At 40.1% G+C, this 57,671-nt stretch carries 38 protein-coding genes (1 of these 38 running past the window's edge); 12 read left to right on the top strand and 26 right to left on the bottom strand.

Annotation, left to right across the window (positions count from 1 at the left end; genetic code table 11):
• Nucleotides 1-1,559, top strand: the 3' portion of a protein-coding gene (gene yccS, locus AC4IFT_RS13230; protein WP_490751544.1) for a YccS family putative transporter. Its footprint begins 592 nt before the window's first position; the window shows 1,559 of its 2,151 coding nt (coding positions 593-2,151); its start codon lies beyond the left edge, outside the window; the stop codon is at nucleotides 1,557-1,559.
• A gap of 118 nt (nucleotides 1,560-1,677) precedes the next feature.
• Here yccS and AC4IFT_RS13225 read toward each other — a convergent pair whose 3' ends face one another.
• Nucleotides 1,678-2,292 carry a TfoX/Sxy family DNA transformation protein gene (locus AC4IFT_RS13225; RefSeq protein WP_490751543.1) on the bottom strand — a complete coding sequence of 205 codons (615 nt, stop codon included), beginning with the start codon at nucleotides 2,290-2,292 and terminating at the stop codon, nucleotides 1,678-1,680.
• A 233-nt stretch (nucleotides 2,293-2,525) separates the two neighbouring features.
• Between AC4IFT_RS13225 and sulA the strand changes: the two genes are divergently transcribed.
• Both sulA and ompA read left to right on the top strand, forming a co-directional pair.
• Nucleotides 2,526-3,047: an SOS-induced cell division inhibitor SulA gene (sulA, locus tag AC4IFT_RS13220; protein WP_490736071.1), complete on the top strand. Its 522-nt coding sequence runs from the start codon at nucleotides 2,526-2,528 to the stop codon at nucleotides 3,045-3,047.
• Nucleotides 3,048-3,401: 354 nt separating this feature from the next.
• Entirely contained in the window at nucleotides 3,402-4,478 is a 1,077-nt protein-coding gene (ompA, locus tag AC4IFT_RS13215; protein WP_490751542.1) for a porin OmpA, read from the top strand.
• 191 nt (nucleotides 4,479-4,669) lie between these two features.
• Here the strand turns inward: ompA and matP are convergent, their stop codons facing one another.
• Entirely contained in the window at nucleotides 4,670-5,128 is a 459-nt protein-coding gene (gene matP, locus AC4IFT_RS13210; RefSeq protein ID WP_490736075.1) for a macrodomain Ter protein MatP, read from the bottom strand.
• A 173-nt stretch (nucleotides 5,129-5,301) separates the two neighbouring features.
• Between matP and AC4IFT_RS13205 the strand changes: the two genes are divergently transcribed.
• The 3 genes from AC4IFT_RS13205 to fabA all read left to right on the top strand — a co-directional run bounded on the left by AC4IFT_RS13205 (nucleotide 5,302) and on the right by fabA (nucleotide 8,036).
• Nucleotides 5,302-5,478 (top strand): GhoT/OrtT family toxin, encoded by a 177-nt coding sequence (locus AC4IFT_RS13205; protein WP_490736077.1) that lies wholly within the window; start codon nucleotides 5,302-5,304, stop codon nucleotides 5,476-5,478.
• Between the two features lie 206 nt (nucleotides 5,479-5,684).
• A complete protein-coding gene (locus tag AC4IFT_RS13200; protein WP_490751541.1) occupies nucleotides 5,685-7,421 on the top strand; it encodes an AAA family ATPase in 1,737 nt (578 codons plus the stop codon).
• A 96-nt stretch (nucleotides 7,422-7,517) separates the two neighbouring features.
• Nucleotides 7,518-8,036, top strand: a complete 519-nt coding sequence (gene fabA, locus AC4IFT_RS13195; protein ID WP_490736081.1) for a bifunctional 3-hydroxydecanoyl-ACP dehydratase/trans-2-decenoyl-ACP isomerase — start codon at nucleotides 7,518-7,520, stop codon at nucleotides 8,034-8,036.
• Between the two features lie 129 nt (nucleotides 8,037-8,165).
• Here fabA and rmf read toward each other — a convergent pair whose 3' ends face one another.
• From rmf to rlmKL, 6 genes are all read right to left on the bottom strand, one after another.
• Nucleotides 8,166-8,336: a ribosome modulation factor gene (gene rmf / locus AC4IFT_RS13190; RefSeq protein ID WP_219249215.1), complete on the bottom strand. Its 171-nt coding sequence runs from the start codon at nucleotides 8,334-8,336 to the stop codon at nucleotides 8,166-8,168.
• A 359-nt stretch (nucleotides 8,337-8,695) separates the two neighbouring features.
• Nucleotides 8,696-9,250, bottom strand: coding sequence for a membrane integrity-associated transporter subunit PqiC (pqiC, locus tag AC4IFT_RS13185; RefSeq protein WP_490736084.1), 555 nt, complete (start codon nucleotides 9,248-9,250; stop codon nucleotides 8,696-8,698).
• Nucleotides 9,250-10,899 (bottom strand): intermembrane transport protein PqiB, encoded by a 1,650-nt coding sequence (pqiB, locus tag AC4IFT_RS13180; RefSeq protein WP_490736086.1) that lies wholly within the window; start codon nucleotides 10,897-10,899, stop codon nucleotides 9,250-9,252. Before pqiB ends, pqiC begins: the two co-directional genes overlap by 1 nt.
• Complete coding sequence (gene pqiA / locus AC4IFT_RS13175; RefSeq protein WP_490736088.1) at nucleotides 10,896-12,170, bottom strand: membrane integrity-associated transporter subunit PqiA; 1,275 nt, start codon at nucleotides 12,168-12,170, stop codon at nucleotides 10,896-10,898. The genes pqiB and pqiA overlap by 4 nt, the downstream gene beginning before the upstream one ends.
• Nucleotides 12,171-12,202: 32 nt before the next feature.
• On the bottom strand, nucleotides 12,203-14,110 hold the full coding sequence (locus AC4IFT_RS13170; protein ID WP_490736090.1) for an ABC transporter ATP-binding protein: 1,908 nt from the start codon (nucleotides 14,108-14,110) through the stop codon (nucleotides 12,203-12,205).
• Nucleotides 14,111-14,122: 12 nt separating this feature from the next.
• On the bottom strand, nucleotides 14,123-16,231 hold the full coding sequence (rlmKL, locus tag AC4IFT_RS13165; RefSeq protein WP_490751540.1) for a bifunctional 23S rRNA (guanine(2069)-N(7))-methyltransferase RlmK/23S rRNA (guanine(2445)-N(2))-methyltransferase RlmL: 2,109 nt from the start codon (nucleotides 16,229-16,231) through the stop codon (nucleotides 14,123-14,125).
• A 98-nt stretch (nucleotides 16,232-16,329) separates the two neighbouring features.
• On the opposite strand from rlmKL, the gene AC4IFT_RS13160 reads away from it, so the two are divergent.
• Nucleotides 16,330-17,445, top strand: coding sequence for a YcbX family protein (locus AC4IFT_RS13160; RefSeq protein ID WP_490751539.1), 1,116 nt, complete (start codon nucleotides 16,330-16,332; stop codon nucleotides 17,443-17,445).
• A 138-nt stretch (nucleotides 17,446-17,583) separates the two neighbouring features.
• On the opposite strand, the gene AC4IFT_RS13155 is transcribed toward AC4IFT_RS13160, so the two are convergent.
• The 3 genes from AC4IFT_RS13155 to pepN all read right to left on the bottom strand — a co-directional run bounded on the left by AC4IFT_RS13155 (nucleotide 17,584) and on the right by pepN (nucleotide 22,326).
• Nucleotides 17,584-18,129, bottom strand: a complete 546-nt coding sequence (locus tag AC4IFT_RS13155; RefSeq protein WP_490751538.1) for a cell division protein ZapC — start codon at nucleotides 18,127-18,129, stop codon at nucleotides 17,584-17,586.
• 250 nt (nucleotides 18,130-18,379) lie between these two features.
• A complete protein-coding gene (gene pyrD / locus AC4IFT_RS13150) occupies nucleotides 18,380-19,390 on the bottom strand; it encodes a quinone-dependent dihydroorotate dehydrogenase (RefSeq protein ID WP_273804745.1) in 1,011 nt (336 codons plus the stop codon).
• 317 nt (nucleotides 19,391-19,707) lie between these two features.
• Nucleotides 19,708-22,326: an aminopeptidase N gene (gene pepN / locus AC4IFT_RS13145; RefSeq protein ID WP_490751537.1), complete on the bottom strand. Its 2,619-nt coding sequence runs from the start codon at nucleotides 22,324-22,326 to the stop codon at nucleotides 19,708-19,710.
• A 468-nt stretch (nucleotides 22,327-22,794) separates the two neighbouring features.
• Here pepN and pncB point away from each other — a divergent pair, with 468 nt between their 5' ends.
• The 4 genes from pncB to AC4IFT_RS13125 all read left to right on the top strand — a co-directional run bounded on the left by pncB (nucleotide 22,795) and on the right by AC4IFT_RS13125 (nucleotide 29,211).
• A complete protein-coding gene (gene pncB / locus AC4IFT_RS13140) occupies nucleotides 22,795-24,009 on the top strand; it encodes a nicotinate phosphoribosyltransferase (RefSeq protein ID WP_490751536.1) in 1,215 nt (404 codons plus the stop codon).
• 493 nt (nucleotides 24,010-24,502) lie between these two features.
• Nucleotides 24,503-25,903, top strand: a complete 1,401-nt coding sequence (gene asnS / locus AC4IFT_RS13135; RefSeq protein WP_219249237.1) for an asparagine--tRNA ligase — start codon at nucleotides 24,503-24,505, stop codon at nucleotides 25,901-25,903.
• Between the two features lie 577 nt (nucleotides 25,904-26,480).
• Nucleotides 26,481-27,587: a porin gene (locus AC4IFT_RS13130; protein WP_272516342.1), complete on the top strand. Its 1,107-nt coding sequence runs from the start codon at nucleotides 26,481-26,483 to the stop codon at nucleotides 27,585-27,587.
• 433 nt (nucleotides 27,588-28,020) lie between these two features.
• A complete protein-coding gene (locus tag AC4IFT_RS13125) occupies nucleotides 28,021-29,211 on the top strand; it encodes an amino acid aminotransferase (RefSeq protein WP_490751535.1) in 1,191 nt (396 codons plus the stop codon).
• A 60-nt stretch (nucleotides 29,212-29,271) separates the two neighbouring features.
• On the opposite strand, the gene AC4IFT_RS13120 is transcribed toward AC4IFT_RS13125, so the two are convergent.
• The 9 genes from AC4IFT_RS13120 to cmoM form a co-directional block, all read right to left on the bottom strand.
• Complete coding sequence (locus AC4IFT_RS13120) at nucleotides 29,272-31,485, bottom strand: calcium-binding protein (RefSeq protein ID WP_490751534.1); 2,214 nt, start codon at nucleotides 31,483-31,485, stop codon at nucleotides 29,272-29,274.
• Nucleotides 31,486-31,556: 71 nt separating this feature from the next.
• The gene (locus AC4IFT_RS13115) at nucleotides 31,557-38,039 is read right to left on the bottom strand and encodes an anthrax toxin-like adenylyl cyclase domain-containing protein (RefSeq protein ID WP_490751533.1); all 6,483 of its coding nucleotides are present in this window, start codon (nucleotides 38,037-38,039) and stop codon (nucleotides 31,557-31,559) included.
• A gap of 201 nt (nucleotides 38,040-38,240) precedes the next feature.
• Nucleotides 38,241-38,876, bottom strand: a complete 636-nt coding sequence (locus AC4IFT_RS13110; protein ID WP_490736112.1) for an MBL fold metallo-hydrolase — start codon at nucleotides 38,874-38,876, stop codon at nucleotides 38,241-38,243.
• 39 nt (nucleotides 38,877-38,915) lie between these two features.
• Nucleotides 38,916-39,464, bottom strand: a complete 549-nt coding sequence (gene mepK, locus AC4IFT_RS13105) for a peptidoglycan L,D-endopeptidase MepK (protein ID WP_490736114.1) — start codon at nucleotides 39,462-39,464, stop codon at nucleotides 38,916-38,918.
• Nucleotides 39,465-39,829: 365 nt separating this feature from the next.
• Nucleotides 39,830-41,614 carry a L,D-transpeptidase gene (ldtD, locus tag AC4IFT_RS13100; protein ID WP_490751532.1) on the bottom strand — a complete coding sequence of 595 codons (1,785 nt, stop codon included), beginning with the start codon at nucleotides 41,612-41,614 and terminating at the stop codon, nucleotides 39,830-39,832.
• 440 nt (nucleotides 41,615-42,054) lie between these two features.
• A complete protein-coding gene (mukB, locus tag AC4IFT_RS13095; RefSeq protein WP_490736118.1) occupies nucleotides 42,055-46,497 on the bottom strand; it encodes a chromosome partition protein MukB in 4,443 nt (1,480 codons plus the stop codon).
• The gene (gene mukE, locus AC4IFT_RS13090; protein ID WP_353242555.1) at nucleotides 46,497-47,222 is read right to left on the bottom strand and encodes a chromosome partition protein MukE; all 726 of its coding nucleotides are present in this window, start codon (nucleotides 47,220-47,222) and stop codon (nucleotides 46,497-46,499) included. The genes mukB and mukE overlap by 1 nt, the downstream gene beginning before the upstream one ends.
• Entirely contained in the window at nucleotides 47,203-48,528 is a 1,326-nt protein-coding gene (gene mukF, locus AC4IFT_RS13085) for a chromosome partition protein MukF (protein WP_490736120.1), read from the bottom strand. Before mukF ends, mukE begins: the two co-directional genes overlap by 20 nt.
• Nucleotides 48,525-49,313: a tRNA uridine 5-oxyacetic acid(34) methyltransferase CmoM gene (gene cmoM, locus AC4IFT_RS13080; protein ID WP_490736122.1), complete on the bottom strand. Its 789-nt coding sequence runs from the start codon at nucleotides 49,311-49,313 to the stop codon at nucleotides 48,525-48,527. The genes mukF and cmoM overlap by 4 nt, the downstream gene beginning before the upstream one ends.
• 338 nt (nucleotides 49,314-49,651) lie before the next feature.
• Between cmoM and elyC the strand changes: the two genes are divergently transcribed.
• Nucleotides 49,652-50,479 carry an envelope biogenesis factor ElyC gene (gene elyC, locus AC4IFT_RS13075; protein ID WP_490751531.1) on the top strand — a complete coding sequence of 276 codons (828 nt, stop codon included), beginning with the start codon at nucleotides 49,652-49,654 and terminating at the stop codon, nucleotides 50,477-50,479.
• Nucleotides 50,480-50,553: 74 nt separating this feature from the next.
• Here the strand turns inward: elyC and kdsB are convergent, their stop codons facing one another.
• The 6 genes from kdsB to AC4IFT_RS13045 form a co-directional block, all read right to left on the bottom strand.
• A complete protein-coding gene (gene kdsB, locus AC4IFT_RS13070; RefSeq protein ID WP_490751530.1) occupies nucleotides 50,554-51,300 on the bottom strand; it encodes a 3-deoxy-manno-octulosonate cytidylyltransferase in 747 nt (248 codons plus the stop codon).
• 5 nt (nucleotides 51,301-51,305) lie between these two features.
• Nucleotides 51,306-51,485, bottom strand: a complete 180-nt coding sequence (locus AC4IFT_RS13065; protein WP_206086646.1) for a Trm112 family protein — start codon at nucleotides 51,483-51,485, stop codon at nucleotides 51,306-51,308.
• Nucleotides 51,486-51,620: 135 nt separating this feature from the next.
• Complete coding sequence (locus tag AC4IFT_RS13060) at nucleotides 51,621-51,836, bottom strand: cold-shock protein (RefSeq protein WP_219249263.1); 216 nt, start codon at nucleotides 51,834-51,836, stop codon at nucleotides 51,621-51,623.
• A gap of 400 nt (nucleotides 51,837-52,236) precedes the next feature.
• Nucleotides 52,237-53,235, bottom strand: a complete 999-nt coding sequence (gene lpxK, locus AC4IFT_RS13055; RefSeq protein WP_490751529.1) for a tetraacyldisaccharide 4'-kinase — start codon at nucleotides 53,233-53,235, stop codon at nucleotides 52,237-52,239.
• Nucleotides 53,232-54,977, bottom strand: a complete 1,746-nt coding sequence (gene msbA, locus AC4IFT_RS13050) for a lipid A ABC transporter ATP-binding protein/permease MsbA (protein ID WP_490751528.1) — start codon at nucleotides 54,975-54,977, stop codon at nucleotides 53,232-53,234. The genes lpxK and msbA overlap by 4 nt, the downstream gene beginning before the upstream one ends.
• Before the next feature lie 36 nt (nucleotides 54,978-55,013).
• Nucleotides 55,014-57,377, bottom strand: a complete 2,364-nt coding sequence (locus AC4IFT_RS13045) for a DNA internalization-related competence protein ComEC/Rec2 (RefSeq protein ID WP_490751527.1) — start codon at nucleotides 57,375-57,377, stop codon at nucleotides 55,014-55,016.
• Between the last annotated feature and the right edge of the window lie 294 nt (nucleotides 57,378-57,671).

Below are 57,671 nucleotides of genomic sequence, written 5' to 3'. Positions count from 1 at the left end.
ATTATCAGCAATCTGTTTACGATTTGGCAATTGTAAACAGCAACTTAGTTAATACAATGAACCAAACAAAGAGCGCATTACTTAGTCGATTAAAAGGCGACCGAGGGCAAAAAGGGACGCGTAATACTTTACATTACTATTTTGTCGCTCAAGATATTCATGAGCGAGCCAGCTCATCCCATATTCAATATCAACAACTTAGCCGTACACTTCGTCATCATGATATTTTATTTCGCTTTCAACGCTTATTAACGATGCAAGCCCGCGCTTGCCAACAAGTTGCTCAATCGGTGTTATGGCGCAAACCATACCAACACAACCCGCGCTTTGAGCGCACATTTACCTACCTTGAGAACTCATTACAGTTACTCAAAGAACAATCACCAACACGCCACGAAGTCAAAGCTCTACATAACTTACTTAAGAATTTGAAAGGCATTGATGTTCAACTTAAAGGTTTAAGCCTTGAACAAGGTTCTTGGCAACAAAACAATAAACAAATTGAGCAATTATCTGATGAATCGCTTTCAGGCTTTGGTGATATCATTTCCCGCGTAAAACACCACTTAACGCCCAAATCTTCTTTGTTTCGCCATGCTGTACGAATGTCAATTTTGCTTTGTACTGGCTATGCCATTATTCAATTGTTTGATATGGAAAGAGGTTATTGGATTTTACTCACCAGCTTATTTGTCTGCCAACCTAACTACAGTGCAACTAAACGACGCTTGGCGTTACGGATTATCGGCACTATTGTAGGTATTCTTATCGGCTTGCCACTCCTTAACTTAATACCATCAATGGAAGGGCAACTGATCCTCATCGTCATTTCTGGTTTACTATTTTTCATGTTCCGTAGCAGCCAATATGCGCAAGCCACACTTTTTATTACCTTATTGGTTTTATTCAGTTTTAACTTACTGGGTGAAGGCTTCGATGTCGCTCTCCCACGCATTATCGATACTTTAATCGGCTGCTTTATTGCATTACTGGCGGTGAGTTTTATTTGGCCTGATTGGAAGTTTCGTCAACTTCCTCAAGTGGTGCAAAAAACCATGGATAGCAATTGCCGTTATCTCGATGCGATTTTATCACAGTACTACCAAGGAAAAGACAATGGTCTAGAATATCGAGTGGCTCGCCGTGAAGCGCATAATAACGACGCAGAGTTTGCTTCCATTGTTTCCAATATGGCATCAGACCCTAAATCCTATCGGATAACACAAGAGCAAGCTTTTCGTTTACTCTGTTTAAATCATACCCTGCTAAGCTATATTTCAGCCCTTGGTGCTCACCGCGAACAGATGCAAAATGAAGAAAATTTAGCCTTATTAAATGATGCAATTTGTTATGTCGAATCTTCCCTGCAAATTACGACGCTAGACCCGCATATCGTTGATAAAAAATCAGAAAAATTACGTAATAGCCTCTTACACCGTATTGATAATATTTCAGCAAGCGATGATGAAAAAACATTATTAATCATGGAACAAACAAAACTATTGCTTGAGCTGATCCCAGAAATCAAACAAATGATTCGACAAATCAGTTCATCATAAAATATACCGATGAGCGGGTATTAGAATATAAAACAAGCTTTTAATACCCGCTTAACTTTCCGTTCTATACAATGCAATGTATTGAATATCTTAGCGAATAACCTTTCTTACTGTGATATCAAACCACGGTTAATTCGAAGTTGTTATACCAAGCAATCAACTCTTGTTTAATTATTTTTGGTAATACTGCGCTATGACAGCCTTCAATCGCAGCAGCTAAACCAATCAGTAACTTAATACTTGGCTTATGCCGCCCGTGTTGTTTTAACTTCATAAAACAGGCTTTGGCTCCCACCATGCGTAGATCATCCGCATGCAGAATCCCAATCTTCCCTAACGCCCTTTCAACAGACATATTCATATTTGGTAAGTCTTTAATTCTACGTGTAATAACCTGCTTTTGTTGCAATTCCTCAACGGCAGAGTGGTAGGCAATCTCAATAAACTGAAAAAGCGCTTTTTCGTCACACCACATTTGTTCTGAAAGTTGGTAATAACGCATTTCCAATGGGATACCTTTTTTCGTGTAAACCAGTCTATCAAGCCCCGATGCCTCAAAATGACTTCTTGCCAACAAGCAACCTCTTAAATAAAAGTGGCCATCAAGCAACAAACCTACAATCACGTCATCCACTAATAAGCAATACCCGCCAAAATGGTTTTTGCGTTTAAGCTGACCGAGACGGCCTAATAAACGGGACAAATAAAAAATTTTTTCTTCCGATAGTAGCATTTACCTTAACTCCTTTTTGGGTTTGGTTAATTTTCATCCTTGAGAGAATTAATTTTATTATTTCTTTCATTACAACCAATTACGCATAGCCAATTCTGAGAGTTTCCATAAAAAATGCCAAGAAGAATGCATAGAAAAACACCAAAGTTGCGAAGCGCTTTGAAAAAATAGGCTTGATATTGGATGGATATACAGTTACTGTATGTTCATACAGCATTGTAACGAGGTGAATTATGAGCATCTATTCTTGGAATGACACAACAAAACATTCTCTTAATAATTACGCACAATCTTTCCAAACCACTGAACAGGCCAATAGTCTGGTACAGCAAGGTATGGTGAGTGAACTTGTCTACGATGAAAAGCACCCAATTCTGGACTTCATCTTGTTACCTATGCTCCGCCAATTTGGTATTCAATCGCGTTGGTTATTATGGCTAAGCCCAAACAAAAAACTCAGTAAACACTGGTTAGAACAAGCGGGTATTCCTACGCACAAAGTCATGCAAGTAAGCCATATGGAACCCATTACAACCATTGATGCCATGGAAAAAGCATTAAAAAGTGGTAATTACAGCGTGGTTTTAGGGTGGCTACCAGAATTAAATGAACAAGATTTTGTTCGTTTACAAGATGCCGCACAAGAAGGCCATTCTATTGGTTTTATAATGCGCCCACAAAAAGCCTATAATATGGTGAGTATGCAATCTGGACAGCTAAACAACTTAAAAATTCATTCAAATCATTATCACTAACCAAGATTAAGAATTTTCTTACTAAATTTAACCTTTAGAAATATTTATCCCTAAAGTGAAATGAAAAGTATTGAAGATCAATCAGATAGATAAAAAACAATCATAATTAGAAATATACATATCTCTCTGATTTATACACTAAAAAAATACTTTTTTTAACGTTTATTGCTCACTCTACTTGTATCTTTTTAAGTTCGTTGTAGACTTTAGCTTGTTAAGCTTATGGCATTATTTTTTACTTTTATAATTTTTTTGTAGATAATGTCTGCGAAACCTAGCAAGTAAATTGAACCAATGGCAAATAATAAGGCTCACTGAAGCCATGCCAATATTGGATGATAACGAGGCGTAAAAATGAAAAAAACAGCTATCGCAGTAGCAGTGGCAGTAGCCGCTTTTGCAACAGTTGCACAAGCAGCTCCAAAAGATAACACTTGGTATACAGGTGCTAAATTAGGTTGGTCTCATTACGAAGACACTAAATTTACTTCACCAGAAAGCGGTACTCACGTTGGTAACTCTACTGACCGTGATACTTTTGGTGCAGGTGCATTTGCTGGTTACCAATACAACCAGTACATGGGCTTCGAATTAGGTTATGACTGGTTCGGTAAAATGAAATACAAAGGCGCTGGTAACAGCGGCGACCTGAAATCTATGGGTGTTTCATTAACCACTAAATTAAGCTATCCGATCATGGATGACTTAGACGTTTATACTCGTCTGGGTGGTATGGTTTACCGTACAGATGTTAAAGCTAACCAAGCTAACTTCAAAAACGTTAAAGAAAACGACACTGGCGTTGCTCCTGTATACGCATTGGGTCTTGAGTATGCAATCACTCCAGAGTGGGCTACTCGTTTAGACTACCAATGGGTTAGCAACTTAGGTGATAAAGACAACATCGGTACTCGTCCAGACAACGGCATGCTGAGTGTTGGTGTTGCTTACCGTTTCGGTCAAGAAACTGCTCCAGTAGTTGCTCCAGCTCCAGTTGTTGAGCCAGCAGCTCCAGTTGTTGAAAACAAACGTTTCACACTGCGTTCAGACGTTCTGTTTAACTTCAACAAAGCAACTCTGAAACCAGAAGGTCAGCAAGCGCTGAACGAACTGTACAGCGAACTGAGCAGCATCGACCCAACTCAAGGTCGCGTACTGGTTGTTGGCTTCACAGACCGTATCGGTTCACAAAACTACAACCTGCCACTGTCACAAAAACGTGCTCAGTCAGTTGTTGATTACTTAGTATCTAAAGGCGTTCCAGCATCTGCAATCGCAGCTGAAGGTCGCGGTAAAGAAGATCCAGTAACTGGCAACAAATGTGACGCAGTTAAAGGCCGTGCAGCTCTGATCGAGTGCTTAGCGCCAGACCGTCGCGTTGAAATCGAAATTCAAGGTACAACTGAAGTTGTTACTCAACCAGGCGCTTAATTCTTAGCCCTAGTTTGAATTTTGAACTAAATATAAAAAACCCCAATTTCGATTGGGGTTTTTTTTGAATCAAAATGTATTTTTTTAACCCTACTTGATACCTATTCTGCTGACCAATTATGCAGTTCCATTTTTTTGTTAACTCATCAGCGAAGATCCCTAACAATCTCCCCTCGGCACATTACTTACCATTACTTTTTTGCTGTGCCAAGTATTGCCTGAAGATCCTGCTTTAGTGTACTCATTTGGTTTTCATATTTATCTTTATGCTCAGCATCTTCGATCAGCTGAATGATCGTTTCTGACAATGTTTTATTTCGTTTTACCGCTAGATTTGATAAACGCTGCCAAACCGAAAAATTCAAATCTATTGATTTTTTACGTGTATGCGGGTGCTCTGCATTAAAATGGCGTTTACGTCTGGCGCGAATACTCTGCTTCATTCGGTTATCAAGATCAGGATTCATATGTAATGAAATCCATTTGAGCACTTCGCTCGGCCTATTTTCTGTTTTTAACAGCAATTCGATCGCTTCTTTTTCTGCGCTTCTTTCGATGTAACGGGTTATCGCCTCGCCAGCACGTGCTTTATTAACGAGATACTCCCATTTCCAGCCACATTCAAGATTTTCAAGCTGCTGATATTTCATAATTTTTCCTGAAGAAAACCGAACCTATCTTTATATTAGCAATAATATAAACAAAATGCTCAAGCAGAAATTCAATTTAACTAAATAATCATTTTTACCGTAAAGAAAATAACCGTTTTTTGTCTAAATAGTGTAGAATCCGCATCCACCTGTTAACAAATTAATAATCATGCATGTCCACTTTTGAAAACATACTCGTCATCTATGGGGTTGGCGGCCTATGTGCTATGTTATTCACCCTATTTGTCACGAAAGATCCAAACTGTTTTATGCGTCTACTTAGTGCTCTACTAATTGGCTTCACTTGGCCAATGACACTCCCTGTTGTGCTCATGTTTTCGTTATTCTAATCGATATTTCAACAATTATTGCTGCAAGATTGCCTATCAAAGGCTAATATAACCATCTTGCCCACTGGGTAATTTACTGGCTTGAAAATCGTTTATAAAACAAACAACACAAATGGTCAATTGACCACATAAACACAATCAAGTACATGCGCCCAGCTAATTGGCAGGCATTTCGTTTATAACTCTATTAATAGCAGATAATCATAGTGATCAGTCAAGAACTAACATGGCAAGGCCTAATTCCTAATTTATCGTCATTTCAGACACATTTTGTTTCTTCAGGATCTCTGAACTCCGCAACATTTTCCGATACTCAACCACGGTTGTTTGATGGAATGCAGCGTTTCGTTAAAGAGTTAGCTCACACTCGCTTTATGTTTATCAAATCTGATGAAAGTGAGGAATATCTTTGCACTTATGCAAATACAATTAGCTCATTACTAGAAAACACACCCGTCATTGATGGTGATTATCAATTATCTGAAGATAAGCACGCTTTTCAGTGGAAAAGCGGTATTAAAAGCCGTTTTTCAACTCAGCAACCTATTGCTTATCGCCATTGGGTAGAACCAGAGCAATTATTTGGTTATGTTACCCCATCATTGCAACTCGTACCGGGTCTACTTCACCAAGTCAATGGTGGTGTGCTTGTCATCGCCGCAAATGCATTAATTAGTCAACCACTTATGTGGAACCGCCTTAAAAATATGGTTAACCGCCGTCAATTAGAATGGTTACCCTACTCTGAAAATCAGCCACTGCCTATTAGTATAGAACCTCAGCCTCTTGAACTTAAAATAGTGGTTGTTGGGGATAGGCTCGCGTTAGAAGAACTTGAATATAGTGCGCCAGAGATCTTTGATAGCGCTATTTATGGTGAATATGAACCAGTCATGTTCTTCGAAGATGAAGAACAATTGTTACTATGGATGAGTTATATCAAATCCATTATAGAAAAAAATTCATTACCGAATATTGCAGCCGATGGATGGATCCCATTTATTCAGCAAGCAACACGTTACTGTGAAGATAAATTCAATCTACCACTCGATACGCCTTGGTTAACTCGCAGCTTGATGGATGCATCCCATTACGCAATCGACGGGTTGCTTACGTTAGAATCTTTTACCAAAGCAATTGAAAATCGCTTATGGCGACATAGTTTTCTGGCTGAACGTACACAAGATGATATTTTACAAGAACAAATTTTTGTTAAAACTGAAGGCGAAGTGATCGGTCAAATCAATGGATTGTCTGTCTTACAGTATCCCGGTCACCCTGAAGCGATTGGTGAACCATCACGCATTACTTGCGTCGCTCACTTGGGTGATGGTGAGTTTACAGATGTTGAACGTAAAGCAGAGCTTGGCGGTAATATTCATGCCAAAGGTATGATGATTATGCAAGCCTACTTAAACTATGAGTTGAAACTGGAGCAACCTCAGCCATTCTCAGCATCAATTGTTTTTGAGCAGTCATATGGTGAAGTTGATGGTGATAGTGCCTCCCTCGCTGAACTGTGTGCGTTAATCAGCGCCTTGGCATTACAACCTATTGATCAGCAAATTGCAGTGACGGGTGCTGTTGACCAGTTTGGTTATGTGCAACCTATCGGTGGCGTTAATGAGAAAATTGAAGGCTTCTTCGATATTTGTGAAAAACGTGGTTTAACGGGCGAGCAAGGTGTCATTATCCCCATGGCTAACGTGCGTCATTTATGCACCAAAGCGGAAGTGGTTGAGGCCGTAAAAGCAGGTCAATTCCATATTTGGCCTGTCGAACATGTTGCTCAAGCCATTACACTGTTAACGAAGCAGCCTTACTTTGAACAGCAAGTGGAAGAAGATAATGTACACTTGTTAGCTTTAATTCAAGAACGTATTAACCAAGCAAATTCCCCTGATAAAGCCAGACTTCCTTGGTTCTTGAAGTGGATGAGTTAAGTAAAGATTGCGTAAAAAATAGCAGATCGGAGTTGTTCAGCGTACAAGTGTAAGCTATCCTGTACCCCTACACATAATAAAGGCTATCTGAAGAACATGGTTGATAAACGCGAGTCCTACACAAAAGATGATTTAATTGCTTCTGGAAAAGGCGAGTTATTTGGGGAAAATGGTCCTCCACTACCATCAGGGAACATGTTGATGATGGATCGCATCGTCAAAATGACTGAAGATGGTGGCACCTTTGGTAAAGGTTATGTCGAAGCTGAGCTCGATATTAATCCTGAACTTTGGTTCTTTGGCTGTCATTTTACGAATGACCCAGTTATGCCAGGCTGTTTAGGCCTTGATGCTATGTGGCAGTTAGTTGGTTTTTACCTTGGCTGGCTGGGTGGCGAAGGCAAAGGCCGTGCTTTAGGTGTGGGTGAAGTTAAATTCACAGGCCAAGTTCTGCCAACAGCGAAAAAAGTCACCTACCGTATCAGTTTTAAACGCGTGATTAACCGCAAACTGATTATGGGCTTAGCGGATGGCGAAGTGTTAGTTGACGGTAAATCAATTTATACCGCAACAGACTTAAAAGTAGGCTTATTCAAAGATACCAGCGCTTTCTAAGTTACTGAAATGCAAACCTCCGCAATCGCGGAGGTTCTTAAATTGATTGACACTTTTAATTTAAAAACCCGCAAATGGTTCAAAAAGACAGGCAGGTTATTTAACCTAAAAGATCAGATAATAGTGGGATTAAACAACGGCTACGGTTCGATCCTCCATCGCTTTACGCCAACCACCTAGCCAATGCGAACGAGCATCTATAGCCTGATACGGACACAACTCTTTAGAGCGCCCTGCTAAACCTGCTTGATAACCTCTTGATAAAGCTCTTTCTAAACGGTCTCGCTTCTGTCTTTTCATGCCTTACTTCCCTCATCATTTAAATGGAAAAGAAAACAGCACCTACTATTTCTTAATAGGTACACTATAGAAATAGCGCCCACCGAACAGAAAATCAAGTAAAGATTTTCATATATTTGTCATAATTAGCATAAGTGTGACTTGTATAGCTCATTTACGCCAACTATCTGAATTTATTAAATTTCAAAAATATCTCTTTAATAATCATCATTTTAGAATAACCAAAATCGACTATTTTTAAGACTATCCTAAAAGGGTGTTTAAACAGAATTTCTAATGCAAAAAAAATGCACCTCAGGTAATAGTCGTAACTACGCATACCTAAAGTGCACTTAGAAAACTAACTAAATGATGATTAATTAGTGTTTATTGACTTCTTCAGCAATCCCTTTAGCAACTTGCTGCCAGCCCACTGCCAATGTACGGACTAGTTCAGGATAACCATCTTCCTGTTGATCCAACTGGATATCAAAATTACGACGGATCACATTTTTATCCTGTGAGTACGTCCAAAATCCCTGAATAAGTACCTTTCCATCATAACGGCCATTAAAAGCCGTAAGGGTGATATCCAAAGTATCAGGTGAATTTTGTAAAGGCTGCAACGAAACTAACTTTTCAGGCAGTGCTGCTGATAATTCACTCACCATTGACTGCCCAAGTTGTTGCTCCAGTGGACTTGCCCATAAGTGAGTGCTCGCATTGGTGTAACTCACGTCAGTTGTTTGGTAAGTAATACCGTTAGACGTCAATACATCCGATAGCATGATGCGCTGCAACCAGACCTGTCCTTTATCCATCACCTCTGCTGATTGCGTTTTAGAAGCGTTTATTGGCAATTGATAATACATTTTTTCAGGTGTGCTACTACACGCTGCCAACAACAAAACAAATATCGATATCAGATATCTCATTATTTTTTAACTCCTTTCGGCTGTACATCCTTCGTCGGTTCGGCTTCAAAGACTAATGCATTACTCTTATTGTTTAACGTTCTTAGCAACGGCTGAACTTCTCTCAAGACTTGGTCTAATCGCTGCATATTATCCACCATCTTATTATAGGCAGGTGAACCTGGCTGGAAGCCTTGCATTGCACGGTTCATTTCTTGCAATGTTTTTTGCAAGTCATGCGGTAAGTTTTGGAACTCTTTGCTCGCCATGACTTTATTCAACTCAACGAGCATCGCATTGGCTTCTTTAACCACTTTTTGCCCTTCAGCTAACGTTTGTGTGGTTTGGTTCAACATAGGCTCAATTGGCATATTGTTGATTTTATCCAGCACTGCGATAACTTTTTGCTGAATCTGAGCTAAACCACCGCTGGTTGTTGGGATAATTTTATACCCAGCAACCACTGTCGGGCCTTTATACGGCTCAGCATTTGGTACGAAGTCTAAATCAACGAATAGTGCACCCGTCAGTAAATTACCTGATTTTAATGATGCTCTAAGCCCACCCTGCATCGCCAGTTTTAATTCATTTTTTAAATTAAAATTCGCACCAACGTCTTTAGAGAAACGCTCAGGTTCAATATGAATAAGGACCGGAATTCTAAAGTCATTGTCCAGTGATTGATCTAGACCCGCTGTATAGAACGGAACCTGTGCAACGGTTCCTAAACGGATACCTCGGAATTCAACAGGGGCCCCCGGTTGTAAGCCACGCACGGAATCAGAGAAAAAGAGTACAAAGTCTTGGTACTGGGTATACAGTGAGTTTTGAATGCTGCTTTGGTTATCAAACAGTTCAAACTCTGCATTTTCCTTAACATTCGCGCCCGGTACCCACCCTTCAGGAACATCAAAACTCACCCCACCCGTTAATAAAGTGGCAATTGAGCCCATCTCAACATGTACTCCCTGAGATGACATATCGAAAGCGATACCGCTGTCTTTCCAGAAGCGCACATTCGAGCTCACAAGCTTATCGTACGGAGCGTTAATGAATAATTGATAGCGCATGTCGCGCTTATCCATGTCGAAATTACTGGTTTCGACGGAACCCACTCGGTAACCGCGGAATAAGACAGGATCGCCCGGATTGAGCTGCCCCGCTTTATCACTGGCTAAAATAACGCGGATCCCCTTGGCATCAGGGGAAGCCAAAGGTGGTGTATCTAATAAAGTGAATTCAAAGTGTTCTTTTGCCGCAAGCCCCGGTTGAAGCTCAATATAAGCCCCTGAAAGTAACGTCCCTAAGCCCGTTACACCATCACGCCCTATTGTTGGTTTAACAATCCAAAATGCCGAGTCAGTACGAAGTAACTCTTTCATTTCATTATTTAAACGGGCTTTTATGATAACGCGACTAAAATTGTCATCTAACGTTACACTTTCCACAACGCCGATATCGACACTGCGGCTTTTAATTTTCGTTTTACCTGCTTCGATTCCTTCGGCATTGTAAGTGATCAACGTCACTTCTGGGCCTTGGTTACTAAAGTGGTAAAATAAGACCCATGCACCAAGTAAAATGGTGACAATTGGGATCACCCATACAGGTGACCAGCTTTTTAGCTTACTGACTTTGGCATTAGCCTGTGGTGTTTCTTGTGAGGTCACCCGATGGCTCCTTCTTGTTCAGCAGTATTCACTGCATTTTTCGCATCACAACGATCCCAAGTCAATCGAGGGTCAAATGTCATCGCCGCAAACATCGTTAAAATCACGACAACACCAAAGAAAATAATCCCCACCGCAGGAACGATGCTCATTAACTGCCCCATTTGGACTAAAGAGGCCAAAATCGTAATCACAAATACGTCAATCATTGACCAACGACCGACATACTCCACCAGCTCATAAATAAAATGCATACGATGTGGATCGCGGTTGCCATAACCTTGCGAATCAAGGCATAACCAAGCAATACCAATCATTTTTAACGTAGGAACCATGATACTGGCAATAAAGATAACCATTGCCACAGGGTACGAACCATCCCCCCATAACAAAATAACCCCATCAATAATGGTGGAGTTTAAACCGCTCCCGAGTGTATTAGTCGTCATCATCGGCAACACATTTGCAGGAATATATAACATAATCGATGTTACGAGCAGCGCCATTGTCCATTGTAAACTTTGGTGCTTACGCACACTGCCACGAGAATGACAGCGTGGGCATTTAGATTGCTCAGCCGGCAAAATCGCAGTACAGACCAAACATAAACGTATATTTTGGCTAATGCCTGTTTGACCGACTTTTAACGGGCGTGCTAATTTTGGTGCCGCTTCAATGCGATTCCATAACCAGTGCCTATCTAAGCATTGGAATGCCCTCACCTGTAACATACAAAATACACAGTAAGGTAAAAAGCTTAGGCCAATGCCAATATCGCCATAGGCAATCAGTTTGACAAAACTGACTAAAACGCCCGCTAAAAAAATCTCCGCCATACACCAGGCTTTCATTTGGAATAAAATCCGTGTGATCACCACTTTAATTCCTTTAGGAATGTGAACTTGCAACCCTAAAAGGATAATGGTGACCATACAAAAGGCCGGTATGATTAAGGAGAAGAACAAGAAGAATAGTGCTAAACCGCTATAACGCGTTGAGGCAATAATTTCGATAATTTGAAAAAGCGAAATTTCGTTTTCAATACCCGCCGCGCTCATTTTCACAAAAGGAAATAAGCACGCGATGAATAGCATGATCAACGCACTAAACGCATAAGCAGCAGGCTGCTTATACGGATATCGCCACTTTGAAACTAATGTGGTCTCACAACGCGGGCAAGTTGCTTTACTACCTTGTTCCAATTCTGGAACCGCAACCAGCATATCGCACTGAGGACAAAGCACATGTTCATGAGACTCATGGGTACACAAAGAATATTCGCTCCTCTAATTTATCAATTTACTCAACCATTTTTAAGCAATTCAAGCTCTTGCCAGCGGTCAAACGCTTGCTCCAGCTCGGTTTCTTTTGCCGATAACTGGCTCAATGTTTGCTCAGTAACATCGTGAGGTTGATTGAAGAAATCAGCATCGCCAACTTTAGCTTGTAACGCTTCAATTTCCGTTTCCAATTGCTCAAGTTTCGCAGGCAACTGTTCCAACTCACGCAATAAATTATAACTGAGTTTATTTGGTCGCTTTGCCGCTTCTTTCGGTTTTGCCGTTTTTTCTTGCGCTGCCACTTTACTCGTTTGTTTGGCTTCCAAACTCACGGTTTGTGCTCTTTGCTTTTGAGCATCAAAATAACCGCCCACAAAACGGTTGATCACGCCATCGCCTTCAAAGATCCAGCATTCTGTTACGCTATTATCGACGAATTCACGGTCATGGCTCACCAACAGAACGGTTCCTTGGTAACCATCCACTAACTCCTCAAGTAATTCTAATGTTTCGACATCAAGGTCGTTGGTCGGTTCATCGAGGATCAGTAAGTTACTTGGTTTTAAGAATAATCGAGCTAATAATAACCGATTACGCTCACCGCCAGATAAGGCTCTGACTGGGGTCATTGCACGTTTTGGTGGGAACATAAAGTCTTGCAAATAGCCTAATACATGGCGCGGCTTGCCATTGACCATCACTTCCTGCTTACCTTCCGCTAGGTTGTCCATAACAGTTTTATCTGGGTCTAATGCTGCGCGGTGTTGGTCAAAATAAGCCACTTCAAGTTTTGTACCACAGTGCACACGCCCGCTATCCGCTTGTAAATCACCCAGCATTAAACGTAACAGTGTGGTTTTACCGCAACCATTTGGCCCAACTAATGCGATTTTGTCGCCACGCATCACCTGGGCAGAAAAATCGCTTACCAACACTTTATTATCGATTTGGTAATTAACGTTTTCCATTTCAAAAACAATTTTACCCGAGCGAGCGGCTTCACCCACTTGCATTTTGGCGGTTCCCATCACTTCACGGCGCTCTGAACGCTCAACACGCAGTGCTTTTAGAGCACGAACACGACCTTCATTACGAGTACGACGCGCTTTAATGCCTTGGCGGATCCACGCTTCTTCTTGAGCCAGTTTTTTATCGAATTCCGCATTTTGCATTTCTTCAACGCGCAAGGCTTCTTCTTTACTGATCAAATAATCATCGTATGTACCCGGCCATGAGGCGAGTTGCCCGCGGTCTAAATCGATAATACGGGTTGCCATGTTACGAATAAATGAACGGTCATGGGAAATAAATACAATGCTGCCTTGGAAATCTTTAAGGAAGTTTTCCAACCACAAAATAGTTTCAATATCTAAGTGGTTCGTTGGCTCATCTAAGAATAAAACACGTGGGTTGCTCACTAATGCACGCCCCAGCGCCGCTTTACGTAACCATCCCCCAGAAAGGGAAGAAAGTTCCGCATCCGCAGGTAAGCCCAATTTTTTCAGTACATCGCTGATACGAGAATCCAATAACCATAAATTACGGTTATCAAGCACTTCTTGTAATTCAGCCATTTTATTTAAGTTTTTTTCGCTAGGATCTTCTTCCACCACTTTAGCAATATGATGATAATCCTTCAGGTATTGCGCTTGCTCCGCAACACCTTCTGCAACGAAATCAAAAATAGTGCCTTCCACATTACGCGGCGGATCTTGCTGCAAGCGCGCAACAACTAAATCCTGCTCGTAAATCAGTTGGCCATCATCTAAAGGTTGTTCTTTCGTCAGCACACGCATCAGGGTTGATTTACCCGCACCGTTTCGGCCGACCAAGCAGACGCGCTCGTTATCTTCAATATGAATTTCAGTATTATCAAGTAATGGCGCATCACTGAACGAAAGGTATGCACCCGATAAATTAATTAAAGCCATTGATTCTATCCTTTACTCTGCGTGGCGAATTAACCAGCAGTTATGAATTTGACGATTACGTGCAAAATCTTCAGAAAGCGTTTTCGCAGTGATTTCTTGTGCTTGTAGTCCTAACTCCGCGATTGCTTCCATATCCATTTTGAAACCGCGTTTGTTGTTTGAGAACATCACGGTTCCGCCGCGGCGTAATAGTCGTTTTAAATATGTAATCAGTTGCACATGGTCACGTTGCACATCAAACGTGCCATCCATGCGTTTTGAGTTTGAGAATGTTGGCGGATCAATAAAGATCAGATCAAATTGCTCATCGCTATTTGCTAACCAACCTAAGCAATCTGCTTGAATTAAGCGATGTTGACGCCCCGTTAACCCATTCGCTTGTAAGTTTTTCTCTGCCCATTCAAGGTAAGTACGGGACATATCGACCGATGTTGTGCTTTTCGCGCCGCCTAAACCTGCATGTACCGTTGCTGTACCTGTATAGCAGAATAAGTTTAAGAAATCAGCACCTTTGCTCATCTCCCCTAACATACGACGCGCAATACGGTGGTCTAAAAATAACCCTGTATCGAGGTAATCAGTTAGATTAACCAGCATTTTGGCATTGTATTCTTGCACTAAGAAGAAATCGTCTTTTTGTGCCAGTTTTTCGTATTGCTGTTTGCCTTTTTGGCGTTGACGCGTTTTCAGTACCAATTGATTTGATGACAGTTCTAACACGTTCATGGTCGCAGTGATCACGTCAAATAAACGCTGGCGTGCTTTACGCTCATCCACCGTTTTTGGTGGCGCATATTCTTGGATGACCACTTTGTCGCCATAAATATCGACCGCAACATTATATTCAGGCAAATCAGCATCATAGACGCGATAGCTTTCAATACCCTGTTGTTTTGCCCACTTAGTTAACTTTTTCAAATTCTTACGTAAACGGTTAGCAAAGTCAGGGGAGATTTCTGCAACCGTTTCAGAAGGCGTAGCCGCTAATTGGTAATTTTTCTGTACACAATCTAATGGGCCGTTTTTTGCTTTGAACTCGCGCTCTGAACGTAATTGCAAACAGCTTAATAATTCAGGTGAAGCACTGAAAATCGATAAACGCCAACCAGGGAAACGCGCTTTCACGACGCGGCCTAATTGGCTGTGTAGCGCAATTAACGCCGGTTCACTTTCTAAACGTTCACCATATGGTGGGTTACTGATAATCGTTCCCACTGCTTCTGTTTTAACCGGGTTTTCCAACGCAGCCGCATCACCTTGGTTAAAGGTAATGACATCTTGAAGGCCTGCACGACGCGCATTTGCTCGCGCCATTTCCAGTACCCGTTTATCAATATCAAAGCCATAAAAACGTGAAGTGTTCTCTTTTAAACCTTGGCGGAAACGCACTTGTGCTTCCGTGGTTAGCTCGCGCCATAATTCGGCATTAAATTTCGACCATGCATAAAAGCCCCAGTGGTTACGATGTAAACCAGGCGCTTTATCTGTTGCCATCATGGCAGCTTCGATTAATAACGTCCCCGAACCACACATTGGGTCAACTAATGGCGTACCTTGCTGCCAACCTGAGCGGTTAATAATTGCAGCGGCTAACGTTTCTTTTAATGGGGCTTGCCCTGCTAAGTCACGGTAGCCGCGAATGTGCAGTGAATCACCACTTAAATCTAATGCTACACTCGCTTTTTCTTTATTCAGGTACACATTAATGCGAATGTCCGCCTGTTGACGAGCAACATCAGGGCGCTGATCTAACTTGCGAACGAAGCTATCAACGATGGCATCTTTCACTTTTAAGGCGCCATATTGGCTATTGCGAATTTCTTCGTTAGTCCCTGTAAAATGCACCACAAACGTATCATTTACAGAAAAAATTTCTGACCAGTCAATCGCCTGTACACCAAGGTATAAATCCAAGTCACTGTAGACATCAAAATCATTCAAAGGCAATAAAATACGCGATGCCAGCCGACTCCACAGTAAGCTTTGGTACATGCCCCGTTCATCGGCCTGAAAATAGACGCCCCCTTGGGTCACTTTACACTGGCTGGCACCGAGTGCTTCCAGTTCCGTTTTCAGTAGTTCTTCTAGGCCACGAGCTGTGCTGGCAAACAGAAAATTCATAGTATTTGTTACCGATTTCGATGAAAAATTGTTGCGCATTATAGCTAATCTTATGCAGTTGTCATAAAGTTGCTGCGCACAATTATAAGGATTAAAAAATGATCACGCTTTCGCGCCTTTATACACACCCAGTAAAATCCATGAGAGGGGTGCGTTTATCTCATGCCTTCGCTGATATTAGCGGTTTGACTTTTGATCGTAATTTTATGATAACCACGCTGGAAGGTAAATTTATTACGGCGAGAAAATACCCGCAAATGTTACTGTTTACACCAGTGATGCTCAACAATGGACTCCATCTTCGAGCGCCTAATGGCGAAAGTGCGACAGTATTGTATCAGGACTTTAACGAGAAGCAGAGCCCTACTGAAGTTTGGGGCAATCATTTTCATTCGCTCATTGCACCAGAAACAATAAATAGCTGGTTAAGCACCTTTTTTGATGAGCCAGTTCAATTACGTTGGCTAAGCCCACAGCTTTCTCGTCGCGTAAAAGAATACCAAGACGTACCGATGTCATTTGCTGATGGCTACCCTTTTCTATTAATTAATGAAGCATCGGTTCAAGAATTACAACGCCGTTGCCCTGCCAGTATTAAACTCGAGCAATTTCGCGGCAACTTAATTATTACGGGCGCAAAACCGTTTGAAGAAGACACATGGAAAACCATTCAAATTGGTGATGTTGTCTTTACTTTAGACCGCCCTTGCAGCCGCTGTATCCTCACGACCGTTAGTCCAGAAAAAGGCATTAAACACCCCAATAGTGAGCCATTAGCGACATTACAAACGTTCCGCTCAGATGAAAAAGGTGATGTCGATTTCGGGCAAAATGTGATAATTCAGAATACAGGTGTTATTCGTGTTGGCGATGCCTTAACTGTATTAGAAACTAAAACCGCCAAACAATATTTGATGCAAGAAAGAGAAAGCGACCTTTCTGTGCAAAATACGCAATCTCAAATTAACAAAGTCAGCTTAGTTTTCGACGGAACCGAATATGAGGGTGATAACCAAAATGTGATCCTTGAACAACTTGAATCCCACGGTTTAAATATTCCCTATTCATGTCGAGCGGGTATTTGTGGACGGTGTAAAATTAAATTAGTGTCTGGTGAAGTAACACCATTAAAACAGAGCGCAATTAGGGAAAATGGTTATATATTAGCCTGCAGTTGTATTCCTAAAACAGCGCTAAAATTAGCATTTAAGTAAAATTCAATTTAAGGATCTTTAACACCATCTGTAATTTTAAATTATGACGGTGTTAAAATTCCACCAACCAAATTATCAATCCATCGTAATAATAGAAATTTTATTCATTCTTTTTTCGATGCGATCTCACACGATCAATCAAATTACATTTCCATATAACTGTCGTTTAGCTCTAGATGAATATTCAAGCATACGATCATTCATGATCTTAATTGGATCACAAAATCTTAAAACACGATCAGCTAATTCCAACACCGGTTCAGCCAATAAACACAAACTGGCACAAGAACCCGCTTCCGCAATAATAAATGTGGAATAATGATGGCTGTTTTCTAAACACACCTGAATAATTTGCCCTTGCTTCGGCGTATTAATCGCGTGAAATGAAGAAAAATACCAACTTTTGGGCATCTGCGGTTTTAAAAAGCGATAAGCAACAAGACTATTAAGCACCAATTCAGCACGTTCTTCTTGTGTAATATTTAATCGTTTAGCTTGCTCATCAAACAAATAAAATTCCCCAGCATCCTCTATACTAAATGGCATTTCATTACGAGCAAATACCGTCAGCATTTTAGCTGGAAAACATGAACGAAATATCATGCCGTTGGCGAGATCTAACATCACCCTGTCATGGTCATGATCAAAATACCAACGCCAATGATCATCAGGTTTAATATTCATAAACGGATCCTTTAGCGATTTAACGGTAAATATATATAAGAACGATCATCAATACGATCTTTCTTAAATTTACTCTACAGCTAACTTTTATACGCTAAATAATTCGCCTTGCAGACAACCGAATAATGTTATTATCGAATAACACATTCGCTGAAATTGAAATAAAATTGATATAAAAATAGCCACTATTAGCAATATAGTTTAAAAGGGGGCATAAAGAAACCCCCTTGTTAAGTAAATTTACAATTTACTAGATATGATTGACAATATCTTTAATTAATCTTGGTCCATGATAAATAAAACCAGAGTAAATTTGAATTAATGAAGCACCCGCATCCATTTTTTCACGCGCTGCGGTTAATGAATCAATTCCTCCCACACCAATAATCGGAAGTTTGCCATTTAATTCACGCGAAATAAGTTTAATCACTTCGGTACTTTTTAATTGAACAGGTCGCCCGCTTAATCCACCCATTTCATTACAGTGATTCAACCCTTGAACAAGAGAACGGTCTAACGTGGTATTCGTCGCAATAACACCATCAATATTATGCCTAACTAGGCTATCTGTAACTTGAATAATTTCTTCTTCAGATAAATCAGGGGCTACTTTAACAGCAACAGGAACATATTTATTGTGTAACGATTGAAGTTCTAATTGCTTTGCTTTTATACCACTTAATAAATCATCGAGCGCTTCGCCGTATTGCAATGAACGCAAACCTGGTGTATTTGGTGATGAAATATTAATAGCAATATAACCCGCATGCGCATACACCTTATCCATACAAATAAGGTAATCATCTTTGCCTTGTTCAACTGGCGTATCTTTATTTTTGCCAATATTAATACCAATTATTCCACCATAATTAGATTTTTTGACATTCTCAACAAGGTTATCAACACCCTTATTATTAAACCCCATTCGGTTAATGATCCCTTCCGCTTCAACTAAGCGAAAAAGTCTTGGCTTATCATTTCCTGATTGGGGACGAGGTGTCACAGTACCAATTTCTACAAAACCAAAGCCCATTGCACCAAATGCATCAATACATTCACCGTCTTTATCCAACCCCGCGGCAAGCCCCAGTGGGTTTTTAAACGAAAGTCCCATGCATTGGGTTGGTTTGGTCGCTACAGATTGGCGGATCAGACATTGAAAAGGAGAATGGTTTAAACGTTGAAGCTGGCGAAAAGTCATTTCATGCGCTTTTTCGGGGTCGAACTGGAATAGTGCCTTGCGGGCAAGGTGATATAACATATCCAATAACCTATATTCTGCTAGTGCGTTTCAAGAAGAAAGACATCATGTCGCGCGCACCCAAACGCCCCCCGCGATTAAGCTTTGGTGAACATGGAAGTGCAAGCGATGTTTCGTCGGATAAAACGCGCTATAGACTACCCTATTTGGCCGCAAATGTGCCATGAAAAAATCAATAAAAGTGCGTTTAGTTGAATTACTGTATTAAAGTAGGCTTGATATCAGCTGAATATGGCTTGCCGCAATGGCATGTTCGTTGAAAAAGAAAACCCCTAAACAGCGTTCAGGGGTCTTCTTATATATACCTGTGAGGCTAATTAACTTTCTAACGCCTTGGTAATTTTTTCAAATAAATCCCCCGATAAATTATCGAGTTCTTTTAATTGCTCTAACACTTTACGCATTTGAGCTTGGCGTTTTTCATCATAACGTTTTAAACGAATGAGTGGTTCAATCAAGCGAGAAGCAACTTGCGGGTTACGCGTATTCAAATCCACCAAAATTTCATACAGGAACTGATAACCGCTACTGTCCTCTGCATGGAAATTAACTGGGTTACCTGCCGTGAAAGCACCCACTAATGAACGAACACGGTTCGGATTACTCATACTGAATGAACGGTGATTTAACAGCTTACGCACATTTGATAACGTGCCTTTTGCTGGGTTTGAACCTTGCAATGTAAACCATTTATCCATCACCAACCCATCGTGGTGCCAGCGTTCATCAAAATCAGTCATCAATTGTGCGTGGCAAGGCAGTTGTGCTTCATTGGCGGCTGTGAGGGCTGCCAGTGAATCCGTCATGTTATCTGCATTTTTATACTGTTCTTCGACCAGCTTATTCGCCATCGCTGCATCGTCGTTCGACGCTAAATATTGCAAACAAACATTTCGTAACGATCGTTTGGCAATATCTTGATGATCAACTCGATAACCTTCAATGTTAATCGAACGATAGACTGTCAGAAATTCATCCGACATCTCATTCGCTAATCGATGGTGAATAAAGTTGATCACTTCATGGATAGCAACAGGATCGATAACTGCAAAGAGTTCTGCAATTTCATTTTCTGAAGGCAGCGTTAAGATCAAGGCTGCAAGCGCAGGATCAATTGATTCACTCAATAAAACGGCACGGAAAGCATCAACGACTGATTCAGGCAAAACAAGTTCTTCACCTTTTTGGAACTTCGTGACATTGATTTTTGCATAGTTGTTGATCAACTGCTGAGCCGCATCCCAACGGGAAAACTCGTTGCTTGCATGTTGCATCAAAAACGCTAATTGCTCATCCGTATAGTTATAATCTAACTTAACTGGCGCAGAAAATTCGCGTAATAAAGACGGCACAGGGCGAGTTGCAACCTCATCAAACACAAAAGATTGAGTTTCTTGGGTGATATTAAGCACTGAGTTTACTGGGCTACCATCACGTTTTAATGGAATTACCGCCCCTTCCTCATCATATAACTCAATATCCAGAGGAATATGCAGAGCCAGTTTTTCTGTTTGGTCTAATGTCGGAGGCGTCATTTGACTAACATGCAATGTATATTGCTGTTTTTCAGGCGAATATTCATCACGCACCGTTAATACTGGTGTACCTGATTGGCTATACCAGCGGCGGAATAAAGACAAGTCGACATTTGAAGCATCTTCCATTGCTTGTACAAAATCATCACAGGTGGCAGCGCTACCATCATGGCGATGAACATACAACTGTATACCGGCTTGGAACATTTCTTCGCCAAGTAATGTGTGGATCATCCGAATAACTTCAGACCCTTTTTCGTACACTGTTAACGTATAGAAGTTATTCATTTCTATTACTTTTTCAGGGCGAATTGGGTGAGCCATTGGGCTTGCATCTTCCGCAAATTGTGCCGAACGCATCACTTTGACATTATTAATTCGGTTAACTGAGCGGGAACCTAAATCCGAGCTAAATTCTTGGTCACGGAAAACCGTTAGGCCCTCTTTTAAGCTCAATTGGAACCAGTCACGGCAAGTAATACGGTTGCCCGTCCAGTTATGAAAATACTCATGGCCAATCACAGACTCAATATTCAAATAGTCTTTATCTGTGGCTGTATCACTTTTGGCTAATACATATTTGGAGTTAAAGACGTTCAAGCCTTTGTTTTCCATTGCCCCCATATTGAAGAAATCAACGGCGACAATCATATAAATATCAAGGTCATACTCTAAACCGAAACGCTCTTCATCCCATTTCATGGCATTTTTTAGCGACTGCATCGCCCATGGAGCACGGTCTAAATTACCCTTATCAACAAACAGTTCTAGTGCCACTTCACGACCACTGCGGGTGACAAAAATATCTTTTAATACATCAAAATCACCGGCGACCACTGCAAATAAATAGCTTGGTTTTGGGAATGGGTCTTCCCACTTAACCCAATGGCGGCCATTTTCTAATTCGCCCTCTGCAATGCGATTACCATTGGATAAAAGATAAGGATAACGTGCTTTATCTGCTGTAATGGTTGTGGTGTAACGCGCTAATACATCAGGGCGGTCTTGGTAAAAAGTAATGTGGCGGAAACCTTCTGCCTCACATTGCGTACATAACGCATCACCCGATACATACAAACCTTCTAACGCTGTATTTTTTTCAGGGCTAATTTCATTCACGATACGCAACGTAAAAGATTCAGGTAATGATTTAATAATCAGCTTACCTTCAGTTTGTTGATAATCGCTCCATGCTTTTCCATCAATTTCGATACTGACTAATGATAAATCTTCGCCATGTAATTCAAGGGTTGATGATTGGGGATTAATGCGCTTTACCTGACTCACTGCGGTTACTACTGTCTTGACAGGATCAAGGTTAAAATCGAGGTCAATCTCTGTAATCGTATAATCAGGTGCTTGATAATCCTGACGATATTTCGCTTGTCTTAGCTGGGTCATAAGTAACCTTTTAATTCGTTATATTCGATATCGCACTACTTCGCTGCTTTATACAATACTATAAGACACCGTAATGTGAACGGATTTGAGAAACATTTTCATCAAATAATGTTATCTATTTTCTGTTCAATGTTACGTGCTCATATTTATTAGTCACTGTTTTGTTATAAATTCGTTTGTTTGTTGGTGCTATAGTACTATCAAATCTTTCGCGACATGTTAGTATCTTTTCATGATTAATCGTTTTGTATCTAAAACATTAGTCATGCTAGTTTCAAAATAGGTTTACCCGATACAACGGCTTTACATGAACGCAAATGAGCAAATTAAGCTGAATATGCCCCGACAATACCGACAGGTAGAATAACGCTTCTATCTTTTGTTAAAGTGGGTATACTTTTGCAACTTTAACGATTTAGCAAATTGCTAAATATAAGTAGATAAGCTCCGCGAGGATGTCTGCGCGCCATGAATTTAGACGCTACACCGATTATTACATCACTGCTCGATACCGATGCTTACAAGCTTCATATGCAGCAGGCTGTTTTCCACCGATACTACCACGTACCGGTTGTTGCTGAGTTCCGCTGTCGTAGCAGTGAACTCCTAGGCGTCTACGCCAATGAAATCAGGCAACAAGTTCAGTTGATGGAACATTTGTCCCTGACTGACGATGAGTTCACATTTCTACGCCGCTTACCTTTTTTCCAAGAAGATTACCTCACTTGGCTAAAAACGTTCCGCTTTAAACCTGAGCAAGTTGCTGTTTCATCTAATCACGATGGGCAACTTACCATTCGCATTAGCGGCCCTTGGCGTGAAGTGATCATGTGGGAAGTCCCGCTGCTTGCACTTGTTAGTGAAATTGTGCAGCGAGATAGACACCCTGAAATCACGCCTGAAGATGCCGTTAATCAGCTGAGAAAACTGTTAACCGTTTTCTATGCGCAAGCCAATGAAGACAAACTAGACTTATCTGGCTTTAAATTAATGGATTTCGGCACTCGCCGCCGTTTTTCTTACGCGGTGCAATCTGCCATTGTTTCCATGCTGAAAAACGAGTTTCCTTACCTTATAGGCACCAGTAACTACCAACTGGCCCATGTGCTTGATTTAATCCCAGTAGGCACACAAGCACACGAATGGTTTCAAGCACACCAGCAGATTAGCCCAGAGCTAGCAAACAGCCAACGTGAAGCCCTGCAAAGCTGGTTAGATGAATACCCTGACCACCTTGGAATAGCGTTAACTGACTGTATCACCATGGATGCTTTCTTGCGCGACTTTGATGTCAATTTTGCGAAGCGCTACCAAGGATTACGCCACGATTCAGGTGACCCTATCGAATGGGGTGAGAAAGCCATTGCCCACTATGAAAAGTTGGGCATTGACCCGATGAGCAAAACACTGGTTTTCTCTGATAGCTTAGATTTACAAAAGGCACTCGACTTATATCGCTATTTTCATCAGCGTATTAATCTCGTATTTGGGATTGGGACAAGACTAACCTGCAATATTCCTCACGTCACGCCGTTGAATATTGTGATCAAGTTAGTTGAATGTAATGGGAAGCCCGTTGCTAAGTTATCTGATAGCCCTGGCAAAACAATTTGTGAGGATGATGAATTCGTTAATCAACTCAGAAAAGCCTTTGACCTGCCTAAAATGGAAAAAGCCTGTTAATCCCCTATTTTCCTTCACTCAGCACAAGAATCTGCACTTTTCTTGTGCTGGGCTAAAAAACCCGCTTTTTCTTTTATTCACTTACTATTACTATAGTTTTTGAGCTCTAAAATAATCGTTCGATTCCACTGAAATTATTTATCGCGATTTTTTACTTGTTTCCTAACAAATGGCAAGTAACATAGAGCTTTGGCCCCTGAAATATGGGATTTCGTAAGTATATCCCTACTTAACTATTTTAACCGTCATACACGCCTTGTTTTGCGCCTTAATAAAGAACGCTGCAATACAATGAACGAAGTGGTTTTAATACAATTTGAATGGCATCCTAAATAATTCGAGTTGTAGGAAGGCGGCAAGCAAAATGAGCCCTAGGAGCATACACAAGTATGTGACTAGGGTCGGTTTGTGAAGCCAACGCATCTACGGCTCGAAGTATGACGGATTGAGATAGTCAAAGTAGATATTATTAAATATGAAGAGAGTGAATTATATGATAGTAGCGCCTGTAGTCGACGTACTGCAAGGCCGTGTGGCGGTAGGCTCTGAAGTCACCGTTCAAGGCTGGGTACGTACAAGGAGAGATTCAAATGCTGGTTTTTCTTTCCTCGCCGTTTATGACGGCTCATGCTTTAATCCGTTACAGGCTATCATTAATAATAATTTACCGAATTATAATGACGAAGTCCTGCATCTCACCACAGGTTGTTCCGTTGAAGTCACGGGCACGGTAAAAGAGTCTCCGGGTCAAGGTCAATCATTTGAATTAGAAGCTACTGCGGTTAAAGTCGTTGGTTGGGTTGAAGACCCTGACACTTACCCAATGGCGGCAAAACGCCATAGCGTTGAATTCTTACGTGATGCAGCACACCTGCGCCCACGCACTAACTTAATTGGTGCGGTTGCACGTGTTCGTCATACTTTAGCGCAAGCTATCCACCGCTTCTTTGATGAACAAGGTTACTTCTGGGTTTCAACCCCAATCATTACCGCTTCAGATACCGAAGGTGCAGGTGAAATGTTCCGTGTTTCTACACTGGACTACAACAACTTGCCACGTAATGATAAAGGTGAAGTGGATTTCAGCGAAGATTTCTTTGGTCGCGAAGCCTTCTTAACGGTTTCTGGCCAGCTAAATGGGGAAGCCTACGCAACCGCACTGAGCAAAGTGTACACCTTCGGCCCAACATTCCGTGCTGAAAACTCCAACACCAGCCGTCACTTGGCGGAATTTTGGATGGTTGAGCCAGAAGTTGCGTTTGCAAACTTAGATGATGTGGCAGGCCTTGCCGAAAAAATGCTGAAATTTGCATTTAAAGCGGCACTGACAGAACGTCGTGATGATTTAGAGTTCTTTGCACAACGCGTTGATAAAGACGTTATCACTCGCTTAGAAAGCTTTGTTAACTCTGATTTCGCGCAAGTGGATTACACTGATGCGATCAAAATCCTTGAGACCTGCGGTCAGAAATTCGAAAACCCAGTTTACTGGGGTGTCGATATGTCTTCTGAACATGAGCGCTACCTTGCTGAGCAGCACTTTAAAGCGCCTGTCGTGGTGAAAAACTACCCGAAAGACATCAAAGCTTTCTATATGCGCCTCAATGAGGACGGTAAAACCGTTGCTGCGATGGATGTCCTTGCACCGGGTATTGGTGAAATCATCGGTGGTTCACAACGTGAAGAGCGTTTGGACATGTTAGATGCACGCCTTGCAGAAATGGGTATGAATAAAGAAGATTACTGGTGGTACCGTGATCTGCGCCGTTATGGCACTGTGCCTCATTCCGGTTTCGGCCTTGGTTTTGAGCGCTTAGTTGCCTATGTAACTGGCGTCGGTAACGTCCGTGAAGTGATCCCATTCCCACGTACTCCAAGAAACGCAGCATTCTAATTTCTGCTTTTCTGTGTTTTCTGTATTAATGCAATAAAATCACGAGCCAGCACACGTTGGCTCGTGATTATTAAGCTCTGAGATACTTTCACTTCATAACTATCTCATCTCGTTACATTTAATTTCAGTCTTCTGATAAACAGATCACATTTTTTACGTTATTGCCTTATAATTTCCCGTTATATTGCACCAACATTGATATTGCTAAGAATAATCTGCTTTTTTGCTTCATCTTTGTTTTTTTCCAACCAGAAATCTTCAGTGAAATTTATCTAAGTTGCTCAAAAAAAGCTCAAATTGTCTATCAAAAAAGTTCCCTAAATTTTGTAATATTTTTTAAACTGGTACGATGAGTGGTTATTTTTCACTCTATTTTTTACATTTAGAAACATCTAGTTACCATTTGTTTCAGAATCTTTGATTTTGTAGCACTTTGAGGGTAGATAAATTTATTTAGCAATGGAACACTGGTCGCCGACATAGACGACACTAATCTCTCATAAATAGTTCCAATTATTTTTGCGAATTATTTTTGGCAGTGGCAGGTGTCCGAATAACACCAATGAGGGTAATAATAATGATGAAACGCAATATTCTTGCAATGGTTATCCCAGCTCTGTTAGCTGCTGGTGCAGCAAACGCAGCTGAAGTATACAACAAAGACGGCAACAAGTTAGACGTTTACGGTAAAGTTGACGTTCGTCACTACTTTGCAGACGGCAAAGGCAGCAACGGAACTAAAAGCGAAGATGGTGATGATTCACGTGTTCGTTTAGGCGTTAAAGGTGATACTCAAATCACTGATCAACTGACTGGTTTTGGTCGCTTCGAGTGGGAAACTAAAACCAACAAAGGTGAAGACAACAACACCAACAAAAACCGTTTAGCATACGCGGGTCTGAAATTTGCTGATTTCGGTTCAATCGACTACGGCCGTAACTACGGTGTTGTATACGATACTGCAGCTTGGACAGACGTTCTGCCTTTATGGGGCGGCGATTCTATGGCTCAGACTGATACATTCATGACTGGTCGTAACCGTAACTTATTAACTTACCGCAACAGCGATGCTTTCGGTTATGTTGATGGCCTGAGCTTTGCTCTGCAATATCAAGGTAAAAATACCGAAACTAACAAATCAGGTGTTACTGATGTTTACAAAAACAACGGTGACGGTTACGGTTTCTCAACAGCTTATAACTTAGGTTGGGGCGTAACTCTGGGTGGTGGTTATTCTAACTCGGCTCGTACTGAAAACCAAAAAACTAGCCAAGCTCGTGGTGACCGTGCTCAAGCATGGAACGTTGGTGGTAAATTCGACGCTAACAATGTTTACTTAGCTGCAATGTATGGTGAGACTCTGAACATGACTCACTACGGTAGCAAAGATTTCATCGCTAACAAAACTCAAAACGTTGAGTTAGTAGCTCAGTACCTGTTCGACTTTGGTCTGAAGCCATCTGTTGCTTACGTTCAGTCTAAAGGTAAAGACCTGCCAGGCTACGGTAACAAAGATATCCTGAAATATGTATCTGTAGGTTCTTACTACTACTTCAACAAAAACATGTCTGCAGTTGTTGATTACAAAATCAACCTGTTAAAAGACAACGATTTCACTAAAAATTCCAAAAACGGTATCAACACTGATAACGTAGTTGGTTTAGGTCTGATCTACCAATTCTAATTATCAGTTAACTGATAATCGAGAAAACGGTAACATGTTTTTGCAAGCAGCGCTTCGGCGCTGCTTTTTTATTTCTACGTTATACATCCCCTTGTTATACCAACCTCAAAACCTGTTCACCTTCCCAGTTATCAACCCAAATCATCGATAAGACAGGTAAATTCACCACCTTTATGGATATTTCTGGTTGGATTACATGCAATTCCTACCTAGCTCACAAGATCTCGCCAATTTTTCGTAAAACGGTTGGCAAAACCCCTTTCACACGTTAACCTGATTACTCGACTCGTTCGACTAAACCCGTTTTCAGCTATACCCAGCATTAACCCGTTGTATGGGGCATCTGACAGGTAAGGTTGCCATAACCCCCCTTACTTTGCCTCACCACACAGGTTGGTGTTAGGTACCACAACCGAGCTTTGGAATCGACAACATGTTTGAGAAAATTACTTCTGCCCCCGCTGACCCAATTTTAGGTCTTGCTGATAGTTTCCGTGCTGATCCCCGCGATAATAAAATTAACTTAGGTATTGGCGTCTACAAAGACGAATCAGGGAAAACCCCTGTGCTTGATACCGTCAAAAAAGCAGAAAAATTCCTGCTAGATAACGAAAACACCAAAAACTATCTTGCGATTAGCGGAATGCCAGAATTTGGCCGTGTAACACAAGAATTGTTATTCGGTGCACAACATGAAATTGTCACCTCAAAACGTGCACGCACAGCGCAAGCTCCGGGCGGTACAGGTGCCTTACGTATCGCGGCTGATTTTATTGCGAAACAAACCAATGCAAAACGTGTTTGGATAAGCAACCCAACGTGGCCTAACCACAAAAATATTTTTGAAGCGGCTGGCTTAGAAGTTTTAACCTATAACTACTACGATGCAGCAAAACATGGCATGGATTTCGATGGCATGTTAAACAGCTTATCTTCTGCAATCGCAGGTGATGTGATTGTTCTGCATGGCTGCTGCCATAACCCAACAGGGATTGACCCAACAGCCGAACAATGGGCAAAACTGGCTACACTGTGTGCAGACAAAGGCTTACTACCTGTTTTTGACTTTGCTTACCAAGGCTTTGCAAAAGGCTTAGACGAAGACGCTGAAGGCCTGCGTATCTTCACCAAAAACAACCCTGAAATGATTGTTGCTAGCTCATTCTCGAAAAACTTCGGTTTATATAACGAACGTGTTGGTGCTTGCACAATTATCGCAAAAGATAGCGATAACGCAGAGCGCGCATTTAGCCAAGCAAAAGCGGTCATCCGTGCAAACTACTCTAACCCTCCAGCACACGGTGCGGCAGTAGTCACCACCATCCTTTCTGATGACGCGTTAAAAGCAGAATGGATCCAAGAATTAACAGCAATGCGTGAGCGTATTAAACGCATGCGTCAGCTGCTAGTGAAAACCTTGGAAGAAAAAGGCGCTAAACAAGATTTCAGCTTCATTATCAACCAAAATGGTATGTTCTCCTTTAGTGGCCTAACAAAAGAGCAGGTAGAGCGTCTACGTAGCGAATTTGGTATCTATGCGGTGAGTTCTGGGCGTATTAACGTGGCAGGTCTGACTTTAGAAAACATGGTTCCACTGTGTGATGCCATCGTGAAAGTGTTATAAGTTTTCGAAACACGATAGCAAAAGCAAAAAGGCACTCACTGAGTGCCTTTTTCAATAACGCTAAATTTTAGCGTTCACTAAATGGTCTACCCATTCAAAATGTGTCAGGTGTTTTTCTGCTAACGCTGTTTTTAACGCATTATCTGATGTACTTTCATACTCATAACGTTGCTCAACCATTAATTGGGTCAGTTTATCAACGGTTTGCTCAGACTTGTCTCGCCAACTTTCATGGGCTTTATGATGAAACTGAATGTTCGTCTGGTTAACCGTCGACATTAAATGGTTTTGATGATGAATATGCACCCACTTTCCTGTAGTCGATTGAATCGATGTTTTGGTAATACCTTGTGAGATAAGCACGTCGTTCATGCTATCTGGTTTAAAGTTAATCAGATAAACATGGTTATTACCTTCAATATCATGAATATTCACGTCTCCCTCGCCATCACCATATACAAGGTATACATCATTGCCTTTGCCGCCCGAAAGTCTATCTTCACCTTGTGCAGAAATAAGCAAATCGCCATTTTCTCCCCCTACTAATTGATCGTTCCCTCTGCCGCCACAAAGAACATTCTCGCCACCTAAAGTGATTAACTTATCATTGCCTTTCCCTCCTTTGATGATCCTGCCTTGTTTACTCTCATCAAAAACCACATCATTCCCCTCTAACGAGTCGACAAGCCAAGGGGACTCTATCTCTATTTCTTTAAATGTTTGTACGTCATTTCGGTCTGAGAGCGTTAACTGGATATTTTCTATATTAATGGCAACACGGCTTTGCGATGCAATTCCGTTTAATTCACGATCAAGGGCAAAAATAGGTTTCCAGTCATTATTTCCCATTCTTTTTTCTTCTAAAAAACGAGAACGAAGGTCATTAAAGAGCTTATCCATCCCACCTTGCATTAACGATCCTAGATGATCCGAGGAAGCAGAATATAAATGAATTTGGTTTTTGTCAGTTGATGTTCTTTTGACGACAACAATCTTACCTGCTGGTGATAAATAACGGTGATAAATCACACCGTCCTTTTCTTGGGTAATTGCATTATTTATAAAATTAATTAAGTGAATATGGTTATTACCTTCTAGGTCATCAATATATACAAGGCCAGTTTGGCCACCATCAATTAAATAATGGTCATCCCCTTTTCCGCCTTGCAAGGTATCAAAACCAGTACTGGAAAGCAGTAAATCATCCCCGCCTCCTCCTGTGAGTTCATTTTCCCCAGCGCCACCATATAAAACATTAAATTCTCCAGCGCTGGTGATTATATCATCGCCTAAGCCACCCGATATAAAGCTCACATGAGAGCTATAATTTATAATAGCATCATCCCCGTCTAGGCCATTAATTAACCCATTTTTTGCTATATAGCCTTTCGGTAAAACAATTGTATCTGAGCCATCAGTTTCTTTGTTTATCGGTACTATCGGCGTAATGGCACATTGACCTTTTCGTAAATTAACCTTAAACAAATTGCTATATTTATCTTGGATAACAACCGCATGTTGCATACTTTCATCAAAGTTTTCTAAGCCAATAGAGAATTTTGTGATATTAAACCTGTCTTTTGAAACAATTTTAGATCCATCCATTTGCAGTTCAAAGGCATTAATTGTTGGGAGCAATAAAACCACTTTATCATTTTCACCATACAAACCTCTTACCGTAGAAAAATCAAAAACAATGTCCTGCTGATAAAGTTCAATATTATCCAACCGATAAATATCTTGGCCTAAGCTGACCTTAATATTATTTCCCCCCGAAACATAATTGAGCACATCATTACTTGAGCTTCCCTCATATGTTACCCCCTCAGCAAGACCTAGCCATTTAAAATCTCCCCAACTTGGTTTAGCATATGTTCTATTTTGATTTAAAATCATTGCAGAATCTGAAGTCGATATATATACCGATTTTTCATTACCCATTGCCTCCTGATCAAATGATTGTAAATAGGTAATATCAAATATATTTTCCTTTATCTTCCTTATTGACTGATCATCTATATCTTTAAGTTTACTATTAAGTAAAAAACCATCTCTAGTTCTAATTTGATAATTATGATTAAGTTTTTTACCTTCATTTGAATCAACATATACATTATTTAAATTTATTGTCATGTATCCATAAAAATTAGCTAGTTCCTTTCCATTAAAGTTCATCACTGGCATCGCTATTTCTAATACCAGATTATTTCCATCCACATAAACACTATTTATTTCACTCAGTTCATAATCCAAATTCACAACACTGCTAGACACGGTATCTTCATAAATATTGACAACCCTATTATGGAATTCATGGCTCTTATCATTGAAAACCTTTTTCTGTTCTAAATATTTTTTTCTGTATTGTACTCTTTTTTATATAAAAAATGATTTTCAGCTTCTATTTCCCAGTCATAGCGACGTATAAAATATATATCGTCCCCATCACCACCATAAGCATTACCATAGCTCAATAGCAGCTTATCATTGCCTTCATAACCCTTAATATTATCGTTACCATAACCACCATCGAGAATATTATCACTCTCGTCCCCATCAATTTCATCATCCGTTTTATGTCCCCAAATAATAATATTCTCTATACTTTTAATATTTGCAACGCTCTCATGTAAGTCGTTTAAATTTCGACCTGAGGAATAGGAAAGGTATTCAGATGCTAAATTAACAGTAATATGTTTAACTAAATTAGATTTACCCTTGATAATTAGCGTATCATTTCCACCTTGTCCATCTAGATACTTAAAATTTTCAGTAACTATTTTATCTAATGATTCAGAGGGCTTGACAGTTAATATACCCTTATCATTTAAATAAAAAATATCATTTTTATCACCACCCGCTAAATATTTATCTCCAGATGATATTTGAAATGCATTAGTCTGATTTTTTTTACCAATAATAATATCAACACCACCTCCAGTATCAAAACTACTACCACCATTCTGGCAATCTATAATAGTTTTTCTAATCAAGTCTACATTAGTTAGTTCCATTCCAACATAGTGGTAAGGGTCATTATTTTCATCGAACGCGCCACTACTTTTATATTTTTTAATAACTGTATACAGTTTTGGCTCTCCAACCCCTGGCGCTTCAAACTGTTTTTTTAATGTAGATACACGACGCCCACCTTTAATTTCATGACGCTGTCTAAATTCTGAGAGCAATAACGAATTATATGACCTGTTCAAATTAAAATATTCAGATGATGATTCAGTAGCAACTAATTTTCTGTCCAATACAGGTTTACACTCAGCTTTAAAATTACTGGGTAAATCATCACTTGTACGTTTTCTTACTTCACCATTAACATTGAGTACATATTCTGTTTGTAAAATATCAATCTCTTCTTGAGTAAAACTTGGTGCACCTTGTTTCGTATACTCAACAAATTGGTCATTATAACCACTTGTTTCTTTTGTACCTCCAAAATAATCTGTTTTATACCCTGCTATCATCCTTTCACCATCACACACTAGGTAAAAACGTTCTTCAGGTTCTGTTATCGGTTTTTCTATGATTTTTAAATGATGTTGAAAGCCCTCAGGGCCCATAATTTGCTTAAATATACCTTTGGATTTTAACCATTCTTCTTGTTTAAATAATTCTATATATTGAACTATTGCTAATTCATTTTTTGTACGCAACGTCGGTTCTAACCCAAGGGCCCCTCGTATCCCTTCCTCTAATTCCCGGCTCCAACTAATGTCAATTTGCTGTTTGATATTTTCTACAGCCCTTACGCCGTTATAAACCCAACCGCCAACTAATAGAATTCCACCAATGACAAGCCCCATAACGGGTATGGTTGAAGAAGCTATCAGTACCCCGACAACAGTGACACCATTCACCACAAAGCTGGCGATAGATAAAGCGGCATTCACCATTAAGTCTTGCCGTTGTTTAGGGTCTGTCACGCTATCTAATTTTGATAAATTGTCATACGCCTGATAAGCATCAAACCCCATACCAACTAAATTAAATACGATAACAACACCTGCCGCTAAGCGGGAACACACTAATGAAGATGCCCTTGCACTATTGGCAATTTTAAGCAAAACTGGCTGTAACATCATATCGCCGTAATTTGCAAAAGCACTGCCACAGGTAATATAGAGCTGCTTTTCAACTTCTAAACGCTCTTCATCCGTTAAATCAGGGTTATCCAACTGATTAATCAATGAATGTAAACTAATTAAAGTCTGTACAGCACCAATCCCCCCCATAACTTGGCCTGCACGATTACCAATCCGTTGAAAGCGCGATAATTTAGTACCTGCTTTATAGAGATTTGTAATTAGCTCCGTAGACTGTTTGTCATTTTTAATATCAATATCTTTGGAGATAATCTTAAGCTGTTTTTTTAATATGTGTGTATTCTTAAAATCCGTCTCATAATTAATGATTGAATCAACATCATTAGATTTTTTATGCAGTATTTTTAATAAGCTCATGCCATCATCGTTTTGCGCTTGTAACATTGTTAACTCGGCGGCTAGATTCTCAGCGTTAAAACGAATTTTGTGGCTCCACCCTTCCGATATTGTGTCAAGCAAAGTTAATGGTCTTCCGTCAATTGTTACCCCCAATCCTTGTAGCTTTGATAAAGATATTTTTTCACCATCAATATAAACCCAACAGTTAACCGGGTCTGAAAAGTGTTTGTTTTTTTGAATTTGTTCTTTCTGAGTTTTATACTGACCAATATTTTGTTGCAACGCAGGTACGTCAATATCAATAAGCTGGAGATCAGCTCTGATTCTGCCATTTGAATCTGAACTAAATCCTGCATATTCACTACGCGTTATTTTTTTTCCATCCGGTAAAATGATCTCATCCTTAAAATAATTAATCATAACCTGGTGAAACTGTTTTTTTGCTAAATTAGCATCTGCATTTTTAATGCTAAGCTGAAAACCATTAGGGTCATATAAACTGTAAATATGATTTCCATCTCGAATAGAATGATTAACGGTATAGCTTACTGATTTTCCTTTTATTATTAAGATAGAATTATCTATGGTGTGATAATGTCTATTATTTGCATCAATAACTGAAAGTATCGATTGGTCAGCGGCTTCTATGCCACTTTTAGTGATATTTTGTATAATATCTTCATTATAAATTTGTATTTTTTGTAGTAATTCTGCTTCCCCATCAGAAAGCATACCCCGTTGTTGTTTCTGTTCTAATTCTGTTTTACGTTCAAAAAACAAACAAGCCGAATCCTCTCCAGCTAATTGAAACTCCACACCATATAACAATCCCATATTCACGTCATAATCATTTACATGGTTCAATCCTCGTATTGAATTATGATTAACTTTATTTAATTTGATATCCGAGTATTCGCTATTTTTTTTATTAACTATGTTATTAAACTGCTGATTTTTTAGCATTAATGAATCGGCATATTGTTCTATAATATGCTGCAGCTTCATATCTTTTAGTGGGGCATTTTCACCTATAAAATTACTATCATTTAATTGACTAATTTCTGTTAAATGATTTTTTAATAATAAAAATTCATTTTCATTATTAATTGCAGATAAAACTTTTCCACTGTCTAAACCACTTATGGATGGAAATAAAGACTCAAGTTGATTTCGCGATTTTAGACTTAAATCTTTTAATGTGGTTTTTCCATCATTTAATGCTTGTAATATAGTACAGGTATCATGTGCTTGAATTTGTATTTTAGTAGGTAAGTTATAATTAAATATGTCATCCCATTCTTGGCGGCTCGTTGCATTATCACTATTAAAGTATTGATTAACCTTTGGCGAAATAATCGGGTCATTCGCTGCAATAGCTAGTTTATGATAATTTAATACCTCATTTTCATCGGTAAAATAGCCTTTAAGATATGGATGATTTTCTAAATTGATATCTTTAATGTCAATATCTTTTAACGCTATTTTTTCCAGTAGTGAAATGAGTTGCTGATTGGAGCGGCCTGTAAGTGTCGTTGTAGGAATGTCACTATTCACCACGCCGGGGTTAGTTGGAGCTTCGTAGGTAAATTTAGATTTAACTTCACAGTTAATACCTTGTAATTTAAGCTCATCAGATAAACTACTAAGAAATATTTTATGCTCATCTGCTTCTGTTCCCATTGCTGGTCCAACGGAATGAAACAGAATATTTTCAGGACCTATCAGCGGATATTGTTTTTTGAGTGTCGATAACTCAATAGATAATACATTTGTGGGCTTTCGTACTGTTTCGGCATCACCAATCATCACCCAATTCGTTATTTTTTGTTTTTCCACTAAAGATATTAAATGTTCTTTACCATATTCCAAAATATATTTTTTACTTTCCACATCCATTTGAAAAATTAGCGTATTTTGAGGATTCCTAGCGGCTAAACTCTCTGCTTGTAATAAACCTTTTTTATCTCCCGTTAGCCTAATAATAACGGTTAATTCTTGTGAATGCTTAATTGTATTTTCTAATGTTTTTTTTTGAATATTTTGTCTGTTAACCATCTTCCAAATGGGAATATCTGTAATGCCGAGTTCATTTAATCGCGCAGAGAAAGTAGTATAAAAATCATTGGGTAAAATACTGCTATTATTTTTAAGCTCCTGAACAAATAATTTATAAATATCATTATTATAAGCGACTTTTTTAAGTAAATTATTATCAAGAATTCGCGTATCAGGATCCCTAAACATATACATAGGGTCGGGCTCAATATAATCATTTAACTGAGCGAGCGACAGCTCACCACGGCGAAGCTCATTAATAAAATATAATGTACTCGAGTTATTATTGATCCTGACTTGCTCACTGCCTGAGTGGTATTGATAGACAAATTTGTAACCTTGAGTATTTACCGTATCTCTTACAAAATCAATCGGATAAATAACCTTAGACCCTAAATACATATTCCCGACTTGCCGATTATAAGAGACGACAGGAGCGAGTATATTATTCTCAGCAAGTAAGCTAGTCGCTTTTAGTGCAAAATTTTCATTAACACCCCCTCGACCTAAATTACACCCAAGCATGACAAGTTTATCTGGTTTTGTATTTTTTAAAACTTCCCTGCGTAAGTACATTAATGCTTCTACATATTGCTGTGCACTTTTTCCCATATAAAGAGTTGGCTGATGATTGCCATAATATTCTCCATGGCCAATTGTTATCCAACGTACTTTTTCTACATTAATTCTATTTAGATCTCCATGTAAGATTTTATATTGCTTCGAGCCCATATCATACTGAATAACCATCGAGTCTTCCGGGTGTTTAGAAAATGCATAAGCGGTTGCTTTAGCTGACTCTGTATCACCTCCATTTTGAATAATAATATTATAGGTATATTCAGTCTGTTTTGCCGGTCTATTCGTTTCCGCATCATTAGCTTTATTTTGGCGGTATATTAACATCGGGTCTAACCAAGTATCTAGATTGTCCATCTTTGGAGAATGGCTTTCTGGTAATCGGCTATTTTCATGCTCTTCCTGCATGTTTAAATAAATATCATCAAAGTCTGTATCTAACTGGACAGCTTGTTTTTCCGTGTTTGAATCATTATTACTGATACTTTTCTTTCGTATTATTTCATCTCTCCCTTCAATAAAGCTGACTGATAATTTACGTTTAGGATCGAAATATTGACCATTATCCCCTTCACTCCATTTTTTATTTAATGGAGCCCTATAGCCTTGATTTATTAATAACTGTTGAAAGTTAGAAAGATCTTCAACGTTATTAACAATGATTGCACCTTGGGGGTTCATATGAAAATAGGTATCAATAGATTCCGTCGTGCCTGTGAGGGCTCTTTTTCCTTTTAATCGTTCCGGTAATAAAAAGGTAATGGGAAAATTTTCATTCATTATACTCGCAGGGTTAGCATCATCGGCACCATGGTGGATCAGCTCCATCCCCTCAGCTAGACCAAGCTTTTTATTTAGCTTATTTTTTATTTCTTTATTTTTTTTATTTGTAATTCCATTATCTTTTCCTTCTTTCCTATTATATTCCATTTCATTATTATATAATTTTTTTTGTTCTGAATTTAGTTCATCATAATTTACGTTAGCCTTCCACTCTTCCCATGTTAGCATTGGTGTTACTTTTACATAATGCTCTAAATCTGACATCGGAAAAATAATACTGAAAACATCATAATCGGCGGTCATTGCCTTTCCTGTTTTAGGGTCGCCAATAACATAAAATGGTTCTATTTTGTTATTCTCTTGATGATATACATTCCATACATCCACTCCATCTTTCATGCTTTTTTTCAGAAAAAACACTTTTTCAGTCCTATCAAAAGATGCTGTTATTTCTTTATATCCATCTTGTTTTTTTGTATCTGAAAAATAGATCGTATTATATCGTATAAGTTCCTCAATTCTTTCTGGAGAAATTTCTAATATAACAGCAATAGCTTTACCTTCATTAATAGACTCTTGAGAGTAGCTATTATATTTTTTGCTATTCTCTCTCCCAGATTTTTTCGCAAACTGCTGTTGTACAGGAATAAATCCAGTATGTGGTCCCCAAACCGAACTTTTTGCTTTTATCGCTAACCCTTTGCTGCTGTATTCTCCAGTTTCTATAATACTTGTTGATTTAGGGTCAATAGGGCGAATGCCAATAACAATGTTTTCCTCATTGGCAACTTGGCTAATTAAAATTTGATGTATTTCTGGAATACCAGAAACAGGCGTATCATTATCTTTTTTTAAAGGTTTGAGATGTAAGTTAATACTTTCATAGTCTTTGCTATTCCCCTCAGAGGTGTTTTCTTGCAACGATAATGTAGAATTGACATTTACCTTACCCATATATATCCCTATATAAATAAAAAATTAATATTAAAATCGAAATAAAATCAATTTAAAATATCAAATATTAAAAATATAGCTAGATTCAAAGAATATAATTAGGACATAGTTTTAAATCACTTTAAATTATACCCTCCAGATGTAAAATAACCCCTAAAAAGGGGTTATTTTTTGATACTATGAATAATTAAGTTCAGTAAACTATTCATTCTGTAAGAAAGGATTAGTTTTACGCTCAAAACCTAAGTTTGACATCGGGCCATGACCAGGAATGAATTGGTAATCATCACCAAGTGGTAGGACTTTGTTTTTAATCGAAGCAATTAAATCTTGATGGTTGCCACGAGGGAAATCACTACGCCCTACACCACCTTTAAACAGCACATCACCCATTGAAATCAATTTATCATCATGATTAACGAAAATAATATGACCAGGCGTGTGCCCAGGGCAATGCAACACATCAAAAGTAATGCCACCGCAAGTCACTTTATTCCCTTCTTCTAGCCAGTAATCCGGCGTGAAATCAGGACATTCTCCGATGTAGAACATGGCATTTTGTTCTGCAAGATTTTCAATCCAGAAAGCATCTTCTTTCTGAGGGCCATAAATAGGCACTGAAAAATGTTTGGAAAGTATGGCTGATGCGCCAATATGGTCAGAATGACCGTGGGTAAGCAGAATTTTTGTGAGTGTTAATCCACGGCTTTCGATAGCAGAAATCAATTTTTCCGCTTCACCACCGGGATCAACCACAACTGCGTCTAACGTATTTTCATCCCAAATAACCTGACAGTTTTGCATAAACGGCGTTACTGGGATAATAGTATATTTCATCGAACAATTACTCCGTAATCTGTGTCACCTATGCACAGATTACCACGTTCTTGTCGGTCCTGTATCAATATGAATGAAATTGCTTCTTGGGTAATAACCAACGCCACCCGCACCCATTTTTAGTGCAGCTTTGCGGATATTGCTTAATTGCACCCCTTCGATATGAAAATCCATCGCTTGTCCACGCGTGTGATAGCTTTTTTTCGCCACACCTGAACTTTTACTGCGCAATTTATTATTGGTTTCTAAAGAACGGTAACCTGAGATTAATTGAACAGGTTTATTCGTCCCCATCATCATTTGCAGTAAATAGATTTGATCGAACAGTTTTGGATCAATCGTTTTGACTTTATCACAACGGTAGTCACGAAAAAGATGATTTAAACGGGCAAGTTCAGATTTATTGTAACGGCGACCGTCAAAAAATTCTGTTTTTAAAAACTCGCCAGTATTAATATTTTGAAAACGTAAAATGCGAGGACGTGGTGTCGTCATGGCGGCAAAGACATGACTTGGTAACAAACTGAGGCCCATTGTTGCAGCGCCAATTCCCAGCCATTTTCTGCGGGTTTGATCAATAATATCCATAGGTGATAGCTCAGACTCTAATAATTTAAATAAATATTCAATGAATTTCAGACAACCTATTGAGTCTAGCAAATCATAGTCAGTTTTAATGTATAATTATGTAAAGATATGCATACTTTAAGGCAAATTTATTGCAATATTCGTCAAAAATAGAGTCATATCACTAAATTATGCGCCTTAACATTATTATTACGTTAAATCTGCTGTAATGTATTTGAAATCGCCACGACATCAATAATTCAATTTAAATAATAATCGCAAGTTATGAATTAACAATGGAATTGTTTGGAATTAAACAGAATTGGCAGGAAAAGAAAAAAATAGAGGAGTTTCCCCCTCTATTATCTTCATTTATTATCGAGATATTACAGCATAATTTTTTTCAGTAATGGCAAATACTTATCCGCATTATCAATACCATTATCATATTGATAGATATCCGCACGGTATTGCGGTTGCTGGTCTTTATCCACCCACGCTGTTTGGTAATACAGATAGACAGGAATTCGGTCAGGGATATTAACGTAACGTGTTGACCCCTCTTTCAAAGCACCATCAATACGTTTTTGCTCCCAACCCGCATCACCAAGTAAAATACTGGCAAGCTCACTGGCTTTATTTACACGCACACAGCCTGAGCTTATCGCACGTGCATTACGGTTAAATAAACTGTGATTTGGTGTGTCATGCAAATAAATCGCATCAGAACTTGGCATATTGAATTTATAGCGCCCTAATGAATTTGTTGGGCCCGGTGCCTGCCGAATACGATAGGGGAAATTTGCAGGGGTGATATTATCCCAATCGATTGAGTAAGGATTAATTTCATAGGAATCCGCTCCCCAACCTGAATAAACAGTATACCCTTTGCGACTAAAGTAACTTGGATCTTGTTTTCCTCTTGGGGCGATATCTTTACGTGCCATACTTGTCGGCACACTCCAAGGTGGATTGATAACCACATTATTTAATGCACTGCTCATAATTGGCGTTTTACGATCTGCACGACCAACAATTACCTTAGAATCGAGGATAACTTCATCATTAAGATAGAAATCTAATGAATATCCCGGAATATTCACTAAAATCCCCGTGCCATTGCTCGCAGGAATAATACGCAAACGTTGAATATTCAGCGCCATCAAGCCTGCTTTTTGTACGGGCTTCATATTTAGCCAAACTCGAGTCCCCTTTCCAATCACACCATCAGCTTCTAAGCCATACTGTAATTGAAATTTTTTAACCGCATCGACCAGTTCTTGATCATAAACTTTAGACGCTGCACTAGCAGGTTTTGCGGGTTCAGCTGCCACAGCCTCACTCGGTTGTTCGCTTGCTTGCTCTGCAACTTGTGCTAACGTTTCTGGCGTTTCAGTCTCAATAACGTCTTCCGTAACGCTCTCACCTAACAAACCTTCACGCTGTAAAATTTTACGCAACACAAGCACATCATCACTGGATTGCCCCGGTTTTAATGTTTTAGTTCCCGCAATTTCTAACTCATCTTCAGGCAACGCTAGCAATTTTAGCATTTCTTTGCGCATTGGCTGGTACAGTGGGTGATTAGGTGCTTGCCCTTTAACCCACTCAGTTAGACGCTGCGATTCGACTGCATCTAACCATGGTTTCATTTGAGCCGCTGTCGGTGCAATGATTTTATAAGGGCGGTTTGTATACAACCAATATTGCCCACTTGCTTCAATAGAGGACAAATATTGGAGATAACCAAGCATCGCATCAGACAAAATAACATCACGACCAAGCTCACTAAGCTGATTGTTTTCCAACATAGTTAACCATTCACTAAATTGCGGTTGCACACCAGAAAGTGAAAGTTCGGCTATTTGTTGTTGGAATTGGCTAATTGCCGTTTCATCTTGCCATAGCAATTTCATCTGCTTATCGGCATATAACTTAGCGAGTTGTGTAGCAAAAACGGGCTTCACATCTGCTGGAAGGGAAGCCGTTATTTTTGCCATACTCTCTGTTGGTGTTACCGTAATCGATTCTTTAACCTCAACAACTTGCGGTTGTTGAGCTTCGGTTACACTTTGCTGCGTATTTTCATCATTAGAAAATGCAGGGAATTGGAATGCCATTAACCCACATATTACTGAGACTTGCAGAGCTTTCACTCTTCTCTTTGCCATACATCCACCTTAAGTTACTACATGGATAACAATAGTTTTTATTATAGTTGCAATTTGATTGTATTTTATTTTAACAATAATGTTATAGGAATAGACTAATTTTAGTGACTTTGAATGTTCAATCATCTGAAATAATTAAAAGCCAAACAGCCACTTGAGAAGTAGAATTATTCCCATCTTTAACAATTCAGCGTATTGAGTTCATTAAACTCCGCATTAAACATAGTTGAATTTTATTTTAAATAAAAGTATTTACCTGCTCTTATTTGGCTCATTAATAACCTTACTTATAATAATGAAATGAAGTTTAAAAAATAAGTTTGAGCCTTGCTGGTTTATTCAAATTAGCTAAATAAGACTCCCCTTGTTAAGTATTCATCGATACAAAAATGCCGATATCTATTACTAAATATCGGCATTTAATTAAATCACATTCGCTATTATTGCTGTAATGGGGCTTCAATTGCTGGGCTATCTTGGCCAAAACCTTTCAGACCAACTACATGTACGTGCTCATTATTACCAAACACTTTACGAACCAGTTTATAGGTAGTTCCCTTTTCAGGACTAATATTTTCAGGTGCAGCAATGATTAACTGCATTTCTAACCTATCACACAGCTCAAAGAGTGTGGCTATAGATTTGGCATCCAATCGAGCTGCCTCATCCAAGAACAGCAAGCGACAAGGAATAATATCTTTCGCACGTAAACGACGTGACTCTTCTTCCCAGCTTTGCACAACCATCACTAAGATAGACATCCCCGTACCAATCGCTTCACCGGTTGATAACGCGCCACTTTCTGCTTTTAACCAACCGTCTGAACCGCGGTTAACCTCTACATCTAACTCCAAATAGTTACGGTAATCTAACAGCTCTTCCCCGATAGTTTGTGGCAAACGCTGCCCAACATCCACTTGTGGATTCAAACGTTGATACAGTTTTGCCATCGCTTCAGAGAAGGTTAAGCGCTGGCTAGTGAATAAGTCTTGGTGCATTTCGCTTTCTTCGGATAGCACACTTAGTAACAGTGCATGACTTTCACGAATATTGACGTTTAGACGTACCCCTTTAACCTGACCAAATGCCACCGCTTGTAACCCTTGGTTCAACATACGAATACGGTTTTGCTCACGTTGGATCGTTTTGCGGATAATATTCGCAACACTTTTCGAGCTAATAGCCAGTTTTTGCTCACGTGCAGTTAATTCTTCCGTTAAACGCGCAAGCTCAATCTCCATTTGCTCAATGGCATCGATTGGGTCATCGGTACGGATGATATCTTGGCGGATACGCTCACGCAGGTGCTGATAAACAGCAATAAAGAATTGGATCTTACGCTCTGGGTGTTTTGGATCTTCCGATAAACGTAAAACATCACGTAAATGTTCGTTATCTGCAACAGCTAAACGTAACGCCCCCAGCGCCTTATCCGACATCGAACGCAGGCTGTCACCATCCGTATACGCAAGTTCACGGCGATGTAAGCGGCGTTCAACACCGTTATCTTTCACCAAGCGCATCACCGCGCACCAACCTGCTTTCGCCGAAACCACTTGTTCACGCAACAGGAAATAGTCTTTTTCAAGTTTGCGCAGGCGTTTTTGTAAGTTATCCATTTCAGCTTCACATAACGTCAGCTGTTTTTCTAACTGATTAATACGACTGCGGTTTTCCATTACTCGTTGATGCAGTTCATCACGGCGAATACGTGCACGTTCTTGCGCGTCAGGGTCAGCTTTCACACCGATTTCCTGCATCTCGACTTCTAACTCTTTCAGCATTTCCTGCTTCGTTTCAAAAGAGCTACGTAATGAAGCAAAAACTTGGTGATATTGGGCAGATTGGGCTTGATGCTGACGTAGCTGCTCGCGAGCACGCGTACGTTCTGTCTCCGCGTGCTCTAAACGTTGGCGTAACTTTTCGTTTAGGTCGGCATTTTCATTGACCATACCCGTCGAGTCACTGTAGCTAAAGTGAGCACGGCGTTGAACAACTTCAACCACCGCAAAAGCCTGCTGTTTCGCATTTTGCTGTGCGTGTTTTGCAGTATCATAATCTTTACGCAATTGGTCGTGTTGCTCAGGGTCGCTGAGTAATACCGTTACAATTGGCTCTAATTTTTCTAACGCATGGCCATGTTTATTTAAGAAATGTGCCGCTTCTTCTGCTTCTATCAGCTCTTCACTAATTTCTTCCGCTCTATCCGCCAAGGTTTCATCGAGCAGTAACCCCATTTGAGGTAAGAGACGATTCAAAGAGGCTAAACTTTCTTTTCCTTGAGCAAACTGCTGGCGTTGCTGTGAGGTTTGCTCTTCGAATTGGCTTAAAGCACGCTCTAGCTCAGTACGTTTTTGATTTAATGTTCGAATTTCAGCTTCTGGGTCATCTTCAAATGCCACGGAAATATGCTGACCAATAAAGCGGCTGAATGCTTGATGTGCACGCTGAATTTTTTGCACATCAAAAGAGAGTGTCGCATAACGCTCTGCAAGCTCATCACGCTCTGCGGTGAGCGACTCTAAATGGCTTTCACGCGCTGCGCGGCCAAACAGTGGCAATTCAGGGTAACGCGAATAGCGCCATTGACGCTCAGATGAACGCACTAATACCGCATTTTCAAACTCTTGTGCATCAAAAACGCTATCATCGAAAGAAGATGGGTCCCCCTCGATAAAATACACATCATCAGGGCAATCTTGTAGTGAATCCAGCTGACTACGAACCACATCAAGGTCTTGAACCACGATACCGTGACGAGCTGGTCCGTACAACGCAGAGAAATAAGCCGCGTCTTCAATGGTAATATCATCATAGATTTCAGACAGTAAAACACCATTGAAACGCTCTGCCAACGCTAACATGCGGCTATCTTCGGCCCCACTTGGCTGGCTTAAACGCTCGATTTGTTTTTCAAGGTCGCGGCGCTGGGCTGCAACTTCGTCACGCTCAACGGTAATTTCACGCTCTTGCTCCAGCAATTGCTGCATAAACTCAGTAACTGCGGTGCTGGAATCAAATGTTTCGCTCGATTGTTCGTTCAGTTGCGTTAGTGCTTCTTGAGCAACAATCCACGCAGGGGCTTTCGCTGAAAGTTGCGCAATACGCTGGCGAATCTGTTCCAGCTCTTGGCGCATTTGCATGCGTCTTTCACCACTTTCATTGACGCCAATACTTAATTCTTCTTGCTGAGCTTCAAGCTCTGCCATTAACGCATCAAGCTCATCAGGCTCATAGCTTTGACCTTGGCGCTTACAAAACTCTGCGAGTAACCTTTCTGCATTTTGCTGGCTGCTTAAACGCTGCTGTAATTCAGACAGTTGCATGCGTAAAGGCTGAACACGCTCCGCCAAATGCTGTTGGGATGACCAATCGCGCAATAATACTCGCGCTTGTTGATAGGCATCGCTGCGGCTAACCTCACCCACCATGTTCTTAACGAGCTGGTAAGCTTGCTCAAATTGGCTATGTGCAGCATCTGCCACACTCATTTTTTGCTCAAGTGCCAATAAAGCTTCTGTCGCTTGCTGTTCGCGGGCCTCAAACGTGTCTAACCATTCATCTGCATTATCAATGGTTAATTCAGGTAATTGACACAATTCACGCGCACGGTTCAGCGCATGCAACGCTTGTTGGTATTGAATCGCACGGGTTTGCTGTACATCCAGTGCTTGCTGGTAATCGGCGAGCTGGTTTTTTAATTCATCAACTTCAATTTCTGCCGCTTCAGCTCGTGCTTCAAATTCTTCTTGTGATTCTGTCGCTTCTGCAACAACTTCACTTTGTTCTTCAAGGCGATATGTTAATTCTTCAATATCGGCTTGATAACGATCGATTTTCTCTTGTTGGCGCAGTGCTGCTTGCACTAGATTTAAATGGTCACTCGCTGCTTGGTAGTCCGCTTCTAATTCTGTTGACGAACCATTTTGTTCATTTAATTCACGCGCCATTTCAACACTGCGAACTTGCTCAACACGGAGTTGCTTACGGCTCGCATAGAGTTCATTACGCGCTGCCAATGCCGCATCAAGGTGAATACGTCGCTCATTTGAGTGGCGCATATAATCCGCAGAAACATAGTCTGTGGCTTGGCTAATCAAATGCTTGAATAAATCACGATCTGATTGCGTAACACGAATCGCTTCAAGGGTTAAACGGTTTTCTCGTAATGCCGCCTCCATATCTTGGAAAGCTTTACGAACCCCGCTGTTTTCCGGCAGTAAGTAGTCACGTAGTGAGCGCGTGATTGCACTTGAAATCCCGCCATATAGCGACGCTTCAATAAGACGGTAGTATTTACTGCGATCCCCTGCTGAACGCAGACGTTTAGGCAATACGCCTAATTCAAACAGAATCGAGTGGTAATCCGTAATCGAGTTAAACTGCTTGAATAAGACACCCTCTTGCTCTTCAAGCCTTTCTTTTAACTCATTTAATGGAATAACTTTAGCCTGACGACCGTCAATCACTTCCGTTAAAATTTCTGTCGGCACAGTGGCAAGTGGCACACCTTGCACCATAAATGGCTTAATATCGACTTTTTTATCGCGTCCAGCCACTTGTTGTAAGCGTACCCCCACCATGACACGCTGGTGTTTTGAGTTCAGCACATCCAAAATGGCATAACAGACGCCGGGGCGTAATTTACCGTGTAAACCTTTATCACGAGAACCTGATGTCGCTCCCGCTTCTGTGGTATTACGAAAATGCAGCAAAGTTAAATCGGGGATCATGGCAGTGATAAACGCCGCCATGGTAGTAGATTTCCCCGCACCATTCCCCCCTGAGAGGGTGGTTACCAACTCATCAAGGTCAAAAGTACGAGCAAAAAAACCGTTCCAGTTAACCAGCGTCAGTGAGCGAAATTTTCCGCGTTCAATCATTATTCTTCATCCTCATCACTTTCTGCTGGGTCTTGGCTATCTTCGACTTCGTCTTCATCACTGTCTTTGAGTGATAATTCACCGTCTAGGGAAATCGCTTCACCATCACGGATCATGCGTAATTGCGCATCCTGCGGGTTATCACCGCTGCGCACATCAGCACCAAAGCGGAAAACCGATTCGCTAATAATGAATTTACTCGAATCATTTTGCAGAAAATGCACCATACCTAAACGGCGTAAACGGTTTAGGGAGGTTCTTAGTTTTTCCTGCAATTTTTGCTTATCAAGGTCAGACCCTGTCGAGCGTTGATTAACAAATTTCAATAATTTGCTTTCATCCGCCAGCGATAACAGCTCCTCAAATAACTCTTGTGAGGTAAAAATACCTTGGTTACTTAAGCGCTCTGGGCTCAAATAGAGGTAACACAGGATTTTCCCCACCATCATATCCAGCTCAGACAACACGGAGCGTGGGATTAATGTGGTTGAGCGAGGACGTAGATAGAAAAAGCCTTCAGGTGCACGAATTAACTCAACATTATAACGTGCATAAAATTGCTCTAATGCTTCCTGAAAATCCATCAAAAATGCGTGGTTATCAAGGTCATCAATGCTAATGTGACGACCTGAACGCAATTGGCTGTCTAGCTCTGGAAAAATAGGGTTAGCTAATGCTTGAGCCAGCTTAACTGGCATAAATTGTTCAATATTTGTCGATGACATGTGCCTGTACCTTGGCTCCGTGATCATTAATAGCTTGCCATTCTGCCGGTAACCCCGCCAAATCAGCCTCTGCGATACCTAATCTTACAGCTTGATCGATAATAATTCGCGCCACATCAAAATGACGTTTTTGCGGATACTGCTGCAAGTAATCATGTAATACACGACCAACATCCAATGGACGCTGCTCCGTTTTATAGAACGCGAGCTCTGCTTCCATTAGTTCTGCAAGCCTATCATTTAATTCACTAAATTCTTCAAATTCCAGCTCTGGTGGTAACTCACCCGTGACTTCTTCATCATGCAAGGCAAGCTCTTCATCTCGCATATCAAATAACCTGTCAGCATTGGTGTAAGTGAGTGCCCAAGGGCTGTCGAGATAATGTTGAACTGACTGGCGTAACCGCTGAGAAAATATGCGGTTTTTGTCCATATCAATCGCAGTACGGATAAATTTATGCACGTGACGGTCATAACCAATCCAAAGATCAATGGACTGCTGCCCCCAACTCACAATACGGTCTAATTTGTTTTGTAAATCAAAAACTAACCTATCAACCATATCTGAAAACACAGGCGCATTCATGTTCGCTTCTTGGATACGTAACAAGTTGGCTTGCAGTTTATCCCCTGCGGCCTCTAACGTATCTTGCAATTCCCTAAGTGTTCCAGAGGTTTCGGATAGTAATTGCTCACAGTTAGCAATCGCCGCTTGCCAATCTTGGTTTAGCAGCGCTGCAATATCTTCTTTTACCGAGTTTTGTTGCTCATCCATAATCCGCTGAGATAAATCAATACTATCAAAGATTTCAGCGACAGAATATTTTAGTGGGGCAAAAACGTAGCGGTGCCAATAAAACTCATCACCACCTTCTTCGGCGGCTTCTGCCGCACGTTGCAATTCCCCTGCAACGATAGAAAGTTGCATCGAAAGTCGCAACGTTGAAAACTCACGCTGGCGAATATAATAATCACTAATGCCTATGCCTAATGGGGTCAAACGATAGATTGCATTACCTTCGACAATATCACTCGCAAAGCGGTTAAATATTTTCTGGCGCACCATATCATTGATGGCATTATTTGCGCGTACCGCCAGTGATTCCGTGGTTTGTTCAAACCCTTTACAAACCTCACGAAAGGCATCGACCAATTCCACTTCGCTCATTTCACCATTTACCCGCTCGCTGTTCAGTACAGCAACAGCCAGTAAAAACGCTAAACGCTCAGCGGGAAGTGAAATTGCAAAATCATTTTTTCGTGCCCAAGACACGAGCTCAGGGACGGTCTGGGAAAAATCACTCATAAATCGTCCTTTTGTATTTGTTTGCGAGCCATGACATGAATATAACGCCCCATGCTGATATATGGTTCCTCACGGCAATATTGTTGTTCAAGTGCCAACAACGCAGGAAAATCTTTTTGCTGTAACTGCCGACTTTGCAAATAATCATGGAAAACTCGAACGCCGCTTTTCCCTAAGATATCCATCTTACACTCTGCTAACCACTCATCAACTTGTTGAGGAAATAGCGGTTTTTGCGGTGACAACGAACGCTTACGACGACGTTGGATATGCGGCGTTGCCAGATGAAAGTTACCTAAAATTGCATTACGCATCACCAAGCCATTTGCATTATAGAACATGACAGAAAATACGCCTTCTGGTCTGATTATATCTGCCAGCTGTTCAATTGCATATTTTTGATCGCTAATCCATTCAAGAACCGCGTGAAAAAGAACAAGGTCAACCGGTTCATCAACATATTGTGCAATATCTTGTACGGCACAATGGACAAACTGCATGTTACCAATAATTCCCTCTTCTTCGGCTAACTCACGAGCGCGCTCTAACATCTCTTCGGATAAATCGCAAAGTGTGATTTGATGGCCTAATCCAGCTAATTTGCGCGAAAAATGGCCTTCTCCGCCACCAGCATCAAGGATCCGTAGCGTTTTTCCCTTAAACTGGGTCTCTAATAGTTGAGTTAAGTCTTGCCAAACCACCGCTTCACGTATTTTGCCTTTAGTCGTTCCGTAGATATTTTTTGCAAATTTATCGACAATATCATCAAAGTTGCGGTCTGCCATGTGCTATCCAGTTGCCTATCATTCGTCATTTACAGCATATTTATGGGTCAATTTGTCGCAAAAACATCCAAAATTTACCAGTTTCATCCATATCTTGATGAAAATTTATCTAATCATGAATATTATCACTGAGTATTGTGCTTATCACACAAGATGTTGGCGACAATTGAAACGTAAATTATAACAGATAATAGCTATATTTTTGCATAGTAGTTTATTTTGCTCAGCGAATTTCATTTTGGCATTATTAACGTTAATTTTCGTTGTCTTATGTAGCAAATTTGCCAGACTTATACCAAGTATTGACCGTGGTTAGTCCCCTGAATATAGGCTTGATTATGTTATTTTTCTTAAAGAAGTACATTGGCTCACTTTTAATGCCATTGCCACTATTGCTCATTATCGGGGCTATCGGGCTGCTTTTGCTGTGGTTTACCCGTTGGCAAAAATGGGGGAAAAGCTTAACAACCGTGAGTTTAGTACTCATCGCACTGCTTGGTTTACAACCTGTTTCAGACAACTTGCTCGCCCCTATTGAGGGAAAATTTAATAAACGCTATGAGTTAATCACAGAAAACCCACCACACGATATCAAATACATCGTGGTCTTGGGCGGCGGCTTTACCTATAACCCAGACTGGAGTCCAAGCGCTAATTTATTGAGTAACAGCCTGCCAAGAGTCACCGAAGGCGTGCGTTTATACCTTAAACACCCTGGGAGTAAACTGATATTCACAGGCGGAAAAGCCAGCAGCACGATAAGCAGTGCTGAGGTTGCAGCCAAAGTTGCACAATCATTGGGTGTTCCTGAGTCAGATACTATCCCACTCACTGAGCCCAAAGATACTCAAGAAGAGGCTTACGAAGTTGAGAAAATTATTGGAAAAACACCATTTTTGCTTGTGACATCGGCTAATCATTTGCCAAGAGCCATTACGATGTTTACTGACAGAGGCATGCAACCTTATCCAGCCCCTGCAAATCAATTAGCCATTAGCAGCGGTATTAATCCATGGGAAAAATACATTCCTTCGGCCTATTATTTCGGTCATAGCGAGCGTGCATGGTACGAGTTTATTGGCACGATTTGGTGGCATATAAAACCTGACAATACTCAAGCTTTGGAAGAACCACTCAGCACACCTGAATTGGTTGTTTCCGAATAAAAACAAAAAGGCGTAACTCATTAAGGTTACGCCTTTTTTATCGCATCATGCCATTGGTAAAAACGAATAAATATCTATGATAAGAACTGTTTTCTCACCAATTCTAGGTCTTCGGGTGTATCAACACCTGCACCCGGTGTCACTTTAGCAACATCCACATGGATTTTTTCGCCATACCAAAGCACTCTAAGTTGCTCAAGCATTTCGATTTTCTCTAGCGGGCTCGCTTCCCAGTGGATGTAACGGCGAATAAAGCCTGCACGATAAGCATAGATACCAATGTGGCGTAAGAAAAAATCACCAATTGAATCATGGCTTTCCGCAAAGTTATCTCTATCCCACGGGATTGTTGCACGGGAAAAATACAATGCATACCCTTCATGATCCGTGACCACTTTCACGGCATTTGGGTTGAACGCTTCATGTGCATCATGAATTGGAACAGCCAGAGTACCCATATTCGCTTTACTGCCTTGAAGGTTATGAGCAACTTGGCTAATAATTTCAGGCGGAATTAAAGGCTCATCGCCCTGCACATTCACAATGATTTCATCATCAGAGAAGCCGTATGTATCAATAACCTCAGCCAATCTTTCCGTACCCGATTGGTGATCAGGGTTAGTCATACACGCTTCGCCACCCGCGGCAATAACTGCATTTGCCACATCTTGGTGGTCTGTCGCCACAATGACTCGGCTTGCACCTGATTTTATGGCTTGCTCCATCACTCGAACAACCATTGGCTTACCATGGATATCCGCCAGCGGCTTACCGGGTAAACGGGTTGATGCATAACGAGCAGGAATAATAACCGTAAACATAGCGATTATTGTCCTTCATCTAATGAGACTTGGCGCGCTTCATTTTCGAGTAAAACGGGGATGCCATCACGAATGGGATAGGCTAAGTGGTCAAACTTGCAGATAAGTTCGAGGTGTTCTTTGTTATAACTTAATTTGCCATGGCACACAGGGCAGGCAATGATTTCAAGTAAACGGTGATCCATGTTTTCTCCCGAATGGATTTAACTCACTTGGAGTCAGGATATCACATGCAGATATCACCGTTAACTTTAATCTTTCTGATTAAGATCTCCTGCCAAGATGAGAGGATGAAAGCAGGAGAAATTGTGCTGTTATTTCTAGTAAGCAATAACGTCAGCGGCCGTTATGCCATCGGAACTACGTGTTAAGCAAAACTCGACGTTTTGACCTTCGAATAATGATTTGATTTTTTTATTAGCAATTGATTTTGTTGTCACAAATACATCATCTCCACCTTTCGATGGCGAAATAAAACCGTAACCTTCTTTTGCGTCAAACCATTTAACTCGACCCATATGTAATTGAAAATTCATATTAAAACTCCTTTTGTTCTAAGAACAATACCTTTTTATTTTTGTATCATTACTCTTTCTTGCTTCCCATTTATAAATTGCCGATCTATTAATACATTAAAGAGTAATTAAACTTTTACCAATTCATGCACTAAAATTATTGTGCATCTTTTATAACGCCCATAAATGTAGATTTCAGGCACCACGCATCTACTGTGAAGTTAACAGTCTATTTTGACATTATGATGACAAAACTAAGTAACAACGATTTAACAGCGTTGATGTGCGAGGATATGAAGACTAACTAAAGAACGGAGCGTGAAATTAAGCTAGTATAAAATCCAATTATTACTGTATTGCATCTAGATACATAATAATTAGACCTATATCACAGTGGCGATATTATTATCATAGTGAAGTGTTAGTGGCAAGTGTTTTTGTTATTTGTGATAAGTTTTTTTATTTCACTTAGGATTTTTTGCTCGCTATTGGATGATAATTGCGCTTTTACAGGTAAAAACCACCAATTTGGCTGCGCAAATGAGCGGCATTTAACGGCATCTTTTTCAGTCATCAGTAAGCTTTGGGTTGGTTTAACAAGAGCAGACAGTTGCTGTTGTTCATAATCTTGGTGATCAGCAAAAGCGTGGGTATTCACCAACGCTATCCCTTTATTTTCTAAAGAGGCAAAAAAGCGAGGCGGATGCCCGATCCCAGCCATTGCAACCACGGATTGAAGCTGAGTAACAGGCTGGTTTTCTGAAGTTACAATGTTAACGGCGGTGTCACCTTCAAGGGTCATTAACACTTCGCTCCCCTCTGGCTGACCACCATTAACAATTAAGGCGTTCACGCTATTTAAGCGGCCCGCTCGCTCACGCATCGGCCCCGCAGGTAGCCACCACCCATTACCGAAACGCCGCTGCCCATCAATCACAACGATTTCATAATCACGTTGCAATGCATAGTGCTGCAAACCATCATCAGTGATGATCACATCCAATTCATGCAATGCTAATAATGCTTTGATTGCATCACTGCGCTTAGGCGCTACAGCAACGGGGGCTTTAGTGCGATGGTAAATTAGAACAGGCTCATCACCAGCGGCTGTTGTTGGCGTATGTTCATCAAGAACAAGTGGGTAACTCTCTGCTTTTCCACCATAGCCGCGAGACACAACGCCTACCCGATAGCCTTCTTTTACCAGTGATTCAACCAACCAGATAACCACTGGCGTTTTACCATTACCTCCAGCTGTGAGGTTCCCCACCACAACTACAGGTATTGGCGCTTTCCAAGAGCGACTTAGCCCAACTTTATAGGCTATATGGCGAATCGCTGTTATCAATCCATAAAGAAAAGATAGCGGTAACAGTAAGATATATAACCACGACTTGCCGGACCAAATACGCTCTATCATTGTTTAAATTGAATACTGTGTAATTGAGAATAAGCCCCATTTTGCGCTAGCAGCGCTGTATGCGTACCGCGTTCAATGATACGACCATCTTGTACAACTAAAATTTCATCTGCATTCTCAATTGTTGATAACCGGTGTGCTATCACCAACGATGTTCTATTCTTCTGTAGTTCATCCAGTGCAGCTTGAATTGCACGTTCAGATTCAGTATCAAGTGCTGATGTCGCCTCATCAAGGATCAAAATTGGCGCATCACGTAGCAAAGCACGCGCAATTGCAATACGCTGGCGCTGCCCACCTGAAAGCATGACCCCATTTTCACCAATAACAGTATCTAGCCCTTTATCAAGCTTAACGATAAAGTCCATGGCATAAGCCATTTCAGCCGCTTTTTCAATTTGCTCACGGCTATAGCTTCCATCCGTTGCATAAGCAATATTATTGGCTATCGTATCGTTGAAAAGGTAAACATGTTGCGATACCAGTGCAACTTGGCTACGCAATGAGGAAAGGGTGTAGTCACGAATATCATGGCCATCAATTTGGATAGAACCTTTATCAATGTCATAAAAACGCGTAATTAGGTTGGCTATTGTTGATTTACCAGAACCTGAGCGCCCAACTAATGCAACTGATTTTCCCGCCGGTAAAGTAAAAGAAATATCATCTAATGCAGGATGCTCTTTTGTCGCGTAGGTAAAAGTGACATTCTCAAATTTGATATCACCCTTAACATCCTTGAGGACTTTAGTCCCATCATCTTTTTCTTGCTCAGAATCTAAGATTGCAAATAATGTTTGGCAAGCCGCCATACCACGTTGGAATTGTGCGTTGACATTCGTTAATGATTTCAATGGGCGCATTAACGCAAACATAGATGAAAAAACAACTGCAATGGTACCAGAGGTAAGTTCATCACGAATATCAGGAAAGCTGGCTGCATACAGAACGAATGCAAGCGCAAATGAGGCAATCAATTGCACGATTGGGTCTGAAATTGCCGATGCGGTTACCATTTTCATATTTTGGCGGCGCATATTGTTACTAACTTTATAAAAACGTTCAGTTTCAACTTTTTGACCACCAAAGATTAAAACTTCTTTGTGCCCTTTTAGCATTTGTTCCGCACTCGCAGTTACATGCCCCATGCCTGTTTGCATGTTTTTGCTGATTTTGCGAAAACGCTTAGAAACAATACGGATTGTAATGGAAACAACAGGAGCGATAACAATCAAAATAAGAGACAATTGCCAGCTATAATAAAACATCATCGTAAATAAACCGATGATGTAAGCGCTTTCACGAATGATTGTAATTAAAGCACCTGAAGATGAAGACGCTACTTGTTCTGAATCATAAGTAATTCGAGATAAAAGCGTTCCTGTGGATTGCTGATCGAAAAAGCTCACTGGCATACCCATCATATGGCCAAAAAGCTTGCGGCGCATATTCATCACCACTTTACCTGCAACCCAAGAAACACAATACGTTGAGACAAAGCTAGAACCACCACGGACAACCATTAAACCTAACACAGCAAGTGGCAGCCATTTTAATACATCGTTATCGGCTTTATCGAACCCTTCATCTAATAAAGGTTTTAATAAAGAAATCATAAACGCATCGCCAGCAGCGTTTATAATAAGAGCTATTGCTGCAACAATTAAGCCCGCTTTAAAAGGCGCAATAATCGGCCACAAGCGGCGAAAAGTTTGTTTTGTCGAAAGGTCTTTATCATTCATACTTTTAATTACCAGACTTAATGTAAGCGCACTATTCTACTCGGGAAATAGCGGTAAGCCAAACCACAGATGATACCAACGTGGGGAAATTTCATCGCGATAGCTCTGAATACTGACATTTTCTTTTTTAAACCATAATGTTAACTGCCCTTTCTCAGCGGTATTTAACCATTGGATATTATTTTTTTTGTACCTTTGATAGACCTTTTCCGATGGAATTTTCCACGCACTGTACCTTGCAGACGAAAGCAAAACCATTGATGGTTGAACATTTCTTAACAATAGATTTGTCGATGAGGTTTGACTTCCATGGTGCGGTGCAAACAAAATAGAAGAACGGAGGCTTTGTTTATAAGCTTCAACTAATTTTGCTTCTCCCTTCTTTTCTATATCTCCAGTCAATAAAATTTTGTGATGTCCATCTGTAAACTGTATAACACACGAATCATTATTATGGGAAATAGCCGACAATTTTTCTGGCCACAAAACTTCAAACGTCAACTTTCCCCATTGCCATCTTTGCCCTTTTACACAAGGTAAATGTTCCAGCTTATTAATCCTATTAATCTTTTTTTGCTTAGGTTTTGTCAGATAAGTTCCAAAACTACTTCTCACATTTAGCCATGGGTATTGTTTAAGTAAATCGCTAACGCCACCAGTGTGATCTAAATGATTATGGCTAAGAATCATCCCCATTGGTATTATCCCTTTTTGTTTTAGGAAAGGAATAATTTGTCTTTTGGCATTGCTATGCCCTTTCCAAGCGTTCCCCGTGTCATATAGATAAGCTAAATTATTTTGCTCAATAATAACGGCTAAACCATGCCCAATATCGAGTAATGTCATACTCCAGTCATGCTCTGGCTTTTTATCATTACTCATCTCAATAAAAATCAAAGCAACAATGCAGCCAATCAGGGAAAGATACATTTTATACCAGCTAAATAGGTATATTAGAGCCACAGACCAGCAGATGAATAATAGATAATAGGGTATATTAAAAAAATCCATCCAATAACGGCTAAAAAAGGGTAGCGGAAGTAATCCAAAATCAATGACTCTATCTATAAAACCAAAAATTAAATTTTGCAATGTTATATTTGGTATTAAAAAAATAGCCAATATTGCGGGTACTATCCCCCAAGAGACCAATGGAACAAACCACAAATTAGCAAATATACTCATGAAGTTAATACCATTAAATACGATGATTTGCATTGGTATCAATAAAATCAGCAACCCAATCTGTAGATGAACTAAGCCAATGACTTTACCGATAATTTTCTTTTGAGTTAGGCGTGTTGATAAGGGAAAAACAGTCAGCCAATACAAAATTGCTAAGACAGCAAAACTCGATAACCAAAAGCTATCGGATAAAATAGCAAGTGGATCAAATAATAAAATCCCTGCGATACTCCATATTGCCCACTGCCAAGAGAAATATAACGATGAGTGGTACCGAATATAAACCCATAAAGACAATGAAAATAATGCTCTAGTCGCTGGAATTGCAAAACCAGAGATCCACGCATACATTACTGCCAGTATCAAACCCAATAAAATGGGATAAACTTGACTCATAAAACGGATAGGAAGCATATACTGCACTAGTCTAGCGATAAAAAAACCTAAACAATAAGCTAACCCAATATGTAAGCCAGAGATCGCCATTAAATGGGTTAACCCCGTTTGCTGCAATAAGACCGAGTGCTTTTCAGACAATAGTGTTCTTTCTCCAAACATTAACCCATATATAATCCCAACATTTCTTAAAGTACTCATTTGCTCCATAAAATGATTGATTATCTTTTGCCTTGTCGAGCATTCAGAGTTTAATACTGTATTCTGCTTACTTTTTAATGTGCCTATAATCCGTTGTGATAATTTGTGCCGCTGCTGGTTAAAACTGCCTTCATTCAAAGAGTTATGTAAGGGCTTTAGCTTACTATTAATTCGCCATGATTGCCCTGCACATATAGTTTCTTTGCTTTTCCATATTGCATACAGCGGGGGAAACATTTCTTTATTATTAACTTTATCGATTCTAATTTTAATTTTTTTCTCTTTGTCTTCAGCCTGTAACTTTATGACAGTTATGTCCAAATAATGGTGCTTTACTGATAACGAATAAATATTATTATTTATATTATTTCCATACCAATTCCCCCATAGAAAAAAAGTCATCACCAATAAAATAAATTTGAGGTTTTTATTCAAAAAAAGCATGAATAATAAAAAAATAAAAACTAGTAAAATAATAACTGAGTCATCAATATGTAAAAGATTAGGCATAAATAACAAGGGTACTATTCCACCAATAACAGCGAATGATACCAATGTTAAGGACAATTCCTGATTTTTATATTTCCACACCCTATTTTTGTTTTGAAAAATTCTCATTTTAAACTTTATTTCTTATTTGTTTTTAAATTTCGAGTCTAATCTACCCCCTATTCGATTAACTTTTAATTCATAAATATAACGTTATAAAGCGCTTTCCAAAAAAATCGTATAAAAAGTATTAATTACAAAATTGTTGAGAAGCGCTTCGTAACAATTCGTTGTTAAATACTATTTTGGTTTTTATGGGGCTATTTTAGTTTATTTTAAATATAACGTTGGTGTTGGTGTTGGTGTTGGTGTTGGTGTTGGTGTTGGTGTTGGTGTTGGTGTTGGTGTTGGTGTTGGTGTTGG

Source organism: Providencia sp. UF-183 (assembly GCF_058246155.1).
This window is presented reverse-complemented; position numbering and strand designations above follow the sequence as displayed.

Excerpts from the sequence above, each read along its gene's own strand:
- AC4IFT_RS13225 (WP_490751543.1), bottom strand. The coding sequence starts at position 2,292 with ATGCTACTATCGGAAGAAAAAATTTTTTATTTGTCCCGTTTATTAGGC.
- sulA (WP_490736071.1), top strand. The coding sequence starts at position 2,526 with ATGAGCATCTATTCTTGGAATGACACAACAAAACATTCTCTTAATAAT.
- ompA (WP_490751542.1), top strand. The coding sequence starts at position 3,402 with ATGAAAAAAACAGCTATCGCAGTAGCAGTGGCAGTAGCCGCTTTTGCA.
- matP (WP_490736075.1), bottom strand. The coding sequence starts at position 5,128 with ATGAAATATCAGCAGCTTGAAAATCTTGAATGTGGCTGGAAATGGGAG.
- AC4IFT_RS13205 (WP_490736077.1), top strand. The coding sequence starts at position 5,302 with ATGTCCACTTTTGAAAACATACTCGTCATCTATGGGGTTGGCGGCCTA.
- fabA (WP_490736081.1), top strand. The coding sequence starts at position 7,518 with ATGGTTGATAAACGCGAGTCCTACACAAAAGATGATTTAATTGCTTCT.
- rmf (WP_219249215.1), bottom strand. The coding sequence starts at position 8,336 with ATGAAAAGACAGAAGCGAGACCGTTTAGAAAGAGCTTTATCAAGAGGT.
- pqiC (WP_490736084.1), bottom strand. The coding sequence starts at position 9,250 with ATGAGATATCTGATATCGATATTTGTTTTGTTGTTGGCAGCGTGTAGT.
- AC4IFT_RS13170 (WP_490736090.1), bottom strand. The coding sequence starts at position 14,110 with ATGGCTTTAATTAATTTATCGGGTGCATACCTTTCGTTCAGTGATGCG.
- rlmKL (WP_490751540.1), bottom strand. The coding sequence starts at position 16,231 with ATGAATTTTCTGTTTGCCAGCACAGCTCGTGGCCTAGAAGAACTACTG.
- AC4IFT_RS13160 (WP_490751539.1), top strand. The coding sequence starts at position 16,330 with ATGATCACGCTTTCGCGCCTTTATACACACCCAGTAAAATCCATGAGA.
- AC4IFT_RS13155 (WP_490751538.1), bottom strand. The coding sequence starts at position 18,129 with ATGAATATTAAACCTGATGATCATTGGCGTTGGTATTTTGATCATGAC.
- pyrD (WP_273804745.1), bottom strand. The coding sequence starts at position 19,390 with ATGTTATATCACCTTGCCCGCAAGGCACTATTCCAGTTCGACCCCGAA.
- pepN (WP_490751537.1), bottom strand. The coding sequence starts at position 22,326 with ATGACCCAGCTAAGACAAGCGAAATATCGTCAGGATTATCAAGCACCT.
- pncB (WP_490751536.1), top strand. The coding sequence starts at position 22,795 with ATGAATTTAGACGCTACACCGATTATTACATCACTGCTCGATACCGAT.
- asnS (WP_219249237.1), top strand. The coding sequence starts at position 24,503 with ATGATAGTAGCGCCTGTAGTCGACGTACTGCAAGGCCGTGTGGCGGTA.
- AC4IFT_RS13130 (WP_272516342.1), top strand. The coding sequence starts at position 26,481 with ATGATGAAACGCAATATTCTTGCAATGGTTATCCCAGCTCTGTTAGCT.
- AC4IFT_RS13125 (WP_490751535.1), top strand. The coding sequence starts at position 28,021 with ATGTTTGAGAAAATTACTTCTGCCCCCGCTGACCCAATTTTAGGTCTT.
- AC4IFT_RS13115 (WP_490751533.1), bottom strand. The coding sequence starts at position 38,039 with ATGGGTAAGGTAAATGTCAATTCTACATTATCGTTGCAAGAAAACACC.
- AC4IFT_RS13110 (WP_490736112.1), bottom strand. The coding sequence starts at position 38,876 with ATGAAATATACTATTATCCCAGTAACGCCGTTTATGCAAAACTGTCAG.
- mepK (WP_490736114.1), bottom strand. The coding sequence starts at position 39,464 with ATGGATATTATTGATCAAACCCGCAGAAAATGGCTGGGAATTGGCGCT.
- ldtD (WP_490751532.1), bottom strand. The coding sequence starts at position 41,614 with ATGGCAAAGAGAAGAGTGAAAGCTCTGCAAGTCTCAGTAATATGTGGG.
- mukB (WP_490736118.1), bottom strand. The coding sequence starts at position 46,497 with ATGATTGAACGCGGAAAATTTCGCTCACTGACGCTGGTTAACTGGAAC.
- mukE (WP_353242555.1), bottom strand. The coding sequence starts at position 47,222 with ATGTCATCGACAAATATTGAACAATTTATGCCAGTTAAGCTGGCTCAA.
- mukF (WP_490736120.1), bottom strand. The coding sequence starts at position 48,528 with ATGAGTGATTTTTCCCAGACCGTCCCTGAGCTCGTGTCTTGGGCACGA.
- cmoM (WP_490736122.1), bottom strand. The coding sequence starts at position 49,313 with ATGGCAGACCGCAACTTTGATGATATTGTCGATAAATTTGCAAAAAAT.
- elyC (WP_490751531.1), top strand. The coding sequence starts at position 49,652 with ATGTTATTTTTCTTAAAGAAGTACATTGGCTCACTTTTAATGCCATTG.
- kdsB (WP_490751530.1), bottom strand. The coding sequence starts at position 51,300 with ATGTTTACGGTTATTATTCCTGCTCGTTATGCATCAACCCGTTTACCC.
- AC4IFT_RS13065 (WP_206086646.1), bottom strand. The coding sequence starts at position 51,485 with ATGGATCACCGTTTACTTGAAATCATTGCCTGCCCTGTGTGCCATGGC.
- AC4IFT_RS13060 (WP_219249263.1), bottom strand. The coding sequence starts at position 51,836 with ATGAATTTTCAATTACATATGGGTCGAGTTAAATGGTTTGACGCAAAA.
- lpxK (WP_490751529.1), bottom strand. The coding sequence starts at position 53,235 with ATGATAGAGCGTATTTGGTCCGGCAAGTCGTGGTTATATATCTTACTG.
- msbA (WP_490751528.1), bottom strand. The coding sequence starts at position 54,977 with ATGAATGATAAAGACCTTTCGACAAAACAAACTTTTCGCCGCTTGTGG.
- AC4IFT_RS13045 (WP_490751527.1), bottom strand. The coding sequence starts at position 57,377 with ATGAGAATTTTTCAAAACAAAAATAGGGTGTGGAAATATAAAAATCAG.